The 57,671-nt window shown below is 38.0% G+C and carries 53 protein-coding genes (1 of these 53 running past the window's edge); 4 read left to right on the top strand and 49 right to left on the bottom strand.

The window, feature by feature from the left end; translation table 11 throughout:
• The 27 genes from B2R82_RS16095 to B2R82_RS15965 all read right to left on the bottom strand — a co-directional run.
• Positions 1-664, bottom strand: the 5' portion of a protein-coding gene (locus B2R82_RS16095) for a 2-oxoacid:acceptor oxidoreductase subunit alpha (protein WP_286925888.1). The gene continues 1,076 nt to the left of window position 1, outside the view; the window shows 664 of its 1,740 coding nt (coding positions 1-664); it begins with the start codon at positions 662-664; its stop codon lies beyond the left edge, outside the window.
• Positions 665-1,092: 428 nt separating this feature from the next.
• Complete coding sequence (locus tag B2R82_RS16090) at positions 1,093-1,359, bottom strand: stage V sporulation protein S (protein ID WP_004224903.1); 267 nt, start codon at positions 1,357-1,359, stop codon at positions 1,093-1,095.
• A gap of 224 nt (positions 1,360-1,583) precedes the next feature.
• Complete coding sequence (locus tag B2R82_RS16085; RefSeq protein WP_286925887.1) at positions 1,584-2,381, bottom strand: TIGR00282 family metallophosphoesterase; 798 nt, start codon at positions 2,379-2,381, stop codon at positions 1,584-1,586.
• 339 nt (positions 2,382-2,720) lie between these two features.
• A complete protein-coding gene (rny, locus tag B2R82_RS16080) occupies positions 2,721-4,280 on the bottom strand; it encodes a ribonuclease Y (RefSeq protein ID WP_283871226.1) in 1,560 nt (519 codons plus the stop codon).
• A gap of 635 nt (positions 4,281-4,915) precedes the next feature.
• Complete coding sequence (recA, locus tag B2R82_RS16075) at positions 4,916-5,980, bottom strand: recombinase RecA (RefSeq protein WP_286925886.1); 1,065 nt, start codon at positions 5,978-5,980, stop codon at positions 4,916-4,918.
• A 158-nt stretch (positions 5,981-6,138) separates the two neighbouring features.
• Entirely contained in the window at positions 6,139-7,398 is a 1,260-nt protein-coding gene (locus tag B2R82_RS16070; RefSeq protein WP_286925885.1) for a competence/damage-inducible protein A, read from the bottom strand.
• A 17-nt stretch (positions 7,399-7,415) separates the two neighbouring features.
• Positions 7,416-7,994, bottom strand: a complete 579-nt coding sequence (gene pgsA / locus B2R82_RS16065) for a CDP-diacylglycerol--glycerol-3-phosphate 3-phosphatidyltransferase (protein ID WP_283871223.1) — start codon at positions 7,992-7,994, stop codon at positions 7,416-7,418.
• A 47-nt stretch (positions 7,995-8,041) separates the two neighbouring features.
• A complete protein-coding gene (locus B2R82_RS16060; RefSeq protein WP_286925884.1) occupies positions 8,042-8,959 on the bottom strand; it encodes a helix-turn-helix domain-containing protein in 918 nt (305 codons plus the stop codon).
• Between the two features lie 25 nt (positions 8,960-8,984).
• Positions 8,985-9,773, bottom strand: a complete 789-nt coding sequence (locus B2R82_RS16055; RefSeq protein ID WP_283871221.1) for a DUF3388 domain-containing protein — start codon at positions 9,771-9,773, stop codon at positions 8,985-8,987.
• 224 nt (positions 9,774-9,997) lie between these two features.
• Positions 9,998-10,255, bottom strand: coding sequence for a DUF3243 domain-containing protein (locus B2R82_RS16050; protein ID WP_054770649.1), 258 nt, complete (start codon positions 10,253-10,255; stop codon positions 9,998-10,000).
• A 44-nt stretch (positions 10,256-10,299) separates the two neighbouring features.
• Entirely contained in the window at positions 10,300-11,028 is a 729-nt protein-coding gene (ymfI, locus tag B2R82_RS16045) for an elongation factor P 5-aminopentanone reductase (RefSeq protein ID WP_286925883.1), read from the bottom strand.
• Positions 11,025-12,326, bottom strand: a complete 1,302-nt coding sequence (gene yfmH / locus B2R82_RS16040; RefSeq protein ID WP_286925882.1) for an EF-P 5-aminopentanol modification-associated protein YfmH — start codon at positions 12,324-12,326, stop codon at positions 11,025-11,027. Before yfmH ends, ymfI begins: the two co-directional genes overlap by 4 nt.
• Positions 12,323-13,594, bottom strand: coding sequence for an EF-P 5-aminopentanol modification-associated protein YfmF (yfmF, locus tag B2R82_RS16035; protein ID WP_286925881.1), 1,272 nt, complete (start codon positions 13,592-13,594; stop codon positions 12,323-12,325). Before yfmF ends, yfmH begins: the two co-directional genes overlap by 4 nt.
• Positions 13,595-13,814: 220 nt before the next feature.
• Positions 13,815-14,774 carry an ABC transporter permease gene (locus B2R82_RS16030; RefSeq protein WP_286925880.1) on the bottom strand — a complete coding sequence of 320 codons (960 nt, stop codon included), beginning with the start codon at positions 14,772-14,774 and terminating at the stop codon, positions 13,815-13,817.
• A gap of 1 nt (position 14,775) precedes the next feature.
• Positions 14,776-15,822, bottom strand: a complete 1,047-nt coding sequence (locus B2R82_RS16025) for an ABC transporter permease (RefSeq protein WP_286925879.1) — start codon at positions 15,820-15,822, stop codon at positions 14,776-14,778.
• A complete protein-coding gene (locus B2R82_RS16020; RefSeq protein WP_286925878.1) occupies positions 15,822-17,360 on the bottom strand; it encodes an ABC transporter ATP-binding protein in 1,539 nt (512 codons plus the stop codon). The genes B2R82_RS16025 and B2R82_RS16020 overlap by 1 nt, the downstream gene beginning before the upstream one ends.
• 275 nt (positions 17,361-17,635) lie before the next feature.
• The gene (locus tag B2R82_RS16015; RefSeq protein WP_286925877.1) at positions 17,636-17,776 is read right to left on the bottom strand and encodes a hypothetical protein; all 141 of its coding nucleotides are present in this window, start codon (positions 17,774-17,776) and stop codon (positions 17,636-17,638) included.
• Between the two features lie 296 nt (positions 17,777-18,072).
• Positions 18,073-19,158, bottom strand: a complete 1,086-nt coding sequence (locus B2R82_RS16010; protein WP_286925876.1) for a BMP family lipoprotein — start codon at positions 19,156-19,158, stop codon at positions 18,073-18,075.
• Between the two features lie 55 nt (positions 19,159-19,213).
• The gene (locus tag B2R82_RS16005) at positions 19,214-19,942 is read right to left on the bottom strand and encodes a GntR family transcriptional regulator (protein WP_286925875.1); all 729 of its coding nucleotides are present in this window, start codon (positions 19,940-19,942) and stop codon (positions 19,214-19,216) included.
• A 188-nt stretch (positions 19,943-20,130) separates the two neighbouring features.
• Positions 20,131-22,416, bottom strand: coding sequence for an FtsK/SpoIIIE family DNA translocase (locus B2R82_RS16000; RefSeq protein WP_286925874.1), 2,286 nt, complete (start codon positions 22,414-22,416; stop codon positions 20,131-20,133).
• A 155-nt stretch (positions 22,417-22,571) separates the two neighbouring features.
• On the bottom strand, positions 22,572-24,239 hold the full coding sequence (locus tag B2R82_RS15995) for a ribonuclease J (RefSeq protein ID WP_286925873.1): 1,668 nt from the start codon (positions 24,237-24,239) through the stop codon (positions 22,572-22,574).
• Positions 24,240-24,426: 187 nt separating this feature from the next.
• Positions 24,427-24,642, bottom strand: a complete 216-nt coding sequence (locus tag B2R82_RS15990; protein WP_286925872.1) for a hypothetical protein — start codon at positions 24,640-24,642, stop codon at positions 24,427-24,429.
• 163 nt (positions 24,643-24,805) lie between these two features.
• A complete protein-coding gene (gene dapA / locus B2R82_RS15985; RefSeq protein WP_054770648.1) occupies positions 24,806-25,723 on the bottom strand; it encodes a 4-hydroxy-tetrahydrodipicolinate synthase in 918 nt (305 codons plus the stop codon).
• 13 nt (positions 25,724-25,736) lie between these two features.
• On the bottom strand, positions 25,737-26,774 hold the full coding sequence (locus B2R82_RS15980) for an aspartate-semialdehyde dehydrogenase (protein ID WP_286925871.1): 1,038 nt from the start codon (positions 26,772-26,774) through the stop codon (positions 25,737-25,739).
• Positions 26,775-26,856: 82 nt separating this feature from the next.
• A complete protein-coding gene (locus B2R82_RS15975; RefSeq protein ID WP_286925870.1) occupies positions 26,857-27,447 on the bottom strand; it encodes a dipicolinate synthase subunit B in 591 nt (196 codons plus the stop codon).
• Positions 27,441-28,220, bottom strand: a complete 780-nt coding sequence (locus B2R82_RS15970; RefSeq protein WP_286925869.1) for an NAD(P)-dependent oxidoreductase — start codon at positions 28,218-28,220, stop codon at positions 27,441-27,443. Before B2R82_RS15970 ends, B2R82_RS15975 begins: the two co-directional genes overlap by 7 nt.
• A gap of 9 nt (positions 28,221-28,229) precedes the next feature.
• On the bottom strand, positions 28,230-28,493 hold the full coding sequence (locus B2R82_RS15965; protein ID WP_053594254.1) for a sporulation protein, YlmC/YmxH family: 264 nt from the start codon (positions 28,491-28,493) through the stop codon (positions 28,230-28,232).
• Between the two features lie 142 nt (positions 28,494-28,635).
• Here B2R82_RS15965 and B2R82_RS15960 point away from each other — a divergent pair, with 142 nt between their 5' ends.
• Genes B2R82_RS15960 through B2R82_RS15945 form a run of 4 tightly spaced genes read left to right on the top strand, consistent with a single transcriptional unit; the run spans position 28,636 to position 31,115 of the window.
• Positions 28,636-29,013 (top strand): GntR family transcriptional regulator, encoded by a 378-nt coding sequence (locus B2R82_RS15960; RefSeq protein ID WP_286925868.1) that lies wholly within the window; start codon positions 28,636-28,638, stop codon positions 29,011-29,013.
• Positions 29,014-29,856, top strand: coding sequence for an ABC transporter ATP-binding protein (locus B2R82_RS15955; protein ID WP_286925867.1), 843 nt, complete (start codon positions 29,014-29,016; stop codon positions 29,854-29,856).
• Positions 29,853-30,488, top strand: coding sequence for an ABC-2 transporter permease (locus B2R82_RS15950; RefSeq protein WP_286925866.1), 636 nt, complete (start codon positions 29,853-29,855; stop codon positions 30,486-30,488). Before B2R82_RS15955 ends, B2R82_RS15950 begins: the two co-directional genes overlap by 4 nt.
• 12 nt (positions 30,489-30,500) lie before the next feature.
• Entirely contained in the window at positions 30,501-31,115 is a 615-nt protein-coding gene (locus B2R82_RS15945) for an ABC-2 transporter permease (RefSeq protein ID WP_286925865.1), read from the top strand.
• Between the two features lie 189 nt (positions 31,116-31,304).
• Here the strand turns inward: B2R82_RS15945 and B2R82_RS15940 are convergent, their stop codons facing one another.
• From B2R82_RS15940 to rpsB, 22 genes are all read right to left on the bottom strand, one after another.
• Positions 31,305-32,528 carry a M16 family metallopeptidase gene (locus tag B2R82_RS15940; protein WP_286925864.1) on the bottom strand — a complete coding sequence of 408 codons (1,224 nt, stop codon included), beginning with the start codon at positions 32,526-32,528 and terminating at the stop codon, positions 31,305-31,307.
• A 63-nt stretch (positions 32,529-32,591) separates the two neighbouring features.
• Positions 32,592-34,706, bottom strand: a complete 2,115-nt coding sequence (pnp, locus tag B2R82_RS15935; RefSeq protein WP_286925863.1) for a polyribonucleotide nucleotidyltransferase — start codon at positions 34,704-34,706, stop codon at positions 32,592-32,594.
• A 661-nt stretch (positions 34,707-35,367) separates the two neighbouring features.
• Positions 35,368-35,637 (bottom strand): 30S ribosomal protein S15, encoded by a 270-nt coding sequence (rpsO, locus tag B2R82_RS15930; RefSeq protein WP_286925862.1) that lies wholly within the window; start codon positions 35,635-35,637, stop codon positions 35,368-35,370.
• Positions 35,638-35,830: 193 nt separating this feature from the next.
• Positions 35,831-36,784 carry a riboflavin biosynthesis protein RibF gene (gene ribF, locus B2R82_RS15925; protein WP_286925861.1) on the bottom strand — a complete coding sequence of 318 codons (954 nt, stop codon included), beginning with the start codon at positions 36,782-36,784 and terminating at the stop codon, positions 35,831-35,833.
• Positions 36,785-36,796: 12 nt separating this feature from the next.
• On the bottom strand, positions 36,797-37,708 hold the full coding sequence (gene truB / locus B2R82_RS15920; RefSeq protein ID WP_286925860.1) for a tRNA pseudouridine(55) synthase TruB: 912 nt from the start codon (positions 37,706-37,708) through the stop codon (positions 36,797-36,799).
• A gap of 110 nt (positions 37,709-37,818) precedes the next feature.
• Positions 37,819-38,160 carry a 30S ribosome-binding factor RbfA gene (gene rbfA / locus B2R82_RS15915; RefSeq protein WP_283871199.1) on the bottom strand — a complete coding sequence of 114 codons (342 nt, stop codon included), beginning with the start codon at positions 38,158-38,160 and terminating at the stop codon, positions 37,819-37,821.
• A gap of 98 nt (positions 38,161-38,258) precedes the next feature.
• Positions 38,259-38,537, bottom strand: a complete 279-nt coding sequence (locus B2R82_RS15910) for a DUF503 domain-containing protein (RefSeq protein WP_054770642.1) — start codon at positions 38,535-38,537, stop codon at positions 38,259-38,261.
• A complete protein-coding gene (gene infB / locus B2R82_RS15905) occupies positions 38,537-40,822 on the bottom strand; it encodes a translation initiation factor IF-2 (protein WP_286925859.1) in 2,286 nt (761 codons plus the stop codon). The genes B2R82_RS15910 and infB overlap by 1 nt, the downstream gene beginning before the upstream one ends.
• Before the next feature lie 14 nt (positions 40,823-40,836).
• Positions 40,837-41,145: a YlxQ family RNA-binding protein gene (locus B2R82_RS15900; RefSeq protein ID WP_054770641.1), complete on the bottom strand. Its 309-nt coding sequence runs from the start codon at positions 41,143-41,145 to the stop codon at positions 40,837-40,839.
• A complete protein-coding gene (gene rnpM / locus B2R82_RS15895) occupies positions 41,142-41,420 on the bottom strand; it encodes an RNase P modulator RnpM (RefSeq protein WP_283871197.1) in 279 nt (92 codons plus the stop codon). Before rnpM ends, B2R82_RS15900 begins: the two co-directional genes overlap by 4 nt.
• A 178-nt stretch (positions 41,421-41,598) precedes the next feature.
• A complete protein-coding gene (nusA, locus tag B2R82_RS15890; RefSeq protein WP_054770639.1) occupies positions 41,599-42,738 on the bottom strand; it encodes a transcription termination factor NusA in 1,140 nt (379 codons plus the stop codon).
• 24 nt (positions 42,739-42,762) lie between these two features.
• The gene (gene rimP, locus B2R82_RS15885) at positions 42,763-43,239 is read right to left on the bottom strand and encodes a ribosome maturation factor RimP (RefSeq protein ID WP_286925858.1); all 477 of its coding nucleotides are present in this window, start codon (positions 43,237-43,239) and stop codon (positions 42,763-42,765) included.
• 337 nt (positions 43,240-43,576) lie between these two features.
• A complete protein-coding gene (locus tag B2R82_RS15880) occupies positions 43,577-47,908 on the bottom strand; it encodes a PolC-type DNA polymerase III (RefSeq protein ID WP_286925857.1) in 4,332 nt (1,443 codons plus the stop codon).
• Positions 47,909-48,310: 402 nt separating this feature from the next.
• Entirely contained in the window at positions 48,311-50,017 is a 1,707-nt protein-coding gene (locus tag B2R82_RS15875) for a proline--tRNA ligase (RefSeq protein WP_286925856.1), read from the bottom strand.
• 477 nt (positions 50,018-50,494) lie between these two features.
• Positions 50,495-51,754: an RIP metalloprotease RseP gene (rseP, locus tag B2R82_RS15870; RefSeq protein ID WP_286925855.1), complete on the bottom strand. Its 1,260-nt coding sequence runs from the start codon at positions 51,752-51,754 to the stop codon at positions 50,495-50,497.
• A gap of 46 nt (positions 51,755-51,800) precedes the next feature.
• On the bottom strand, positions 51,801-52,946 hold the full coding sequence (dxr, locus tag B2R82_RS15865; RefSeq protein ID WP_286925854.1) for a 1-deoxy-D-xylulose-5-phosphate reductoisomerase: 1,146 nt from the start codon (positions 52,944-52,946) through the stop codon (positions 51,801-51,803).
• Positions 52,947-53,018: 72 nt separating this feature from the next.
• Positions 53,019-53,810 (bottom strand): phosphatidate cytidylyltransferase, encoded by a 792-nt coding sequence (locus tag B2R82_RS15860; RefSeq protein WP_286925853.1) that lies wholly within the window; start codon positions 53,808-53,810, stop codon positions 53,019-53,021.
• A complete protein-coding gene (locus B2R82_RS15855; protein ID WP_286925852.1) occupies positions 53,807-54,601 on the bottom strand; it encodes an isoprenyl transferase in 795 nt (264 codons plus the stop codon). Before B2R82_RS15855 ends, B2R82_RS15860 begins: the two co-directional genes overlap by 4 nt.
• Before the next feature lie 372 nt (positions 54,602-54,973).
• On the bottom strand, positions 54,974-55,513 hold the full coding sequence (gene frr / locus B2R82_RS15850) for a ribosome recycling factor (RefSeq protein WP_286925851.1): 540 nt from the start codon (positions 55,511-55,513) through the stop codon (positions 54,974-54,976).
• The gene (gene pyrH / locus B2R82_RS15845; protein WP_283871187.1) at positions 55,513-56,238 is read right to left on the bottom strand and encodes a UMP kinase; all 726 of its coding nucleotides are present in this window, start codon (positions 56,236-56,238) and stop codon (positions 55,513-55,515) included. Before pyrH ends, frr begins: the two co-directional genes overlap by 1 nt.
• Before the next feature lie 213 nt (positions 56,239-56,451).
• Positions 56,452-57,339, bottom strand: coding sequence for a translation elongation factor Ts (tsf, locus tag B2R82_RS15840; protein WP_286925850.1), 888 nt, complete (start codon positions 57,337-57,339; stop codon positions 56,452-56,454).
• A gap of 102 nt (positions 57,340-57,441) precedes the next feature.
• Positions 57,442-57,671 (bottom strand): 30S ribosomal protein S2 (rpsB, locus tag B2R82_RS15835; RefSeq protein WP_286925849.1); only part of this gene is annotated, 230 nt, incomplete at its 5' end.

Genomic DNA, 57,671 nt, shown 5'->3' with positions numbered 1-57,671 from the left:
AGGCTGCCATAAAGCGTGTCCCAGCTGCAAGTGCTCCAAGTGCAATAGCATCATTACCAATCATAAACATGCGGCGTTTCCCATCAGCTGGCGCTAATTCCCATTCGCCTACACGATTACCTAACAGGTCATTCATGATTTGTCGGCCACGTGCAATGGCCTCCATATTTTTCTGAACAACTTCTTCACCTTTTTTACCAAAAATATCATCAACAACATTTTGGAATACTTCGTTTTCTAAATTTAACAATGACGCTGTTGCTCCAATTGCCACCATATTTTTCATTAACGAAGTGCCTAACTCTGCTGCTACTTCTGTAAATGGTACGGCAAATAATGGTGCCTTAGAATCTTCCGGCTTCACTGGTTCAAATTTAGAATCCGCTAAAATAACGCCTTTTTCCGTTAATTCTTTATAATTAACGTCAATTGTCTCTTGGTCAAACGCTACTAAAATATCTAAATCATCCGCAATAGATCGTACCTCTGTTGGACGAACTGTAATTTTATTATTCGTATGGCCACCTTTAATTCGAGAAGAGAAGTGACGATAACCGTATAGGAAATAACCTAAACGATTCATTGCCATTGAGAAAATCTCACCTGTACTTTCAATCCCTTCACCCTGTTGCCCACCGACTTTCCATGAAAGCTGATGTAACATGTCAACAACTCCTTAAATCCAATGTGTACTACTATTTTTCCTTCATAAGTTTAACACGAAGAAACGGTCTGCACTATTGTTATTCCACGATTTAACCGAAAATCAGACCTTTGACTGAAAATCCTGTTCAATAAATTGTAATTATCGAAATACTAAAGTAAAAGTTTTTTCCACTCTCCACTAATCAGTCATTAGTCGCAATTATTCCCTCACTTCACTTCTTGTTTTCACAAAATTTCTGGGTAATTTTCAGTTTACATTAATATGGTCCATTAATGCAGTATAAAAAATTAACTTGCTATTTTCAAGTGACAGTTAACATATTAAGGATGAGTGATTTTTCTGAAATTATGTAACTAGATATTCCTGCAAATAATGAAAAAATGCCTGCACTAAAAATGTGCAAGGCATTTTACTTCATCCCATTTTTATCGAATACGTTTTTCTACTAGAAGTTTCAAAGCTGTTCGTTCCTCACCAGCAATTAAAATATCGGCAAACGCCGGTGCGCAAATTAAATCTGTGCCACTTGGCGCTACAAATCCGCGTGCAATGGCCACTGCTTTCACGGCTTGGTTAAGTGCACCTGCCCCAACTGCTTGCATTTCTGCTTGCCCTTTTTCTCTGATTACCGCGACTAATGCACCTGCAACTGAATTTGGATTAGAGCGTGATGATACTTTTAATGAATCCACAATTATTCCTCCCCGTTTCGCGAATAGTGTTTACGCTCAACAACTAAACGTCCCCCTTTTGGACCTCAAGTTATTGTCGATAGGTCATTTTATGCTCGGCGAGAAGAAAATAGACTATTTTCATTTCTGATATATTGCAAACAATCAAAAAAGAATGACTTTTTATTGTCAATAGAATAAAAAAAACTATCGTGCATTTAGAGCATACACAATAGTTTCTTCCCTCACACCTGAAATGGATAATCTTCATTTATATAGATACGCTCGCAATGCAGTGCTTTTCCTGTTTGATTATCAATGTCTACAAAAAAGCCACTTAGCACATCGCGTCCTTTTTTGGGCACCTCAAAACGAGATGGCATATTTGTTTGAAATTTATAAATAACACTTTCTTTTGTCATCCCTAAAATTTCATCGTAAGGACCTGTCATGCCAACGTCTGTAATATAGGCTGTTCCATTCGGATAAATACGTGCATCAGCTGTCTGTACATGAGTATGAGTGCCTACAACTGCCGATGCCTTACCATCTAAATGCCAACCAAGTGCAATTTTTTCACTTGTCGCCTCTGCATGAAAATCTACAAATACCAGTGGTGACGTTTTATGTGCTTCTTCGATTAATGTCTCTGCCATTGCAAATGGATCTTCATGAGGAGGTAAAAACACACGGCCATGTAGATTAATCACAGATAAGGTCACCCCGTTTTTTGAAATCTGCACCATCCCTTTACCAGGAGCCTCGATTGAGAAATTTGCGGGACGAATCAAATAATCCGCATCATCAATAAAATCAAAAATATCTTTATTATCCCATGTATGATTTCCCATCGTAATGACATCCACACCCATTTGTAATAAGTCATTATAAATATTACGAGTAATGCCACGACCTGCCGCTGCATTTTCACCATTTGCAATTACAACGTCTGGATTCCATTTTTTCTTTAAGCGAGGTAAATATTTTTCTACTGCGTCTCTACCAATCGAACCGACAATATCCCCTATAAACAATACTTTCATTTTTATATACGCCTCTTTCTATCAATTGCGCCGCCATTTTATTGCTATAAGTTGGAGCTTTACGAAGCCCTTTTTAATGACTGGCTCTATAACATCATTAATTGTAACCTCAGTAAGAGTATTAAGCAAAAAAAATATGAAATAGAGTGATTGTAGCGCTTTTCTTTGAATAGATAAAGAAGCATATTTCAGGTGCTTCAATATCCTTTTGATTAAAGCAGTACAAGCTCTAAAGTGACGCTACTTGTCTACAAAGAGCTGTCATAGATTACATATTCATTGACAGTAAAAAAGAGGTCCCCCTAGATTTTCATCTTGAGAAACCTCTAACATTCAATATTATTTCGCGTACTCCACAGCACGTGTTTCACGAATGACAGTAACTTTGATATGACCTGGATAATCGAGCTCTTCTTCAATTCGCTTACGGATATCTCGTGCTAAGCGATGTGAAGCTAGGTCATCAATTTTTTCAGGTTGGACAATAATTCGAATTTCACGACCAGCCTGAATTGCATAGGATTTTTCTACACCTTCATAGCTCTCTGAAATTTCTTCTAATTTTTCAAGTCTGCGGATATAGTTTTCGAGTGTCTCACTGCGAGCACCTGGACGAGCAGCCGATAATGCATCAGCTGCAGCCACTAATACTGCAATGACAGATGTTGCTTCTGTATCACCATGGTGAGAAGCAATACTATTAATGACTACTGGATGTTCTTTATATTTTGTTGCTAATTCCACACCGATTTCGACATGGCTACCTTCAACTTCATGGTCAATTGCTTTACCAATATCATGTAATAAGCCTGCGCGACGAGCTAATGCTACATCTTCACCAAGTTCAGCAGCTAATAAGCCTGCCAAATATGCGACTTCAATTGAATGTTTCAGGACGTTTTGCCCATAGCTTGTACGATATTTCATACGGCCTAAAATTTTCATTAAATCAGGATGTAAGTTATGAATGCCAATTTCAAATGTTGTTTGCTCACCTGTTTCACGGATTTGTTCATCCACTTCACGACGAGCTTTTTCCACCATTTCCTCAATTCGAGCTGGGTGAATACGGCCATCCTGTACAAGCTTTTCAAGTGCAAGTCGAGCCGTTTCACGACGAATTGGGTCAAAGCCAGATAAAATAACCGCTTCAGGAGTATCATCAATAATTAAATCTATACCTGTTAGCGTTTCCAATGTGCGGATATTTCGTCCTTCACGACCAATAATTCGACCCTTCATTTCATCATTTGGCAAGTTCACGACAGACACCGTTGTTTCTGCAACGTGGTCCGCAGCAAAACGTTGTAATGCTAATGATAAAATTTCACGTGCTTTTTTATCTGATTCTTCTTTCGCACGTGTTTCTGATTCCTTCGTCATCACAGCAATATCAGTTGCTAGCTCTTTTTCTACTTCCCCTAAGATAATAGTCTTTGCTTCATCTCTAGTTAAAGCAGAAATTCGCTCTAGCTCTGCTTTTTGCGAGGCAACGAGCTCGTCCACTTTGCTTTCCATCTGTTCAATATGCTGTTGTCTTTCGGCAAGAGCTTGTTCTTTACGCTCTAAGCCAGCTTCTCTCTTATTTAGAGCATCATCTTTGCGATCAAGATTCTCTTCTCTTTGCAATAAACGGTTCTCTTGTTTTTGAAGTTCTAAACGACGTTCACGAATGTCATTCTCAGCTTCAGTACGAAATTTGTGAGTTTCATCTTTGGCTTCAAGTAGTGCTTCCTTTTTTAATGCCTCCGCTTCTCGTTTTCCTTCTTCAACGATTGTTTCAGCAACATGTTTAGCACCAGTGATTTTTGAGTCATTCACTTTTTTCATGTAGATATAGCTAACAGCGGCACCAACGATGATTCCAAGCAAAGCGGAGATGATAGTAATTCCATCCATATGAACACCTCCTCTTGCTATTTGGGTAATACAGTTTCAGTCGGCGCATACATCAATTTCGCCTTAGGTTAATTGCGTCCAGATTTTGAATTTACTTAGTCCTTCAGGATGGAAGTTTTTAGGTAAACATCCTTTTATTCATTTCTTTCAAAATCTGTGACATCCGCCAAAGGCTTTAGCTTCATTCAATAGGTGTTTAAACACTCACTGAAAAGGAACTATATTCGTATTCATCTCACCATCTTTAGAGGTGGGATTTTCTACTGAATGAAGATAAAATGTACTGCCTATTTAAAGTCATAATTCAGAAATTATACATATTTAATTGTATAGCTAGCCTCAAACTCTGTCAAGGATAGTCGGGCACCTGTTCGCCCCTCTCCAGAAAAAAGTAATTCATAGTGGTGGTAGTATTCCTCTGAATAAAGATAAACTTCCTAATACTTTTACACTAGAATTACATTTATTCAATTTTACATAATTAGGAATAAATAGTACTATGGATATAATTTTTTATTTTACACTCTCATTAGAATCATGATGGTATCTACATGAGTATACCCACCTTTATATGGAATATAGACAAAAAAATGCATTGTTCCTGCTCAAATTAGAGTGGGAACAATGCATTTTTATTATTCATCTTCAAGAAGAAGCATTAATTCTTCATCCATTTCTTCTTCCTCATTATGAGCAGCGATTGTGTATGAAGATGCAGCGATACCATAAGAGGAACGAATCTTATTAGCAATTTCCTCCATAACGGCAGGGTTTTCTTTTAAATATTGTTTTGCGTTTTCGCGTCCTTGCCCCAAACGTTCATCGCCATAAGCATACCAAGAGCCGCTTTTTTGAACGATGTCTAGCTCCACACCTAAATCAACTGTTTCGCCCTCTTTTGAAATCCCTTCTCCATACATAATATCTACTTCAGCTGTACGGAAAGGCGGTGCAACTTTATTTTTCACAATCTTCACTTTTGTGCGATTCCCCATAATATCATTGCCTTGTTTAATAGCTTCTGCGCGGCGAACCTCTAAACGAACAGAGCTATAGAACTTTAGAGCACGTCCACCTGGTGTTGTTTCTGGATTCCCGAACATTACACCAATTTTTTCACGTATTTGGTTAATGAAAATAGCAATCGTTTTCGATTTATTAATAGCACCAGAAAGTTTACGTAATGCCTGAGACATTAAACGTGCCTGTAAACCGACATGGGAATCACCCATATCCCCCTCAATTTCAGCTTTAGGTACTAATGCAGCCACTGAGTCAATAACGATAATATCAATTGCACCACTACGAACTAATGCTTCGGCAATTTCAAGGGCTTGCTCACCTGTGTCCGGCTGCGATAAAAGTAGTTCATCAATATTAACACCTAATTTTTGTGCATAAATTGGATCTAATGCATGCTCAGCATCGATAAATGCTGCTTGTCCTCCATTTGCTTGCACCTCTGCAATTGCATGGAGAGCAACCGTTGTTTTACCTGATGATTCTGGACCATAAACTTCAATAATTCGCCCACGTGGATAACCACCAACACCTAGCGCAGCATCAAGTGCTAGCGAACCACTTGATGATGTAGCAATTTCTAAATCTGTTTTTTCGCCAAGTTTCATAATTGAACCTTTACCAAAGTTCTTTTCAATTTGTTTTAACGCCTGTTCTAAGGCTGCTTTACGATCACTCATTTATTTTCCTCCTTCGAAAACTGTTCACTGTTTTTCTCTATCTCTACTATACTTGTTTTTGAGAGAACACGCAAGAAAAAAGCGAACGTTTATTCGATTTTTCTTCAAAATAAAAATTTGGGTAATTTTCCTCTACCCAAATTCCTACTTTTTCCCTATTAATAGCGTTTAGTATATCCTCTTTCTTCCAAAAGCTGCATTAGATAATGACATGTAAACTTTACTGCACGAAGTCGATTTGTATTCCGCATACCCGATAAATGAAGTAAATACGTGATTGGTTCTTCATCGTCAATGGCGATACCAATCCAAACTGTTCCAACTGGTTGATGATCGTGAGCTGTTGGTCCTGCTGCCCCAGTTAATCCAATACCAATATTTGTACCAAATTTTTGCTTTACGGCACTTGCCATAGCCGCAGCGCATTCACTGCTGACAATGCCATATGAATCTAGTAATTGTTTAGGAATGCCAAGCTGACTTATTTTTGCCTCTTCTGTATACGTAACAACGCCTCCAGTAAGCGCATTCCCTACTCCTGGAATTTCTGCCAGCTCTGACTGAAATAACCCTGCAGTTAAACTTTCCGCAGCAGAAATAGTTAACTGATTATCAAGTAACATTTCTACTGTTTTAGAGGCAAGAGAATCGTCATCTACACCGTATTGATATTCGCCAACAAGTGCTTGAATCTCAGCTACCTTTGTCGCAATAAGCTGCTGTGCCTCCTGTACTGTTTCTGCTTTAGCAGTTACACGCAATGTCACTTCACCATCTGAGGCAAGTGGTGCAACAGTAGGATTTGTTTGTGTATCTAAAATAGCTTGAACACGAACCTCCAGCTCTGCCTCCCCGATACCATAAAAGCGCATAACGTGAGAGACAATAACGCCTCCAGCATTTAACAATGCACCAAGCTTTGGCTTTGCCTCAAATTGAAACATTGGCTCAAGCTCTTTCGGTGGCCCAGGTAGCAAGATATACGTACGTCCGCCTTTTGTTAGGATCATGCCAGGTGCCATTCCATGATGATTTGCTAGTACATCACAACCAGCTAATACTAATGCCTGTTTACGATTATTTTCAGTCATTGGACGACCTCGTTTAGCAAAAAACTGCTCAATATACGTTAGGGCGACATCATCAAATTCAAGCGAAATACCAAGATGACGAGCAATTGTTTCCTTCGTTAAATCATCCTTTGTAGGACCAAGCCCACCAGAAAATATGATTAAATCTGCACGTGACTCGGCAATTGTTATAGCTTCATCTAAACGTTTGGCATTATCTCCAACAACCGTATGATAATACACATTTATCCCTAACTCTGACAGTTGATTAGAAATAAATTTCGCATTTGTATTTGTAATTTGTCCTAGCAATAATTCTGAGCCAACTGCAAGAATTTCAGCATTCATGATTCACAAGACCTTTCTTATTTAGACTCAAGTAAAACACGTCGATTTAGATAGAAATAATCCCATCCAGACCACAATGTGAAGAACAATGCAATATATAGCATTATTGTATCGAACGGAATACCAATTAGCGTAAAGATTGTATTGTGTAAAAGTGCTGCAGCGATTGCAACAATTTGTGCCCATGTTTTAATCTTGCCAAGCTGATTTGCCGCTACGACTTCTCCACCACCAGCCAATATTAAACGTAAACCTGTTACAGCAAATTCACGGCTGATGATGACAATGATAATCCAAGCAGGCGCCATACCAAGCTCCACCATTAAAATAAAAGCTGCTGAAACAAGCAATTTATCAGCTAGTGGGTCTAAAAATTTCCCAAATGTTGTCACAAGATTATACTTACGTGCATAATAACCATCCACCCAATCAGTTGTTGATGCAAAGATAAAGATAAGAGCACCTACAAAGTGATGAACAGGCATCTTTGCACCGAATAGTGACATTGTTCCCCAGCCAAAATCAAACATCATTACAATGACAAAAAAAGGAATAAGTAAGATTCGAGAGATGGTAATTTTATTTGGAATGTTCATTTTTCTAACACCTTTCATGATGAAAGAAAGTAGTCATCTTTAGATGACTACTGTTCTTTATTGAAATTGATGACGATGTTTTGCGTTACGATTTGTTGTGCATACGTTAATAGCTCGTCATTAATATATATCTTAGCCTGTTGTGAATTACCTAAGCGAATGCGAACATAATTTTCAGAAGTTGCATCGAATTCTACTACTTCTCCTGCATTATAGACGCGAGTATCTGCTAATAATTCCTGCTGCTGTTGATTACGAATACCGACGAATGTAGGACCTGACACTTCAATACGTATTTTAAGTGTGTCTGTACCTGTTAACGTATAAGAAGTTGTAGCTCTATCCGATTCTATAGTACCCGCTGAAATCGATTGCTTAACCTCTTCAGTTTGGTCTTCATCAGGTGTTTCTTCTTTTGTTGAATCCTTAGAATCTGCTGAATCTTTTTTGTCCTTTTCAGCTTTTTTCTCAGCGTCTGCTTTTTCTTTTTCACTATCAATTGGTTTTACTTTTGAATCATATTCTATTTCTGAAGGCGTATCGTTCTCACCGCCTGTTCCTGGGCTATTTTTAGATTGCACTAAAACCCAGATTACAACAATGATGACAATGATAAATAAACCAACAATTATTTTCGGCATTGCCTCCATCATTTTATTGGAAGGGCCCTTTGAAACTTTTCTTCTACTTGGGCTATTCGTAATAGATTGGCTGACCTGATCGTTCGGCGTACTTGGCAGCTCACTTTTATAGGTTTCTAAAAGTTCTTCTGCGTTTAAACCAACAGCATCTGCATATTGTTTAATGAAGGCTCGTACATAAAACGAACCAGGCATAATCGAATAATTACCCTCTTCAATTCCTACTAAATAACGCTTTTGAATTTTTGTTATTTCTTGTAAATCGTCTAAGCTGTAGCCTTTAGACAGCCTCGCCTCTTTTAGTCGAGTCCCTAATTCTGCCACTCATAACACCTACTTTAATATCAAATTAAAAATTAAATCCTCCAAAAGAATCGGATTCGGACATCATATGATTTTTTTCCATTATTTCATAAGTGATTTCTTCATCTGGGTGATGACGTAGTTCAATGATATAATCAAAATCCTCTATCTTATATTCTGAGTGCTGAACAAACATGTCTGGATGCTCTACCACCTTAATGGAAGGCATATTCATCATTTCACGCACTAGTTGTAAATGTCGTTCATCCGAAGATCGACGTGTCACAATGCCATCTAATATAAAAATATTATTGTCACTAAATTCATCACCAGCGAGTTTATTCCGGACAGTTTGCTTAATCATTGTTGACGACAAAAAAATCCACTTTTTATTAGCACATACGCTTGCCGCAACAATCGATTCAGTTTTTCCAACACGAGGCATACCGCGTATTCCTATGAGCTTATGCCCCTCTTTTTTAAAAAGTTCAGCCATAAAGTCAACCAAGATACCGAGTTCATCTCGCACGAAACGGAAAGTATTTTTTTCATCTGCATCTCGAGGAATATAATGACCGTGCCTAATGGCTAAACGATCACGGAGTTTGGGTTGTCGAAATTTGGTTACGTTAATATGTTCCATTGTCGAAACAATTGTACGAAAACGCTCAATTGCCTCATCATTGTCTGTATGCACTAACATACCACGTCGATCCTCATCGACACCATTAATTGAAATAATATTGACACGAAGCATCCCTAAAAGTGAAGCAATATCTCCTAATAATCCAGGGCGATTCACCTGAATTTCATATTCAAAGTACCAATCGCTCAAACACACTCGTTCCCTTCCTATTAGTTAACGTAAAAAATCCTTTATAAGTTCCATCATAGCTGATTTTTTATGTAATGGAAAGTTAGAATACATGGAAATACCTCGTTATTTTTAAAAACTTCCTATTTTTTTTAAAAGCCAGCCAAATAGGCTTACATACGTTCCCTTTTCGATAGAAAGAATGTTTTTGATATAGAAAAAAGAGGAGAAAGCTCTCCTCTTTTTTACTGTACATGCTTATTTTGCACAAGTTTAATGACACAATTCGCCAGCGCTTCTTTTTCATCTTCAGAGGCAACGCCCCATAAATCCGACAGCACTCGCTCTTGTTCGTTTTTAGGGTCGACATTTGTCGCCAAATATTCGCCAATTTGTACAGCTGCTTGCTGAATCATTTTCTTTGGCATACCAGTTGATTCTGCCTGCATAACATTTTGTCCTAAAAACGATGTCCATTTTTGCCAGTTTTCTAAAATGGTCATATGTTCCTCCTCCTTTACACATGTAGTATGTGCAAAAAAGAATATTATATGTACCAGCCACCATTTAAACGAATTATTTGTCCTGTGACATAATCTGCTTTTCCGGAAAGATAGAAACGCACCATCTCAGCCACATCTGTGGTTTCGCCAATAGTACCTAACGGAATGTCTTCTAAAATGTAATTGAGTTCCTCTTTACTTAAATGACTATTCATTGAAGTGTTAATAAATCCTGGAGCAATTGCATTCACTCGAATTCGTGACAATGCAGCTTCCTTGGCATAGGATTTCACAAAAGCGTGTTGAGCACCCTTTACCGTAGCATAAAGTGCTTCACCAGCTGAGCCTGCCTCACCCCAAATTGAGCCGATAAAAAGCACATAGCTGACATCATGAGCTCGAAGCTTGGATGAAAGTAATGCTGTCAAACGCATAGGATTTTGCACATGGACACGCCATAAAGCATCCATATCTTCAACTGTCGTATCTTCAAGGAGAGAATAATGTGCCTGACCACTTGAAAAAACAATTGCCTGCACATTAAAAACTTGTGAAGCAACTGACTCAGCACCCGTTTCTTTTGAAAAATCTCCTTGCACAAGCATAAATTCCTGTGCAGGAAAATTTTTTGATAGGGAAGCATATAAATCCTGTGCAGCCTTCTCGTTATTCGAATAATGGACATAGATAGACCAACCGTCTGCAGCTAGACTTTGACATATAGCACGGCCAATCTCCCCTGATGCTCCTAGTACAAGGGCAAATTTTTTCACTGTGTGCCCTTCTCTGTCGGTAAGATTTTGAAAACAGTTTGTTGAGATTCACCTTGAATCGAAGTAAATGCTTTTTTCAAATCTTCTATCGTCAGTTCCTCTAATACAGGCACTACATCGAATAAATTCATGTCATTAAACGAATAGCGTGTAAATTGGTTAGCGATAAATTCAATGGAATTCAATGCACGTAAGAAGAATCCAATTTTCTTACGTTTTACTCGTTCTAAATCTGTAGGCTCAAATTGTCCCTTCCCATCATACTTGGCTAATTCTTCCTTAATTGCTTTCTCCAATGTAGCTGGTTCTGTTGTATCAGAGCCAATCATAGCAAAGCCAAAGCCCTTTTCTAATGTAAAATCAAAGGCATAGGTCTCATCAATTAAACCTTCATCATAAACACGTTCATAAAAGCTTGAGGTACGGCCAAAAATAAGCTCTAGCGCAATTTGGACAGATAGCTCATGCTTTAACATATCACGTCCAGAAAGATTTGTATCTTTTGCTTTTAAACCTATATACATTTTCGGCTTCTGTACATCCATATTCAATGTACGTTCTTTTATCGCCACTTCAACTGGCTCTTGATCAAAAAAGCGTTGAATAGGTGTTGGCTCAGGAAATTCTTTGTTAGTTTGATTTTCTCGAATAAATGCTATCATCTCATTCGGATCTACAGCCCCAATAACAAATAAAAGCATGTTAGCTGGGTGATAGAAAGTGTTGTAACACGTATATAAATGATCAGCTGTAATACCATCAATTGACTCTATCGTACCAGCAATATCAATTTTTACTGGGTGTGTATGATACATATTTTCAATTGTACCAAAATATAGACGCCAATCTGGCTGATCATCATACATGGTAATTTCCTGTCCAATTATACCCTTTTCCTTATTGACTGTTGCTTCAGTAAAATAAGGCTCTTGCACAAAATTTAGTAACGTTTCTGTGCTTTTATAAATATTGTCTGTAGATGAAAATAAATAAGCAGTCCGTGTAAATGACGTAAAAGCATTGGCAGAGGCACCAAATTCGCTAAATTTTTGGAAGACATCTCCATCTTCTTTTTCAAACATTTTATGCTCTAAAAAGTGGGCAATGCCATCAGGTACTGTAATGCTTTCTGTTTCACCAATCGGCACAAATGTACGATCAACAGAGCCATACTTCGTGGTGAAAGTAACAAATGTTTTAGAAAATCCTTTTTTTGGTAAAATATAAACATCTAGACCGTTTTCAAGTTTTTCATAGTAAAGAGTTTCATCTAATTGCTTGAATTCAATTGTTTTCATTGTGCGGCTTGCTCCTTCCCACATAAGAAATAGACCGCTTCTAGCTGTACTTGCTTTGCCACTTCAACAACATCTTCCTTCGTCACAGCTTTCCACTTATTTGCCCAGGTTTCAACAGAGAACTTCTCGGGTAAATCTTTGTATTGGTCAAAAATTTCTATTTGTCCTCGGGCAGAATCCAATGATTCCTTTAATTGGTTCGTCAACATAGCTTTTGTTTGCTCTAATTCCAAATCTGTAATTTCGCCTGCTTGCATAACAGCAAGTTGTTCTTTAATGAGTGATAAGGCTTTTTCTTCATTCTTTGGTTCAATTCCAGATACAACAAACACTAAGCCATAATGGGATGCATAAGAACTAGATGCATAATAAGCGAGACTTTCCTTTTCACGGACATTCATGAATAATTTAGCATGTGGATAACCGCCAAAGATGCCGTTAAAGATTTGCATTTTTGCAAAATCTGCATCACCAAATCTTACAGGTGTACTAAAGCCAATATGCATTTTTCCTTGCTTCATTTCTTGTTGTTCACGAACATAATCATTTTGCGGATGTTGCTGTGGTAGTACAACAGGAATTTCTTCTGGCGTACGATCCGTAAATGGTAGCGCTTTTTTCAGCTTCGCCACAATTTCGTCTTCATTTATATCCCCTGCAACATAAATGTCAATTTTATCATTGGCAAGCATGGATTGGTATGCTTCCAGTAATGAAGTAGGTGAAATTTTTTGAATGTCCTCGACAGTGCCGTTAGCAGAAATAGAGGCCGGTTCATTTGGACGTAAAATTTGCTGAAGGCGAACCTGAGCAAAACGGGATTTATCGTCGAAGATGGATTCAATACGCTGAATGACCATTTTCTTTTCTCGTTCTACAATGGAATCTTTAAATACACCATTTTCTAAATTAGGTTCAAATATTGCTGTGTGTATAATACCTAGCACTTCATTTAAAACACTTGTATTGGCTAAATATTGATCATTTACAGTCTCTATATTCATTAGTACTGTATGCTCATTACCACGTTTGGAAGTGTCAAAATACAACACAGTACCATATAAATCATCCAAAAAGCTTCGGAATGCAGCAGTCGTTGTATATTTGCCGTTACTATGTTGCAAAACATTTGTTAATACAGTACGTTCAGATGCATTTTGAGCCGTTAATGCTCTTCTCCATTTAATTGAAAAATTTACGGTTTTAAATTGGGTTGTTTGTCGGATATGCAAGTTGACACCTTTTGCAAAAGGTATTGTTTTAAACATATGGAACCCTCCTATCCTTCTTAATATAACAATGTACTACACATACTATACATGGCTATTGTCTATAATTGCAAAAAGAATCCAAAGTATGTATTTAAAAAGTGTAAAATTACATTCGCACGATGATGCAACATCTCTATTTTCCTAAACATCTAAGATATGTACAAGGAAAAAGACTGAGCATTTTCGCTCAGTCTTTAATGTTAAGCTACCTACTTATTTAACGTTTACCTTTAATATAAGGCTGTCCACTAGCTTTTGGTGCACTTGCTTTACCGATAAAGCCTGCTAATGCAAGGATTGTTAGGACATAAGGTAAAATTTGTAGGTATACTGCCGGAATCTCTTGGATATATGGCATTTGGTTCCCTGCAATACTTAACGTTTGCGCTAATCCAAAGAATAATGCTGCGCCAAGTGCGCCAATTGGATGCCACTTCCCGAAAATCATTGCTGCAATCGCCATGAAACCTTGCCCAGCAATAGTTGCATGTGAAAAATCGTGTGTAATTGTTTGCGCATAGACAGCTCCACCTAGACCACCAAGGGCTCCCGAGATCACAACTGCAATATAGCGCATTTTATTAACATTTATCCCCATTGTATCTGCTGCCATTGGGTGCTCACCGACTGCGCGAAGACGTAAACCAAATGGCGTTTTATAGATGATAAACCATGCGCCAATTGCTACAGCAAAAGCTAATATGGAAGTACTATAAACTTCTTTGAATAACAAAGGACCCACAAATGGAATATCCTCTAAATAAGGGATTCCGAAACGGCGAATAGGTTGGTCAATCATATCTGTTTGACCTTTATCATAAATCATTTTTACTAAAAACACTGTTGCAGCCAAACCTAGTAAGTTGATGGCTACCCCTGATACCGTTTGATCCGCACGGAAGGAGATTGAGGCAACAGCATGGAAAAGTGAGAAGATACCTCCTACAACGATAGCTGCAAGCATTGCCACCCAAATAGTGGCTGCACCGAATGTTGAAGCAAATTCTAAATTGACAAAAATACCAACAAAGGCCCCGACTATCATTAAACCTTCTAGCCCGATGTTAACAACACCAGAGCGTTCAGAGAAAACACCACCGATGGCCGTAAAGATTAATGGTGTTGCATAAAGAATCGCAGAAGGGATGATAAAATATAACATTTCTAATAAGGTCATGTTATTGCCCCTCCTTTTTCTTACTCAACTTTTGTAATCCAACTCGAATAATGTAGCCTGAAGCTACAAAGAAAATAATTAACGCGATAATAATAGAGACAATTTCCTCAGGGATACCTGCAGCGTTTGGCATATTTAACGCACCATATTTAAGTGAACCGAATAATGAGGCTCCAAATACAACCCCTAGTGGCGTATTCGCCCCAAGCAAGGCAACAGCAATACCATCGAAACCTATACCAGTAAAGCCTGGTTTAATAGAAGCATTTTGGAAAGTACCCAGTGCCTCCATCGCACCACCAAGACCAGCAAACATACCTGAAATCGTCATTGCTAATATAATATTTTTATTGACACTCATACCCGCATATTCAGCAGCATTTTTATTGAATCCAACTGCTTTTAGCTCGTACCCACGTGTTGTTTTTTCTAAAATAAACCACATCACGACTACCATTAAAAGTGCAACAATGATCCCATAGTGTAGACTTGAATTGTCTGTAAGCTCTCTTAAAAACGGAGAACGTAATGAAGCTGATTCATGAATACGTTCTGTTTTAAAGCTCCCGTCCGACAATCTTTTAATCACCGCGTTCGCAATATAAAGTGCAGTGTAGTTTAACATAATTGTCGCAATTACTTCGTGAACTTTAAATTTCGCTTTTAAGAAACCTGCAATAAAGGCCCAAAATGCACCTGCAACTGCTGCAGCAAGCAATGCTAATGGTAAGTGAATGATTTTAGGTAATTGAAATGCATATCCTACCCATGCGGCAGCAAGCCAACCTAAAATTAACTGACCTTCAACACCAATATTGAATAAACCTGTGCGGAAGGCAAATGCTACAGCAAGACCTGCCAAAAGATACGGTGTTATTTGACGGATTGTGTTCCCGATTGAATATGAATCCCCAAAAATACCTGTCCAAAGAGCGATATAACCTTGTATTGGGTCATAGCCGCTGACTACCATTACGATAGCTCCAACAATTAAACCGATAATAATAGAGATGACAGGAACGAGTATATTAATGACACGATTTGACATTAGTCGTTCCCCTCCTTCGTATGATTCTTTTTACTTTGACCTGCCATTAATAAGCCAAGCTCTTGTTCTGTAGTTTCTTTTGGATTTAATTCATCTACAATCTGTCCTTCATAAATAACAGCAATACGGTCTGAAACATTCATAACTTCATCTAATTCAAATGAAATTAACAGAACCGCTTTTCCTTTATCACGTTGTTCTATTAGGCGAGAGTGAATAAATTCGATTGCCCCTACATCTAGCCCACGCGTTGGTAATGCCGCGATTAATAAATCTGGATCACGATCAATTTCACGACCAATAATCGCTTTTTGCTGATTACCACCAGAAAGTGCACGAGCTGGCGTCATTTCACCATTACCTGTACGCACATCATACTCTTTAATAACCTGTTGCGCTTTTTCAGATACCTTTTTGTAATCCATAACAAAGCCCTTTGCAATTGGAGGCTGGTAATAGGTTTGTAAGGCAATATTATGCCCAATTGGGAAATCTAACACTAAACCATGCTTATGACGGTCTTGAGGGATATGCCCAACACCCGCCTCTGTAATTTTTCGAGGCTTCATATTCGTTATATCTTTACCATTTAATTTCACAGAGCCACTTTTGATTTTACGCAGACCTGTAATGGCTTCGATTAATTCGGACTGTCCATTGCCATCAATACCTGCAATACCAACGATTTCACCCTTATGAACCTTTAAGTTAAGCCCTTTTACTTTATCAATATTACGGTAGTCTGTAACGACCACATTTTCAATGGAAAGTACTTCTTTTGTAGGAGTAGCCTCTGTTTTCACTGTTTTAAATTCTACATGACGACCAACCATCATCTCTGCTAGTTGTTCTGGGTTTGTTTCTTTTGTAACAACAGTTCCGATGCCTTCACCCTTGCGGATAATCGTTACACGATCAGAAACTTCCATAATCTCTTTTAGCTTATGGGTAATTAAAATAATAGATTTTCCCTCTGCAATTAAACGACGCATAATCTGTATTAATTCAGTAATTTCTTGAGGCGTTAAAGATGCGGTAGGTTCATCAAAGATTAAAATTTCTGCTCCTCGATATAAAGTTTTTAAGATTTCAACCCGCTGTTGCATCCCAACCGTTATATCCTCAATTTTCGCATAGGGATCAACATCTAGGCCATATTTTTCTGAAAGAGCCTGTACACTTTTAGCTGCATCCTTAATGTTAACAATCCCCAATTTAGTTGGTTCAGTACCTAAAATAATGTTCTCTGTTACTGTAAAGTTTTCCACTAACATAAAGTGCTGATGCACCATACCAATACCTAAATCATTGGCAACATTCGGGTTTGTAATTTTAACAGCCTTCCCACGAACTCGAATTTCGCCTCCCTCTGGTTGATACAAACCAAAAAGGACGTTCATTAAAGTCGACTTACCTGCACCGTTTTCGCCTAGCAATGCATGGATTTCGCCTTTTTTCAGTTGGAGGGTGATATTATTATTCGCCACGAAATCGCCGAATTCTTTACGGATCCCTAGCATCTCAATCACATGTTCCAATTTAGTCACTCCCTTAATAGGCACTTTTGTAAATAATTTCGCTATGGCGTATTCGTATCTGCCGCTTAGACTTTAGATACAGATAAGCAATACGTCCAGTTTTTGAAATGATATGAAGACTTGTATTAACTATAATATTAGCTATATATTACTGTCATTGTAATGTTAACCAATATTTCTATCTTCGCTCAGTGGGCAATAGGTTTGACAAATTAACAAAAAATTCGCTCATATTTTGTCCTGTCAATAGAGGTCAGTATTTTTCTGAATGAAGATCAAATTCGCCTTGGCGTAATTGTAGCTGCCGCTGCCGCTTTGCTTTCGTTACAGATAAACAATGCGTCCAGATTTTGAATTGTGCCAGCACAATTCATTCCTTGAAAATCCGTGACATCCGCTGAAGGCTTTATCTTCATTCAGTAGGTTGTTTGGACATCCATTGAAAAGGGACCAAAACCGCATTCATCTCACCACCTGTAGAGGTAGGAGTTTTCTGCTGAATGAAGATAAATTAATACAGGAAAGGTCATCGTTAGAAACCTTTCTTCTATTAATTTGTTTCCATCAATTCTCATAAACTCGCGATAATATTATTGAAATATTAGCTCTATCTTAAAATAATCAAATAGTATAAATAGTCGAAATATAACGATAGATTGAAAAATCATCATAAGGGTCTGCTAAAAGTCCCTTATGATGATCAAGAGATGAATTATTTTTCCACTTTTTCTGGAACGACGATTTCACCGCTAGCAATTTTTTCTTTATATTCGTCAATTACTGCTTGTACATCCTCTGGAATTGCGCCACGAGAATCCGCAAGTTTTACACCATCTTCAGCTAAACCGTAAGTAAGTGTTTGACCACCTGGGAATTTACCGTTTTTCGCTTTATTAGAAATATCTACTACTGCTGTATTAACACCTTTTAACATAGAAGTTAACGTTACATTTGTTTTATCGTCTACTTTACCTTCGTCGTATTGGTCAGCATCTACACCGATTACCCATACATTTGCATTAGGATCTTTCGCTTTACGCTCTTTTGCTTCAGAGAAAACACCGTTACCAGTTGCGCCTGCAGCATGGAAAATAATATCTACACCTGAAGAGTACATGCTGTTCGCTGTAATTTTACCAAGATCCGCTTTATCAAATGCAGCAGTATATTTATCTTGGATTTCAATATCAGGATTTATTGCCTTTGCCCCTGCTATGAATCCAGCTTCAAAACGGTTAATAACTGGGATGTCAACGCCGCCTACAAAGCCAATTTTACCTGTTTTAGTCATTTTCGCAGCAGCAACACCTGCTAGGAAAGCACCTTCTTGCTCTTTGAACATAACATTTACTACATTGTCCGCTTCTACTTCTGCATCAATTAATGCGAAATGATTATCTGGGTTATCCGCAGCAACTGCTTCCACAGCATCAGCCATCATAAAGCCAATACCGAAAACTAAGTCAAAATTACGACGAATTAAGTTGTTTAAGTTTGTTTCATAGTCAGCATCTGTTTTTGATTGTAGGTAATCAAAACCACCTTCACCTCTAGAAAGGCCGTGTTCTTTACCATATGCTTTAACACCTTCCCATGCAGATTGGTTGAATGATTTATCATCCACGCCACCTACGTCCGTAACCATTGCTACTGAGAATGCTTCTTCGTTGTTATTTTCGCCTGATGATGCATTTTCATTTTCTTTTGCTGGTTTTTCTTCCTTCGCGCCACATGCACCAAGAATAGCACTCGCCGCTAAAACTGATGATAATACTAAGCCAAATTTACGTTTTTTCATTGTGTTAACCCCCCAAAGGTAATGTAATTAGCAGGAAAAAATATTTAGAAATGTTCTACACCCGTTTACGAACTACATGGAAGCTGAATTTATCAGCTCGGAAATAATTTTTTGAATAGAGCACTACTTGATCATGATCATCGTAATGCAATTGCTTTAATACTAAAAGAGCTGTTTCACGGCCACAATTTAAAATCGGTGACGCTTGCTCATGATACCCTACTGGATCTATATATGTTACAGCATAGGCCACATGAATTTTCCCAGATTGTTCAAGTGCAGAGAAGAGTGAAACCTCTTTTTTTTCTACAAAATCAGTTGGCAGAAAGCTAGCCGGTAATCTGTCTATACAATAAACTACAGGCTCCCCATCGGCTGTTCTGACACGTTCAATCGTGAGTATTTTATCTTCGTCATCGCATTGGAAGCGTTTTAAATCTTCCTCAGAAGGTATGTTTTCGGCCGCCTTTAAAAAGCGGGAACCGGGCTCCATACCAGCTGTCTCAATCATGGAAGAAATGCTCGATAAATGCTCGATGCCTGATGTAAACAACGGCTTAGGGTTGACAAACGTACCTACCCCATGTCGACGCACAATTACATTTTCCTCTTCCAACAGTCGAAGCGCCTCACGAAGTGTTGCTCGACTGACTCCTAGTGATTTAGATAATTCAAATTCTGAAGGCAATTTTTCATTTTCCTTGAAAACGCCTGTTTCAATGTCAGACTTTAAACGATCAATTACTTGAAGATAGAGATGACGATGATCTGCTTTAATAGTCACATATATCACCACCAATATCAGAGATCAGACATCTGATGTACAACATTCCTACTAATCGTTCATAAATATAACATTTTTGCAGACTGAAATCAATTACACCTTAGCGTAATTACGATCCGAATTTTGAATTGTATTTGTACATTCTAAACAACTTGCTAAATATTCAACAATAACCGCAATTATGTTGATTAATCGTATTGATGAACAAGTACTTGTCGGGGTTTACTTCCCTCTGAAGGGCCGACGATTCCTCGTTGTTCCATCTGATCGACAATGCGAGCGGCTCTCGAATAGCCAATTCGGAAGCGGCGTTGTAGCATGGAAACAGAAGCCGTCTGCATACTTACAACCAATTGCACAGCCTCATCAAATAATTCATCTGTTTCCTCAAGAATCGTATCCTCTTCTGTAGGAATCATTTCTTCCTGATACTGCGCTTTTTGCTGTTCTATAACAAAGCTTACAACTGACTCTACTTCCTGATCTGATAAAAAGGCACCTTGAACACGTTTTGGCTTTGAGGCACCAGCAGGTAAAAATAGCATATCCCCTCGACCTAATAATCGCTCAGCGCCACCCATATCTAATATCGTTCTGGAATCAATTGCGGAAGATACTGCAAAGGCAATACGGGAAGGAATATTTGCTTTTATGACACCTGTCAGTACATCCACACTTGGACGTTGAGTAGCAATAATTAAATGAATTCCAGCAGCACGTGCCATTTGCGCTAGACGAGTAATCGAATCCTCGACATCACTTGAGGCAACCATCATTAAATCCGCTAACTCATCCACAATCACAACAATATAAGGTAATTTTGGATGTTTTTCATCAGTTTGTTCATTAACCTTTTGGACATGATTATTATAGCCTTCGATATTACGTGTACCCGTATGTGAAAACAAATCATAGCGACGTTCCATTTCTGCAACGACTTTTTTTAATGCTTGAGATGCTTTTCGGGCATCCGTAACAACCGGGGCTAAAAGGTGAGGAATCCCATTATAAACATTCAATTCCACCATCTTTGGATCAATCATCATCAATTTGACCTCATGTGGTTTTGTACGCATTAGTATGGATACAACAATGCCATTTATACACACACTCTTACCACTACCAGTTGAGCCGGCAACAAGTAAATGTGGCATTTTATTAAGCTCGGCAAGTACAGCTTGTCCTGTAATGTCACGACCAAATGCAACTTGCAATAAAGCTTCTGGCTTCGCTCCATCCTTTGACTCTAATACTTCTCGTAATGTGACAATGGCTACCTCACTGTTCGGTACTTCAATACCAATTGCGGATTTTCCAGGAATAGGTGCTTCCATCCGTATATCCTTTGCAGCAAGCGCTAATGCAAGATCATCCTGAAGGTTTACAATTTTACTTACTTTTACGCCAATGTCTGGCAATATCTCGTATTTAGTTACTGCTGGTCCTAAATGAACTTGGGTAACTTTTGCCTTTACGCCAAAGCTTTGCAGCGTTTGTTCTAGTTTTTTTGCATTCGCCTGGATTACTGAATATTCACCACTTTGGTCATGTTGCGGTGGCAATTGTAATAAATTATAAGAGGGAAGTTGATAATCTGCATTTTCCACTGCATCAGCGCCTTGTATATGGACATCATCTACGATCTCTCCATGTTCAATACCCTCAACGTCATTACTCTCAAACACTTCTCGTTCCTGAGAAACATTTTGAGTAAAGGCTGAGATAATAGGTTCATGGGTAATTTCCTCTTCTTCTTGTATTTCATTAGTATGATCAACAGCAGGGATTTCTTCCATTGTGTCTCTTGTTGATCGGCGATTTTTAGGTTTCTTTGGTTCATTCTTTTTCTTCTCTTTTTGTTTTTTTTGCCATTTACCAAAAAGAGCAGGCGTTTTTTCAGCTAAATACGGCACAAGTGCTTTTCCCGTAACTAAAATTAACCCTATAAAGAAAATCACCCATGCAACAACCTTAGCCCCTGAAGCCTCAAACAAAACATGTAGCATACTAAATAGAAGGGCACCAATCATTCCTCCGCCAAGTGCATTACTTCGCTGAACAACACCCTCTGTATTAATTAAAATACGCCAGGATTCTCGCAATACAGATTCTGATAATAAACCACCTGATTTTGATAATTGTTCAAAAAGTATTCCATGACTAAAAATTGTTAAACTCATAACAATTAGGAACATTCCTAAAATTAGACGGTCATTCAAACTTACTTTTTTCCGACCAATCATTAGCAATAATGCAACAAATATAAGCATAAATGGCACAGCAAAATACAAATTTCCTACAAGAAACATTGCTATCGTTGTTAGAAAACGTCCAATCATGCCATATTCAAAAATGATAATAACGGCAATTGCAATTAAGATGAGTCCTAAAATTTCAAACATCAGCGGATGCATCTCTTTTTTTTCGGTTGTTCCTTTTCCTTTAGTGACTTTTCTTCTTTTACTAGTCGCCATCTATTTCACCCTCTTTTACAATCCATTCTATATATGAAATGAATCCTAGCATGTAGAACTTAATTATTTCAAAAAAAAGGATTTTCCACCGTGTACACTCGGCTAGAAAATCCTTTTTCATTCATTTCTCACTCAAAGCTTGAACGATGAGTTTTTTAATATTCCATAATGATTGGGATAATCATTGGGCGGCGCTTTGTTTTCTGGAATAAATAAGTGTTCAGTGTATCTCGAATTTCTTGTTTAATGTTTGTCCATTCAAATGTATCTTTACCAACATATTTTTCTATAACATTCTTTGCAATATCAGAAGCCTCCACCATTAGCTCCTCTGATTCCCGAACATAAACGAAACCGCGTGATAAAATTTCTGGTCCAGATGCAATTTTCTTTTGAGCACGGTTTAATGTGACAACTACAATGAAAATACCATCTTGTGATAATAATTTACGATCACGCAGAACAATGTTACCAACGTCGCCAACACCAATACCATCGATTAAAACATTACCAGCTTGTACACGCCCGCTCATACGCATTTTACCATTCTTGTACTCAACGATATCTCCTTTATCAGCAATAAAAATTTGGGATTTTTGCATACCCAGCTGTTGAGCAAGTTTAGAATGTGCAATCAGCATACGGTACTCCCCTTGTACAGGAATAAAGTATTTCGGCTGCATCAAGTTAAGCATTAGCTTTAAATCTTCTTGGCTTCCGTGACCTGATACATGAACATTTTTACTAGATGTCAAAATTTCAGCACCTGCTTTTGAAATAGAGTTCATGGTATTAGCCATCTGTACTTCCATTCCAGGTGAAGGTGTAAAAGTAATTAAGACTGTATCATCCTGCTTAATTTTAATGTCTCGATGATGCTTACGTACAATTTTTTCAAGTGCATCGAGCGGCTCTCCTCGATTACCAGTGGCAATTATAATAATCTCATCATCTTGATATTTATGCATTTCTGAAATAGGAATAATTGTTTCTTCTTCAACTGTTAAATAACCTAGCTGTACACCTAAATCCACAGCCTTTTCTAATGGTTTCCCAACAATGACAACTTTACGGAATGATTTTTGAGCTTGCGTAAACACTTGCTGAATGCGAATAAAATTCGATGCATACACAGCCACTAAAATACGACCTGGTGCTGAGTGGAATGTTTTTGATAATTGTTCCTCAATTACAATCTCAGATGTCGTATAACCTGGTCGCTCCGCTTCACATGACTCAGATAGCAAAATAAAAACGCCTTCTTCTCCTAAGTGTGCCATCTTAGCTAAATCAGGCTTAAATTTACCTGTTGCGGATTGATCGAATTTAAACTCACCTGTATGAACAATCGCTCCTTCAGATGTATGGAACACTACCCCTAACGAATCGGGAATACTATGTGTTGTATGGAAGAATGTTACATACGTTGAGTTAAAATTCATGCGACTGCGATTGGTAACCTCAAAGAATTTCACCTGATGTGGTGCAGGTAATTCCTTTAAATGTTCCTTGGCAAGTGCAATTGTTAGCTTCGATCCATACACAGGTGCTTTTACTTTTTGTAATACATAGGCAATCGAGCCAATCGCATCTTCATGGCCATGCGTTAAGAAAATGCCTTTCACACGTTCTTTATTTTCTTCTAAATACGTAATATCTGGAATTACAATATCAATGCCCAGCATTTCGTCTTCCGGGAACATTAAGCCGCTATCTACTACAAATAGCTCCTCATCAATTTCTACTACGTACATTGCTTTACCAATTTCGCCCACACCACCCAGTGGAATGATACGAATTAATTCATTTTTCTTTTTTGTCAATTTATTTCCTCCTAAAAGATATCCCGAACAGCAACCACTTAATTTTTATTATACGGTTTGCAAAGCTTTTGCACAAATTAAAAATACATGTTTCATGATGGAAACAAAAAATTTATTACAAATCCCTGTTGCTATTTGATGGAAGGAAAGGTAAAAGTCTAACATAGGTGAAGGTGTACAATTTTGACTACAAGATATAAAAACTATTTGATTTTAAAGTTGTCTGGGGACTATCTTCTAAAGCGGTTTTCTTTTCTACTTGTGGGATTTCTCCTACCTGAGCGGATAGTGCCTTTGACCGAGCGACTTTCTCCCTCACCTGAGCGGTTAATGCCTTTGACTGAGCGACTTTCTCTCTCACCTGAGCGGTTAATGCCTTTGACTGAGCGACTTTCTCTCTCACCTGAGCGGATAATGCCGTTGACTGAGCGACTTTCTCTCTTACCTGAGCGGTTAATGCCTTTACCTAAGCACTCCCAACTATGATGATAATTAAGAGGAGTAAATCCTTTAAAAAGTAAAAAGACTTTAGACAAATTTAAATTTGTCTAAAGTCTTTGATGTGCTTAAGTAAAGCTATTTAATTCTCTAAAGCCTCTCGCTTTTTCTTGATACGTATCCCAAATTCGATCAAAATTAGCTTTTTCCTCATCTGTCATCTCCATCATTGGTAAACGAACATTAAGTGTATCAAAGCCTAATTTTGTCATTGCATATTTGACAGGTGAAGGATTTGGTTGAGCAAATAGTGCACGTACTAGTGGCAGTAATGCTCGATGAATTTTGGCTGCTAGCTTGTGATTTCCTTCTTCAAACGCCTTAATCATTAATTGCATATCATTACCAACAACATGAGCAGCAACTGAAATAATACCTGCGCCGCCGATTGCTAGTAGTGGCAGTGTTAAACCATCATCACCACTATATACTAAGAAATTGTCATCTGCGTCGACATTCTCAATAATATCGCCCATTTGATCTAAATTACCGCTCGCCTCTTTTATCCAAGCGATATTTGGAATTTTACTTAATGCAACAGATGTTTCGTAAGCAACATTGACTCCAGTACGTCCAGGTACATTATAAAGCATAACAGGCAGACTTGTTTCTTTTGCAATGGTTTCAAAGTGTGCGAAAATACCTCGTTGGTTTGGCTTATTATAGTATGGTGCTACAAGCATAATACCGTCTGCACCATTTTCTTCAGCCTTATGTGTCATTGCAATGGAATAAGCTGTTTCGTTATCTCCTGTCCCTGCAATAACAGGTACACGCCCTGCCACTTTTTCAACGGTAAAACGGACAACTTCGATTTTTTCTTCTGTGGACATCGTTGGATTTTCAGAGGTTGTGCCACATGCAACAATACAATCTGTACCGTTGTTTATTAAGTGATTAATAATTCGTTCTAATTCTGGGTAATTTATCGTGCCATCCTCTTTGAACGGAGTAATCATAGCCGTTCCAATTCGACCTAAATTCATCCTTACACCCCTCTTATAGTAAGTTATCCTCAAGCATTGCTTCTGCAATTTGGATAGAGTTTAATGCAGCGCCTTTTAATAAATTATCGGAAACAATCCATAGGTGGAATCCTTTATTATTATCTAAATCTTGACGGATACGTCCTACAAAAGTAGCGTCTTCTCCTTCTGCATAAATTGGCATTGGGTAAGTTTGTGTTGTAATATCATCTTGTAAAACAATGCCAGGTGCATTGCGTAATACGTCAAAGATTTCTTGTACTGTTGTTTCTTTTTCTACTTCAATATAAACAGATTCAGAGTGTCCTGAAACGACTGGCACACGAACGCAAGTTGCAGCTACTTTTAGCTCTGGTGCATGCATAATCTTTTTCGTTTCATTAATCATTTTCATTTCTTCGTATGTAAATCCATTATCTGTGAATTTATCGATTTGTGGAATAACATTACGTGCAATTGGATAATGACGTTTATCACTACCAGAAGGTAAAATATTTGCTTCTACATTCTTACCTGCTTCCCAATTTGCGCTCTGTGTCTTTAATTCTTGAATAGCCGTAATACCTGCCCCTGAAACAGCTTGATACGTTGAAACAATCACTTTTGTTAGACCAAATGCATTGCGAATTGGCTCAAGTGTAGCAACCATTTGAATTGTAGAGCAGTTTGGATTAGCAATAATTCCTTTGTGCTTCGCTAAATCTTCTCTGTTTACTTCAGGTACAACTAATGGTACCTCTGGATCCATGCGGAAATGGCTCGTATTATCAATAACAACAGCACCACGTTTTGCAGCTTCGGGTGCTAATACAGCTGATACTGATCCACCAGCGGAGAATAAAGCGACATTGACGCCTTCAAAAGCTTCAGGTGTCGCTTCTTCTATTGTATATGTCTTCCCATTAAATTCGATTGGTTTTCCTGCTGAACGTGCAGAAGCTAAGAACTTTATAGCGCCAATCGGAAAATTTCGTTTAATTAGTTGCTCCATCATTTTTGTTCCTACTGCCCCTGTTGCCCCAACAACTGCAACTGTTAACTGCTTTGTCATCTATCATCTCTCCTTGAATACAAGTTCCATAATGTGTGCTATTGTATCACAAAAATACTGAAAATTGTGTGTAATTCCTGATTTATTTGAAATATTGTATCAACAGTGGTTGTAATTGCTTTTTTTGCGTAATTGCTTCATGGACAGTCGCAACCATTTGATCGAAATCAGCAATGAGTGAATTAGGTTTTGAATGTGGAGAATCCTGACCAAATGGAATAAAATAAATATTTTTAGCATTAAGCAGCTTCATAATATTGATACCATTTAAACCAAGTGCATCATTTGTTGAAATGCCTAAAATCACAGGTGAGCCGTTACGCAATGTTGCCTTCGCAGCCATTAGTACTGGACTATCTGTTGCAGCATTAGCAAATTTACTAATACTATTGCCAGTCATTGGTGCAATGACCATGGCATCTAAAGGATTAGATGGTCCAAAAGGTTCTGCCTCTTTAATAGAAGAAATAACTTTTTCGCCTGTCAATGCCTCAATTTTTGCAATCCATTCCTCACCAGTACCAAAACGTGTAGCTGCATGTAATACAGAATGAGTAATAATAGGGATAACAGTTGCTCCTACATCGATGAAATTCTGAATTTTAGGTATCACATCCTCATACGTACAGTGTGAGGCTGTAATACCTAAACCAATTCGTTTCCCCGTTAGCAATTTTCTTCCTCCTCTATTGCCTTGCACAATATTTCGGCAGCATCATGTGCAAAGTATTTCCCAGGTAATGATGGCAATAGTACATATGTTTGTAGTTGATCAGCATCTATATCTAAACAGCCTGGCTCCGAGGCTAAATCATATAAAACTGCTGGGACATGCTCTATAAATGACTCTGTAATCCACTTAGCTGGAATCGTATTAATAAAAATACTATTGTTAATGGACCATTTGCGATCATCTAAATTGGTTGCTTTGTAACCATATGCTTTTGCTTCACTCACTTGTACAACTGAACGCGCTACAATATGGACATTAGCACCCATCTTGACAAGTAAAGAAGCGAGCATTTTGGCGATGCGTCCAAATCCTGCGATTGTAAAGTTTTGTCCGTAAATACATTTCTGCTCGAGTCCATAAAACGTGGCAATAAATCCCTCTGCTGTCAATCTTGCATTTTGCCAAATAAAAGACTCTTGCTGTAAATAGCAATTTGTTTCATTTCTCTCTAGCAATTGCTTCCAATGCATTGTTAAACGCCCTGTATAAAACTTCACCTGAGAAATTCCATATAGTTGTTCCACTTCAATCTTTAATGGAAGTATAGGAAGAATAATTTTATTTGGCTGGAATTCTAAAACTAGTTTATTTAATTCTTCATTCCATACAGATGTTCTTTTATAAAATACCGTTCTCGATGGGCTTCTTAACATTGTCGCTAATTCCTTTAATCGTGAGTCTTCACCGATAACAAGCCACTTTTCGTTTTCCAAAAGCTCACCTCACTGTAAAAATTCTGACTGTACCGTCGTTGTTTTGTTAAATAAAATTCGATCTTCTCCAATTAATATAATTTCATGCCAAGGTATCATTTCACTAACTTTTACTTTCTTTTTTTGGAATGGTAATTTATCTTTGACAATCTCAAAACCATGTATCTTTCCTGTTTGCACATCTAATAGACATTCCGTATGTGCTAATATGCCAAAGTGTACACCACCCTCAACTTGAATTAACTCCTTATCCACCATCTCCGATAGTAGCATCCCTCATCTCCCTCCTTGAACCGTTACCCCAATATATGCCGAGTTTTTGCAAATCGTGCCCCTACCTTAAGTAGGAATATGTTGCATTTCACCAAGATGCTGTATATACTGTATATATACAGTTTAGTGAGGTGAGAAATTTGTGCATATTCATTTAAGCAATGCCAGTGATAAACCCATCTATGAGCAAATTACCATACAGCTAAAGGAAGCAATTTTAGCAAATAAATTACAGGCTGGTGATGCACTCCCCTCTATCCGTGCACTTGCAAAGGATTTAAAGATAAGTGTGATGACAACCAAACGTGCTTATGCTGATTTAGAGCGAGATGGCTTTATCGAAACCGTCGCTGGAAAAGGGAGCTTTGTCACAGAACGAAATCAAGATTTTCTACGCGAAGAATTATTGCGTCAAGTTGAGGAGCATATGCAAAAAGCAATCAAAACTGCTAAAACGGCTGGACTAACAAATGAGGAGCTACAGGAATTATTAACAATGATTTTAGAGGAGGGCAACTAAATGAATGCGATTGAAATTCATGATTTACATAAAAGCTTTGAAGGGTTTTCCCTTAAAGATGTAAGCTTTTCTGTACCCCAAGGCACAGTGATGGGATTTGTCGGAGAAAACGGTGCCGGAAAATCAACAACGATAAAATGCATGCTCAATTTATTAAAAAAGGAATATGGCGAAATTTTACTATTTGGCAAGGATATTGTCGAACATGAATTATCGATAAAAAACGACATCGGTGTAGTTTTTGACGATTTACACATACCTGAAACGCTTAATGCGACGCAGCTCGACAAATTTATGAAAAAAGTATTTAAAACGTGGGATTCAAGCTATTATTTTGAGCGATTGAGACAATTTAAAGTTCCTGAGAAGAAGAGGATAAAAGAATTATCGCGAGGTATGAGGATGAAGCTGTCTATTGCATTGGCACTGGCACATCATCCAAAGCTGCTAATTTTAGATGAACCAACAAGTGGGCTAGATCCGATTATTCGTGATGAAATTCTCGATTTATTTTTAGCATTTATGCAGGATGAAACACACAGCATTTTATTTTCTTCCCATATAACAAGTGATTTAGAAAAGATTGCAGACTATATTACTTTTATCCATAATGGTGAGGTTTTATTTAGTGAGGGCAAGGATGTATTACTCTATGAGTATGGAATATTTAAAGGTAGTGAAGAGGAAATAAGTGCCATACCCGAGCATGCCATTTTAAGAAAACGTAATGGAGCTTTTGGTGTAGAAGCATTAGTGCAAAAAAGTGAAGTAAACGAAGTGTTTTCTTTTGAAAAGCCATCTATTGAAGACATTATGCTATTTTATGTGAAAGGTAGTGTATGAGCATGGTAGGTCTTATATTAAAAGATTTAATGACGATTCAGCGTCAAATAAAAACACAAGCCTTTTTGTTGATTTTCTTCCTATTTATGTCATTCATTGTACAACAAGGTTCAATGCTCTTTTCACTTGTTATAATTTTGGTGACTTTTCAGGCGATAACTGCTATTACCTATGATGAACAAAGTGGCTGGGATAAATATGCTAATACTTTACCTATTTCAAAAGGGGACATCGTACTTAGTAAATATATACTTAGTATCCTTCTTATGATTATGGGGCTTATTTTTGCACTACCGATTGTATGGATTATTCTTCGTTTTACGCCGAATAACTTGGCACCAGAAGAATTTTTTCTAACATTTAATCTAATAGTGACATTAGCCATTTGTATACTAGCGATATTGTTACCCATCTACATTAAATTTGGTTCCATTAAAGGAAAAATGGTTCTTATTGCGATCTGCTTCATCCCAGGTTTTTTATTTGGCCTCATTAACAAGCAATCATCCGATATGTTTTTTGTTTTAACAAACATTAAACAATTTATGTTTTTGGCACCTATTGCTGGACTTCTAATCCTATGGCTATCCTCTTTAATCTCAACAGCCATTTATAAACAAAAAGAATTTTAAAGGAGGGAGTTCATGCAGGCTCTACTTTTACAAAGAATAATGGTACAGAAGTGGTCAATTTTTTTTGTAGTTATCATATGTGCTATTATCAATTTCTTTAAAATACCTTATTTAGATAATCCCTCAATAGGCATTTTTGCGGTTGTTTTTTCTGCTTCCATTGTTGGGGGATTATATGATAGTGATTATAAAATTAACTGGGAATTGTTTGTTAATAGTCTCCCGTTAACTAAAAAAACACAGCTTCAGGCTGATTATCTATATTGCTATGGAATCGTAATATTGCTGTTTTTCCTAATGGCACCAGCTTATTTTTCACAATCCGCTGCGAACGAAAATTTCTCAGAGCATTTCGCCATGTATTTTGCTTATATTAGCAGTGCCTCTCTGCTCATCTGTACACAGTTTTATATCCATCATCTAGAAGAGACGAAGGGGATGCGTAATTTTAGGATGATCATTGCTATTCTTATTATTTTTATCATCAATTTTCCAATTCATTACTATCTATCACTAGTAGCGGCCAATTTATTGATCATTTTAATCCCCACAATTATCTGTCTTATCATTAGCATTTTTATTTTCCATAAAAGCTTGACATTGTATTTAGCAAAAGAAGTTTATTAAAAGAGATAGAAATAGGCTACCAAAACGGGTGGGCACTGACAATTTCATTTTTATAGTAGAGATCTGTCTTTTGTTAAAGTTGAAAAAACTTAAAAAAGTCGATTTGCATCACATTTTTTGTGGCAAACCGACTTTTTTAGTGCTCTCAAAAATCTTAGTTATATGGGCTAAGCTTTAATTTCGGAATATTTATGCCTTAGGGCCGATTATGGCGATGGCTGGCTCCGCTTTTAATATTTTCGCAATTAGACGTTCCACTGACGCCATTGAAACTGCATCAATAGCTGTTAGTACCTCGTCCACAGAGCGATGCTTTCCATGTACCAGTTCACTTGTACCATTACGATTCATCCGAGCACCAGTCCCCTCTAATCCAAGCACAAAACTGCCCTTAAGCTGCTCCTTCGCATTATCAAGCTCCTCCTCTGTTACGCCGCCTGCCACAATATCAAGTAATGTCGCATCAATTGTGTGCTGGAGCTGTGATAATTGTTGACGACTTGTACTACCATAAATCGTAAATGCTCCGACGTCAGCATAGCAGGATTGGTAGGAAAAAATCGTATAAGCCAAGCCTCGTTCCTCACGAACTTCCTGGAATAAGCGAGAGCTCATATTGCCCCCAATTATATTATTAAGAGCTATAAAACTATACATATCTGGATCTTTTACACCCATTGCTGGATAAGAGATTGCTACATGTGCTTGCTCTGTATCACGTATTTTTGTTATCTCTCCTGGATGAAATTGTGGGTTTGTTAATTCTGGTGCAACCTCAAGAGGAGATGCTTGGTATTGTCCAAATAAATCAATTATTGCTTGTAGGAGTTTTTCGGAAATATTGCCTGCTAATGAAATAACTACTGATTTCGGGCCGTAGTGTTTAGCCATATAAGCGCGAATCATATCTGCTGTAAATGTTTTTAATGTAGCAGCAGTGCCTAGTATTGGACGACCAAGCGCATCATTTGGATACATTACTTCCCATAGCTTTTCATGAACATCGTCATCTGGTGCATCTTCACTCATTAAGATTTCCTCTAATACGACTTGTCGTTCCTTCTCTAACTCCTCCTCTGCAAATGTAGAGTTAAAGAACATATCAGCAAGTATTGTGACTGCAAGCTCTGCATGATGATCTAAAACTTTAGCATAATAGCATGTATTTTCCTTAGAGGTAAAAGCATTTAATTCTCCACCAATACGATCAAATTCCTCGGCAATTTGACGAGCAGTGCGCGTTGCTGTTCCTTTAAACAGCATGTGCTCAATAAAATGAGTAATCCCATTCTCTTCAGGTAATTCATAGCGAGAACCTGCATTCACAAAAATGCCTAAAGCTACCGATCTTACATGATCAATTTGCTCAGACACAATACGCACACCATTGTCACATGTATGTACTTGTACCATAAAATTCCCTCCATCTTGATTTAAAAAAGGCTGCGCAACATACGCAGCCTTTGCTATTCCCTATTATTTACCTTGCTCAGCGCGCTCTTTTTCCTCTTGAATAACAACTTTACGAGATAAATTCACACGTCCTTGCTTGTCGATTTCAATCACTTTTACAAGTAATTGATCACCAAGTTTTAAAACATCTTCTACCTGCTTTGTACGTTCCTCTTGGATTTCAGAGATATGAAGTAAACCATCCTTACCTGGGAAGATTTCACAGAAAGCACCGAATTTTTCAATACGCTTCACTGTCGCTAAGTAGTACTCCCCTACTTTTGCTTCACGTACGATATCTTCAATAATTTGTTTTGCACGTGCATTCATTTCTTCATCTGCAGAAGAGATGTAAATTGTACCGTCTTGCTCAGTATCAATTTTTACCCCAGTTTCTTCAATAATTTTGTTAATTTGTTTACCGCCTGGTCCAATGACATCACGGATTTTATCAGGGTTAATTTTCACAATGACAATTTTCGGTGCAAATTCAGATAATTTTTCACGTGGTTCAGCAAGTGTCGCAAGCATTGAATCTAAAATATGCATGCGCCCAATTTTAGCTTGTGTTAATGCTTCTTCTAAAATATTGCGGGATAATCCATCGATTTTAATATCCATTTGTAGGGCTGTTACACCTTTAGCTGTACCTGCAACTTTAAAGTCCATATCTCCAAGGTGATCTTCCATTCCCTGAATATCTGTTAAGATGGAGTAATACTCACCTTTTTTAATAAGACCCATTGCAATACCTGCTACAGGTGCTTTTAATGGAACACCCGCATCCATCATTGCTAACGTGGAGGCACAGATGGAAGCCTGAGAAGTAGAACCATTCGATTCAAGCACTTCTGATACACAACGAATCGTATATGGGAATACAGATTCATCTGGAATAACTGCTTCAAGTGCACGTTCTCCTAGCGCTCCATGTCCAATTTCACGACGACCTGGTCCACGAATCGGTCCTGTTTCCCCAACTGAGAATTGAGGGAAGTTATAATGATGCATAAAGCGTTTAGATTCTTCTACACCTAATCCATCAATAATTTGCACATCTCCAAGTGCCCCTAGAGTACAAATTGACAATGCTTGTGTTTGTCCACGTGTAAATAGTGCTGAACCATGCGTACGCTGTAATAATCCCGTTTCTGATGAAAGTGGACGGATCTCATCAAGTTTACGACCATCTGGACGAATTTTATCTTCTGTAATTTGACGGCGTACTTCATCCTTTACCATCTTATCTAGAATTGTATAAACCTGCTTCATTGTTTCATCATCAGCTTCTTGCTCTTCGTAAGAAGCAATAACACGATCTTTTACTGCTTGAATCGCTTCATCACGAGCATGTTTTTCTGCTGTTTGAATGGCATCATGCATGTCAGACTCACAAGCTGCCTTTATATCTGCTTGAATCGCTTCATTAATTTCAAATAATGTTACTGGTAATTTTTCCTTTCCAACCTCAGCAGCAATTTGCTCTTGGAAAGCAATAATTTTTTTAATTTCTTCATGACCAAACATAATGGCCTCTAACATTATCTCTTCTGGAACTTCAAGTGCACCTGCTTCAACCATGTTGATAGCATCTTTGTTCCCAGCTACAGATAAATGAATAGTTGAATGATTTGATTGTTCCACTGTTGGGTTCACGATGAATTCACCATCAATATAGCCAACCTGTACACCTGCTATTGGTCCATCGAATGGGATATCGGAAATAGCTAGTGCTAATGAGGAACCAACCATAGCTGCCATTTCAGACGTACAATTCGGATCATTGGACATAACCATTGAAATGACTTGGACTTCATTACGGAACCCATCTGGGAACATCGGACGAATAGGACGGTCGATTAGACGGCTTGCAAGAATCGCTTTTTCAGATGGACGACCTTCACGTTTAATAAAGCCGCCAGGAATTTTACCTGCAGCATATAGGCGTTCTTCATAGTTTACTGTTAATGGGAAGAAATCAAGTGGTTTTGGTGATTTTGACATTGTTGCTGTTGAAAGTACTGAAGTATCGCCATAGCGTACTAATACAGCTCCATTTGCTTGTTTTGCTAACTGTCCAACTTCGATTACAAGTGGACGGCCAGCCCATTCGTAGGAATAGACTTTCTTCTCGTTCATTCAATGAACCCCTCTCTATTATAAAAACACTTACTTCGTCTGTATGTACTAATAGTAAGTGTACCAAAAATGCTTGTTCTATGCTAAAAAATATTTCATGAAATAATCATACATTTAAAATCAATTATTGCCAATTTATTTAAGATTTATTTTTATATTTAATTGAAAAAGCACTTTTATACTTCTGTTATATGAATTTGACTTAAAATAACCCTTCCTTATAGGAAATAATTGGATAAATCATTATTTTCAAATGCAGGTTTACACAATAGGTTATCATACCACATCTTTCTAGTATAATGAAAGTTAGGCACATAGTAAAGTTTAAGCATAGATAGCCACAGAAGAATAAAAATGATTGGCATGATGAAGCGGTCCAACCCAATAAGATCATGACCATTGTAAAAATGCAACATATGAATTGACCCTGAGCCCTAGTAAAATTCTTTCCAGGGAATAAGAACTTTTATGACTAACTCATTATGTTGTGTTGATAACCTCTCCATTTAGTTGCTAAATATTTCCTTTTTCAAGTGTACTATTTTTGTATATCGTTAATCGTTGACAAGAATTTTAATTACTAATCTGACTAAAAAACAAAAAAGACTATAGACAAACAAAGTTGTCTATAGTCTAAAACAGGAGCAATCCTGCTTTTAAATTAGCGACGTAAGCCTAAACGGTTGATTAGTTCACGGTAACGTTGTACGTCAGTTTCACGAAGATATTTTAATAAGTGACGACGACGACCTACCATTTTTAGAAGACCACGCTCAGAGTGGAAATCTTTTTTGTGAGTACGTAAGTGTGTGTTTAGAGCATTAATTTCCTCTGTTAACACTGCAACTTGTACTTCTGGTGAACCAGTGTCACTTTCGTGAGTGCGGTACTCAGCGATAATTTCGTTTTTACGTTCTTTTGAAATAGCCATTTGTATGGACCTCCTAAATTATAATAAATCCCCATTAGCACAGTACACGTTGGAGTTATCGATATACCGAGCTAAGGTTAAGCATTTATGCACTTATGAATGTTACCATAAATCAAAAGGTCAAGCAAGTGATAACGTAATTCTATTCAAATACCGAAGCAGAAAAACACAGCACATTGACCATGTTTAACCGTTATTGTTGGAAAGTATTAAAATAGTCGATCGCTTCCTGTTTATCCTTTTCAATTTGTGCCTTTAATGCTTCAATACCATCAAATTTACGTTCACTTCGAATACGTTTATACCAAGCAACATGTACTTCTTCGCCATAGATGCTCTTTTCGAAGTTTAGTATATGAACCTCAATAGATAATTGCTTATCATTTGGGTCTTTAAATGTTGGTTTGTAGCCTACATTACATACGCCATCATACCAATTATTTTGTACAAATAAACGGACAGCATAGACACCGCTTGCTGGAATATAAGTCCCCTCTAGTGCTTGAACATTTGCAGTAGGGAAGCCTATAGTACGTCCTCGCTTATCACCATGTATAACAATACCTGCGATTTCAAAGGGTCGACCTAGCAGCATTCTTGCAGCTTCCATGTCTCCCTCCTGTAAAAGTTTACGAATTCGTGTAGAGCTAATTTTTTCAATATCATCCGTTTTCTTTTCAACAATCGTCACACCATAATCGCCATTACTCAAAGCATGCATCTCCTCCATTGTGCCCTTTCCAAATGCACCAAAGGAGAAATCAAAGCCAGCTGTAACATGTTGAATATTTAATCCACGGATAAACGTATCAATAAAGGCTGCTGGAGAAAGCTTGGCAAAATCTGAAGTAAAATGTACGACAAATACCGTATCCACACCTTGTTCTTGAAACAGTTGCAATTTTTGCTGTAGCAATGTAATATAAAAAACCTTTTCGTTACGTCCACCAAGAACTATAGAAGGATGTGGATCAAAAGTCATCACTGCAGTCGAAATTTGACGCTTGTCTCCTTCTTCCTTCGCTGCCTTGATAACTGCCTGATGCCCTCTATGTACACCATCAAAAAAGCCAATTGCTAATGAATAAGGCTGCATGCTTTCTCGTTGCTGTAGTTGATGTGGGTATTTTAAATGAATGACCTCCATACAAAAATCCTCCTACTCTATCGTCGGAAACATTTTATGTGGTTTCATCAACCCTTCCTTCGTTGGATGTGGTTGATAAACCGCCATTGCTTTCCCATTGATTCCAAAAACAATTTTATCATGTATCTTTAATAATGTATCTGCCGGAAGCACTTGTCCATTGAAAATTTCTTTTTCATTAGCAGCAGTAATTTCAATATATGGAAAGTCTGTTAATGCATACTCAACTGGTAAAATACATCTATCAATTTGTTCAGCTTCCATCAGCTCAGCAACCTGTCCCAATGTAAAGCAATTTTCTTGTGTAAATGTGCCTGAGGCTGTGCGTACAAGCTCTTGCATATGTGCAGGATAACCAAGTGCTTCCCCTATTTGTACGGCTAATGTGCGGATATATGTGCCCTTACTACAAGCTATGCGAACTGGAAACGTAATTTCTTGTCCTTCATATAGTTCGATCTCATCTAAAAGCTCTAAAGCATAAATTGTCACCTGACGTGTCGGTCTTTCAACGGTTTCCCCTTTACGAGCATATTCATAAAGGCGTTTACCATTGACTTTGACCGCAGAAAACATAGGTGGTGTTTGTTCAATGACTCCTGTTAAAGAAGCTAGCACCTCTAATAATTGACCTCGAGTGAATTGCTTGATGTTGGTATTCTGTTCAACTGTTTCACCTTCTGCATCCTCAGTTGTCGTTGTTCGACCAATAGAAATGATAGCTTCATAGGTTTTTCCTGCATCTGTTAAATACTCTGCAATCCTTGTTGCCTGTCCAATACAAATTGGTAGAACACCCTCTACACCTGGATCAAGTGTACCTGTATGTCCTACTTTTTTTGTGCGTAAAATTTTTCGTAATTTAAAAACACAATCATGGCTTGTCATGCCACGTTCCTTCCAAAGTGGTAAAATACCGTTCATATAGCTCCTCCCAAAACTTCTTTGTTGTAAAATTGCCAAATCAACAATTTTTCCTACAATAAAAAGCCTGCCTGCATGAATATGCATGTGGCAGACTCTTTATCTTTTACTTATTCTTTGTGTAAACCTCGTAGCAATGTATCAATACGGTTTCCATATTCAATCGATGAATCAAATTCAAAGATTAATTCTGGTGTACGGCGTAATCGGATACGTGAACCGATTTCTGAACGAATAAAACCAGAGGCCTTTACTAAAGCTTTTAGTGTTTCTTCTCGTTCACGTTCATTGCCTAAAGTTGTAATATAAATAGTCGCTTGCTGTAAATCACCTGTTACCTCAACACCCGTAACAGTAACAAACCCAACACGCGGATCTTTTATTTTACGGCCAAGAATATCACCGAGTTCTTTTTTCATTTGCTCAGCAACACGGTTTGAGCGTAGAGACATAATTTGTCACCTCTATTTCGATTCCAGATAGTGTGCTTACTCTTTTAGATGTAGTGGAATGATCTTAACATATAAATGACACAGCTATCTTTTGTTACTTATAAATAATCTCGCCACACATTGAGCTGTTCCCATGACGGATTTGACTGTAAGAAATGAAGCGCATGATTAATTTCTCGCTCGGCCGCTTCTTTTGAAGAAGAAACAGCAACAAGTGCTAATTTTGTGCGCTGCCATACATTTTGATGGTCAATTTCCGCAATGGATACATTAAACTTTTGCTTTGTGCGGGTAATCATACGCTGTAGGACAGCACGTTTTTCCTTTAACGAATGGGCAGTTTGAATGATGAATTCAACCTCTGCGTAGACAATCATTAGACGCGTTTAACTTCTTCCATAATATAGGCTTCAATAATATCGCCTTCTTTAATATCGTTGAAGTTTGTAATTGTAATACCACATTCGTATCCCTTTGCAACTTCTTTCACTTCATCTTTGAAGCGTTTAAGTGTATCTAATTCACCTTCAAAAATTACTACATTGTCGCGGATTACACGTACGCCAGAATCACGCGTTACTTTACCTTCTGTTACGTATGAACCAGCAATTGTACCAACTTTTGATACTTTAATTGTTTGTCGAACTTCTGCTTGACCAATAATTTTTTCTTCGAATTCTGGATCAAGCATACCTTTCATCGCTTGTTCAATTTCTTCAATTACTTTATAGATAATACGGTGTAAGCGAATATCTACGCCTTCTTGTTCAGCAGCACGTTTTGCATTAACGTCTGGACGAACATTAAAACCAATTACAATGGCATTTGATGCAGCAGCAAGAGAAATATCAGACTCTGTAATTGCCCCTGCGCCAGTGTGAATAATTTTTACGTTAACGCCTTCCACATCAATTTTCATTAAAGATGCAGCCATAGCTTCAACAGTACCTTGAACGTCAGCCTTCACGATAAGGTTAAGTTCTTTCATTTCACCTTGGCTCATTTGTTCAAATAGATTATCCAATGTTACGCGCTGTTTTTCAGAGCGTTGTGCTTGTATGGCAGACATTGCACGTGTTTCACCTACTTGACGTGCTGTTTTTTCATCTTCAAAAACAACGAAGCGGTCTCCAGCTTGCGGCACATCATTTAAGCCCGTAATTTCTACTGGCGTTGATGGTCCAGCCTCTTTTACACGACGCCCCTTGTCATTTACCATCGCACGTACTCGCCCATAAGTATGACCAACAACAATTGGGTCTCCTACTTTTAGTGTGCCATCTTGTACTAATAGTGTTGCAACAGAACCACGACCCTTATCAAGCTGTGCTTCAATAACAGTACCTATAGCTAGGCGGTTAGGATTTGCTTTTAATTCCCCAACTTCTGCAACAAGTAAAATCATCTCAAGCAATGTATCGATGCCTTCACCTTTTAATGCGGAAATTGGTACAAAAATTGTATCTCCGCCCCATGCCTCTGGAACAAGACCATGCTCTGTTAATTCTTGCATTACACGATCAGGATTCGCTGAAGGTTTATCCATTTTATTGACAGCAACAATAATTGGTACTTCTGCAGCTTTTGCGTGGTTAATAGCTTCTACTGTTTGTGGCATGACACCATCATCTGCAGCTACCACTAAAATTGTTAAGTCTGTTACTTTTGCCCCACGTGCACGCATTGTTGTAAAAGCAGCGTGACCAGGTGTATCCAGGAACGTAATTTTTTTGTCGCCTTCAGTTACTTGGTAGGCACCAATATGCTGTGTAATACCACCAGCTTCTCCTGCTGTAACTTTTGTATGGCGAATTGAGTCTAATAATGTCGTTTTACCATGGTCAACGTGACCCATAATTGTTACAACTGGAGGACGTTCCGATAATTCCTCCTCGTTTACTTCTTCTGTTTGTTCGAAGTGTGTTTCTAAATCCGTAATATCCACACGGATTTCTTCTTCAACTTCTACACCGTAGTCTGCGCAAATTAATTCAATTGCATCCTTATCTAATTCTTGGTTAATTGTTGCCATTACACCAAGCATAAATAACTTTTTAATGATTTCTGATGGTTCACGATGTAGTTTTTTGGCTAATTCCGCAACAGATAGTGATTCAACAAACGTAATTTTTTCTGGTAATTCCTTTTGTTTCACTGGTATTGATGGTTGATGTGTTTTTGGATGGCGACGTTTGCCTCCATGAATTCCTGGTTTTGGACGTTGGTTAAAACCACCGCCACCTCTACGATTATTATTATTATTGTTATTATTATTATTTTGTGTCATATTTCGATTTTGATTACCTTTTGTATTCTTAGATTTTTCGTTAGACGAATTTGAGTTTTGATGCGTTTGTTGCTGATTGTTTGCTCTAGGCTTAGAAGTAGCAGATTGCTGCTTTTGTCCTTCTTGCCTTTTCATCGATTGCTGTGGTTTTTGTTGTCCATTAGGTTGTGTTCTTTGTGATACGTTTTGAGTAGGTTGTTTCACTTCTTTTTTTCCTGATGTACTAAATGTTTGGTTTAACTTTGACACAATGTCTTTTTCTAACATAGACATATGATTTGTTACACTCACATTTAATTTACTTAGTGCTTCAATAACCTCTTTACTCGTTTTATTCACTTGTTTTGCATATTCATGAACTCTGATTTTGGTCATCTGCTCACCCCCGATTATTTTTCGTTGAGTAGACTAGACAATTTACTTGCAAAACCTTTATCGGTAATAGCTAAAGCCACTCGGGCCTCCTTACCTGTAGCATGTCCTAGATCATAACGATCACCAATTACATGATACTCAACGTTGTAGTACGTGCATTTATCTTGAATTTTCTTGCTAGAGTTTTTAGAAGCATCGTTTGCAAGCAGTACAAGCTTAGCATTACCATTGCGGACTTCCTTTACTACTAACTCTTCTCCTGAAATGACTTTACGGGCTCTTGCCGCGATTCCAAGCAAATTAAACACTGCTTGCTGGATCATATTATAGACTCCCTACGAATCAACAATAGTAGTTCATCGTATATTTCTTCAGGTATTTTTACATCAAGCTGGTGCCCTAAAACATTTTTCTTACGAGCGATTTCAACTGCCTCCTCTGATTTAGAGACATAAGCACCTCGTCCGGATTTCTTTCCAGAAATATCCACGCTTACCTCACCCTCTTTTGAACGAACAACACGAATCATTTCTTTTTTTGGTAGCATTTCTCCGGTAGCTACACATTTGCGAAGAGGTATTTTTTTATTAACAGCCATAAGAATCACCTTTCCTCTCTGAAGCTTGTCGTAAGAGGTGGACTAGCCACGCATTACCTCAGTCATGTCCTGATTAAGAAACCATAACTTTTTACAAGGTAGACAATGCCATTATTCAGTCGACGCCCTCAACGTCCACTGAATAGTGGCAGCAGACTAGTCACACGGCCTTTCTTACTTATTCTTCGTCGTCTTGATATAAGTCAACTGCTACATCCTCAAAATCACTTTCTTCATCTTCAGCAGGAATGAAAGTGCTTGTAGCAGATGGATAAATACCTAGCTCACGGGCATCTGTTTCACTTTTAATATCAATTTTCCAACCAGTTAGCTTTGCAGCTAAACGTGCATTTTGACCACGCTTACCAATTGCCAGAGATAATTGATAGTCAGGTACGACAACCGTTGTAGATTTTTCTTCTTCGTTTACTTGCACATCTAAAACCTTTGAAGGGCTAAGAGCATTTGCCACGAAAACAACTGGATCTTCTGACCATTCAACAATATCGATTTTCTCTCCGTTTAATTCATTGACAATAGTCTGAACACGAGCACCTTTTGCTCCTACACATGAGCCGACTGGATCTACTTCTTCATTATGTGCATATACAGAAATTTTTGAACGATCTCCCGCTTCTCGAGCAATTGATTTAATTTCTACAATACCTTCATAAATTTCAGGTACTTCCATCTCAAATAATCGACGTAGTAACCCTGGATGTGTGCGTGACACAATGACTTGCGGTCCACGAGTTGTTCGCTCAACCTTTGTAATATAGACTTTAATACGATCATGCGGATGATATTTTTCACCTTGTATTTGTTCATTGACTGGTAGAGCAGCTTCTACTTTACCTAAGCCTACATAAATATTACGAGCATCAAGACGCTCAACAACACCAGTGACAATATCGTCTTCACGGTCTACGTATTGTTCGTAAATTAAGCCTCGTTCAGCCTCGCGTACACGTTGTGTCACGACTTGTTTTGCTGTTTGAGCAGCAATACGACCAAAGTTGCGAGGTGTCACTTCTTGCTCAACCACATCTTCTAATTGATAAGCAGGGTTGATAGCCTTGGCATCCTCTAAAGATATTTGTAAGCGGTCATCCTCAACCTCTTCTACAACATCTTTACGTGAAAAGACACGAATAGAGCCCTTATCTAAATTTAAGTCCACACGAACATTCTGTGCTTGATTAAAGTTGCGTTTGTAAGCTGTAACTAATGCCGCTTCAATTGCCTCAATTAACACATCTCTTGAAATTCCCTTTTGTTCTTCTAGCGCAGTTAGCGCATCTAACAAATCACTACTCATTTTGTTTTCACTCCTAAATATGCATTATGCTGAAAAATCGATGGCTAATCGTGCCAATGCGATTTTTTCTTGTTCAATGGTTACTGTTATTTTGCGCGTTTTAATACGTACTTCCATCACTAATGTATGTTCATTGTATGACGTTAAGTAGCCTTGGAATTCCTTCATGTCCTTAATGGGCTCATAGGTCTTTACGTAAATAAATTTACCAATCGCTTTTTCAAAATCAGCATCTTTTTTTAGTGGACGTTCTGCTCCAGGTGAAGAAACTTCTAAATAATAGTTTTGTGTAATTGGATCCTTTTCATCCAATAGTAGACTAAGTCTTTCACTTACTTGAGCACATTGGTCAATGTCAATTCCGCCTTCAGGTGTATCGACATAAACACGTAAAAACCAGTTACGCCCTTCTTTTACGAACTCGATATCCACTAACTCAAGGTTTAACTCTTCTACAATTGGATTAGCGAGCTCTTCAATTAAAGATGGTACTTTGCTCATTGTTGCCTCCTGTATCTATTAAATTCTAGCGTAATAACGATTCATTACGAAATCCTATAATGAACCATAATAAAACAGAAATTCCACCATTGATTTGGTGAAATTTTACGGTCTTACCTGCTGTTAGTCAAAAATTTGTTTTGCTACGGTATAACAACAGAAAAGAGCGGGAAGGCCCCACTCTTTTGCTGGAAAATTATCAACAAATTATTACCATAAGAATAGCACAGTTTACAGCACAATGCAAATTTCCTTATTCTAGACATCATTGACACATTATAAATGTGTCTGGAATTCGAAAATGTCCATTAGTTTGTCATAAAAACTAACGTAATCATTAGAATAGTGATAGCTGATTAGCATCTGGCATGCCTTCTAAACAGCCCAGTTGATCCATGTATTCAATTAATGTTTTAGATACACGACCACGTTGCTGTAAGTCTTCTTTCGATAAAAACTCGCCTTCCTCACGTGCCGCCACAATTGTTTTCGCAACGTTCGTACCAAGCCCAGGAATCGCATCGAATGGGGGGATTAATGTGTTACCATCAATGACAAATTCACTAGCCTGTGAACGGTATAAGTCAACCTTTTGGAAGCTCATACCACGCTCACACATTTCAAGTGCAAGCTCCATAACCGTTAGTAAGTTTTTCTCTTTTGTTGAAGCATCTAAGCCTTTCATATTGATTTCATCAATTTTGGCACGAATCATTTGTGAGCCCTGTACCATTGATATTAAGTCAAAATCATCGGCACGAACTGTGAAATAAGCTGCATAATAAAGGATTGGGAAGTGTACCTTAAACCAAGCAATACGTACTGCCATTAACACATAAGCTGCCGCATGGGCTTTCGGGAACATGTATTTTATTTTTTTACACGATTCGATATACCAGCCTGGTACCTTATTTGCAAGCATCTCTGCTTCAAACTCATCAGATAATCCCTTCCCTTTACGCACGGATTCCATAATTTTAAAGGCCAATGACGGTTCTAGACCTTGGTAAATTAAATACACCATGATATCGTCACGACAGCCAATTACCTCTTTCAGTACACATGTACCGTTTTGTATTAATTCCTGAGCATTACCTAGCCATACATCTGTTCCATGGGAAAGCCCCGAAATTTGCACAAGCTCTGAAAAAGTGGATGGCTTTGTATCTTCTAGCATTTGACGCACAAATCGAGTACCAAACTCTGGGATTCCTAATGTTCCTGTTTTGCAGCCGATTTGTTTTTCTGTTACACCTAAAGATTCAGGGGAACTAAAAATTTTCATAACGACTGGATCATCTGTTGGAATTGTTTTTGGATCTATACCTGATAAATCCTGCAACATCCGAATCACAGTCGGATCATCGTGTCCCAAAATATCCAGTTTTAAAATATTGTCGTGAATGGAATGGAAATCAAAATGAGTTGTTCGCCATTCGGCATCCTGTGCATCCGCAGGGTATTGTACTGGGGAGAAGTCGTAAATATCCATATAATCTGGTACTACGATGATTCCCCCGGGATGTTGTCCAGTTGTACGTTTTACACCTGTACAGCCTTGCACTAAGCGATCTACTTCTGCTCCACGAAAATGCAGGTTATTATCACTTGCATAGCCCTTTACATAGCCATACGCTGTTTTCTCAGCAACTGTACCAATTGTTCCAGCGCGAAATACATAATCTTCACCGAATAGAACTTTTGTATAGTTATGGGCATTTGGTTGATATTCACCAGAAAAATTCAAATCGATGTCAGGCACCTTATCTCCTTTAAAACCAAGGAATGTTTCGAATGGAATATCTTGTCCATCCTTTTTATAAGGTGTTCCACATTCTGTACAATCTTTATTTGGTAAATCAAAACCTGAGCTAACAGATCCATCATCAAAAAACTCAGAATGCTTACAATTTGGGCAAATATAATGAGGTGGTAATGGATTTACCTCTGTAATCTCCATAAAGGTTGCTACTAACGAAGATCCAACGGAACCACGGGAACCAACTAAATAACCATCAGCTAGTGATTTTTTCACTAGCTTCGCAGAGATTAAATAAATTACACCAAAGCCATGACCTAAAATCGATTTTAATTCCTTCTCGATACGTGCCTTCACGATTTCAGGTAAATCGTCTCCATAAATGCGATGAGCCATTTCATAAGTTAAATTGGTTACCTCATCATCCGAGCCTTCAATTTTAGGTGTATATAAATCGTCTTTAATAGGCTTCACATCACCAATCATATCTGCAATTTTTTGAGAGTTGGTAACAACAACTTCCTTCGCAAGATCTGGCCCTAAAAAGTCAAATTCCTTGAGCATTTCATCCGTCGTTCTAAAATGAACCTCAGGTAGCTTTGATTTATTTAAAATATTGGCACCACCTTGTGAACCAATTAATATTTGTCTGAACATCCCATCTGTCGGATCTAAATAATGAACATTACCTGTTGCCACAACTGGTTTATCAAGCTTCTTCCCAAGCTTTACAAGTTTTCGAATAATATCCTCAAGTGTCCATTCATCACGAACGATATTACGCTCAATTAATGGTGCGTACACTGCCTTAGGCTGAACCTCAATATAATCATAGAATCGTGCAACTTTCTCAGCTTCCTCTGGTGATTTATTCATCATCGTCTCAAATACTTCACCATTACTACAGCCAGATCCGATCAATAAACCTTCTCTATATTGCTCTAGGACCGCTCGTGTAACACGAGGCACACGATAGAACGTTTTTGTATGTGAGTGAGTGACGATTTTAAATAAATTTTTAAGCCCAGCATTATCTACTGCTATTATCGTGCAGTGCATAGGTCTTCCTTTTTTATAAGCGTCTCCACCACCGACATGCTTATTAAAATCATCGTGATATTTAATGTTTAATTCATCTGCATCCTTTAACAGCTGTAAAAGTAAGTAACCCGTTGCCTCAGTATCATAAATAGCTCGGTGATGCTGGGTTAATTCAATATTAAATTTTTTACATAGTGTATTTAAACGGTGATTTTTCATCGTCGGGTAGAGTAATCTGGCAAGCTCCAGCGTATCAATAACTGGATGAATGGTATCCTCTAGCTCATATTTTTTATAGCCTGTATATAAAAAGCCAATATCAAATGATGCATTATGAGCTACCACAATCCCATCTCCAATAAATGCATGGAACTCCTTGATGACTTGCTCCACTTCTGGTGCATTTCGTACCATATCGTCTGTAATACCTGTTAGTTCAATGGTGGTCGCTGATAATGAATGGTGTGGATTGGCAAAGCTTTCGTATTTATCAATCACATGTCCATCTTTAATTTTAACTGCAGCAAGCTCTATGATTGTATCGTAAGCGGTGGAAAGACCTGTTGTTTCCACGTCAAATACAACATAGGTAGCGTCAGCTAATAATCGATGCTCAGAGGCATAAGCAATTGGCACACCATCATCAACTAAATTTGCTTCCATACCATAGATTACTTTGATGCCATGTTTTTTCCCTGCTGCATACGCATCTGGGAAGGATTGCACTACTGCATGATCTGTAATAGCAACAGCTGGATGTCCCCATTTTGCCGCCTGACCCACTAGTCGATCAACTGGAGTAACAGCGTCCATCTGACTCATTGGTGTATGCAAGTGTAATTCAACACGTTTTTCTCCCTCTGGTGCCTTGTCCTGACGTGTTTCTTTTTTGATTTCATTGATATCATTGGCCATCACAATTAAGTCCCGAATAAATGTATCTGTTTGAACAGAGCCGCGAACTTTTATCCACATGCCCTTTTTCAAATGTTGCATCAGTTCGGCATCATCATTATCGCGAGAGAACATTTTAACAATGATAGAATCCGTATAGTCAGTCATTTTAATTTGTAATAATGAGCGACCACTTTTCAATTCCTTAATTTCCGTATCAAAGACAAAGCCCTCAATAATAACCCGACGCTCTTCCTCCACAATGCGTTTAATCTCCATAATCTCATCATCTTTAATATGCATGCCCAATTGGAATGGACGATCGCCAAGGTTCGCCATGGCTGGATTGTCTTTCTTCTCCTGCTCACGTTTTTGATAATCTTGTATCGCTTGTTGGGCTAATGCAGCTTCCTCCAAGCGCTTCTGCTCCATAAAAGCTTCCTGTGCTGCAATCATTTCTTCTGTTTCATCCTGTAACACAAAGTCTACAGCCATTGTTGGAAAACCGAATTGACTATAGCTCGTAGAAAGCTTTTCTGCATACTTTGTTTTTAGCATCATAAATTCCATTTCTTGCATGCAGGATAAAGTAATCTTTTGACCATTCCAGTTTGGCATTTGAGATACAAGACAATTTTTAAGAGTTGGCGCCATTTCATCTATTTGTTCAACTACAGTTAACCAATAAGCCTGGACAAGCTCTTCTGTCACGTCCTTCTCTACCGTTTCAAATGTTGTATGGATCTGAGCAATAGCAGAAAATTTCTCTGTTAAATGTGTACGAAAAAGTTGATAAAGTGGAAACGGAAGTATTCCTCGTAATTTTATGGTGAAATGCCATAGTCTGTTTTTTTTGTGAACGGTTAAACGTGATAATTCACCTTCTTCAAAAAAGGACATATAAACATCATCTGTTAACTCTAGTTGCTGCAAGAGCATCCGAAACCTCGTTCTTGCCTCTTGTTGCTGTTCCAACTTAGTAACACCTACTTTCTACAATCTAAATTGAAGAAAAAAATTCGCACCCTCTCTACGGGCGATCTACAAACAACAACAAATACTGATTGGTATCTGTTTTATTGCTTGATTGGTTCATTGTCCCGCAGAAGTGTCGCGAATTCTTTACTACTATCTTATCAAAAATCAATTATGCCTCGGCATAATTGCGTCCGGAATCGGCTTTGTGCTTACATAAAGAACTCCTTTTCGATTCCGTGACATCCTCAGGAGGCTTTAACTTCTTTCAGCTGGTGTTTGGACACCCTCTGAAAAATAGCTTAAAGTCGCATTCATCTCACCACCTATAGAGGTGGGAGACTTCTGCTGAAAGAAGTTAAAGGGCAGCCTCTATTGGAAGGATTTACACCTTTGTTTAAATTAGTTTTTACGGAAAAATTCATTTAAGCGATCAATAACCTCTTCTTTTTTCCATTCAAATGTTTCACCTGTTTGACGGAACTTGACTTCAACGATACCTTCAGTTGCTTTTTTACCAACTGTTACACGCACAGGTAATCCAATTAAATCTGCATCAGCAAATTTAACCCCAGCGCGTTCAGCACGATCATCCAAAAGCACATCATAGCGGTAGGACTTTAATAAGCCATATAGCTCATCTGCTAGGGCTACCTGTGTTTCATCCTTTGTATTTACAGGTACAACATGAATATCATATGGCGCTAGTTGAGTTGGCCAAACGAAACCATTCTCATCTTGGAATTGCTCAGCCACAGCAGCTAAAATACGTGAAACACCAATACCATAGCAGCCCATAATAAATGGCTGTGCCTTCCCTTGCTCGTCTAAGAAAGTACCATTCATTTTTGCAGAATAAGTAGTCCCTAATTTGAAAATATGACCAACCTCTATGCCTTCTGCAAATTTGATAATACCTTGTCCATCTGGTGATGGATCACCCTCTTGAATAAAGCGAATATCTAAATAATTATTAACTGCAAAATCACGCTCTGGATTTACATTGATTAAGTGGAACCCATCCTCATTTGCACCCGCTACTCCATTACGGATAGACTTTATTGCATTATCTGCAACAACCTTGACATCTACTGGTAATTTAACTGGACCGATAGAACCCACTCCGCAGCTTAATAGGTCTTGGATTGCTGCTTCACTAGCAAGTTCAACTGAGCCAGCCTCTAGAGCATTTTTCAGTTTGATATCGTTTATTTCATGATCTCCTCGTGCAAGTACAACGACTAATTCACCATCTACATCAAATACTAATGATTTAATCACATTTGAAGCTTCAATATTTAAGAAAGCAGATACTTCCTCAATTGTTTTTTGATCCGGTGTTGCTACTTTTTCAAGGTCTTTTAAAGCTTCGTCTGATGCTTGATAATCTACTACTACTTCTGCCATTTCAATGTTCGCAGCATAATCAGATGTGTCAGAGTAGGCAATTGTATCCTCACCAATTTCTGATAATACCATGAATTCATGTGTACCCTTCCCACCGATGGAACCAGCATCCGCAATAACCGCACGATAATTTAAACCTAGACGAGAGAAAATATTAGAGTATGCTCGATACATATCATCATATGTTTCATCTAAGCTTTCACGTGATGCATGGAATGAATAAGCATCTTTCATAATAAACTCTCTACCTCGTAATAATCCAAAGCGAGGACGTTTTTCATCACGGAATTTTGTTTGAATTTGATATAGGGTTAACGGTAATTTTTTATAAGATTTAATTTCATCACGTACAAGAGTCGTAATGACCTCTTCATGAGTAGGCCCTAATGCAAAGTCACGATCATGACGATCTTTCAAGCGCATTAATTCTGGACCGTATTTTTCCCAACGGCCAGACTCCTGCCACAGCTCCGCAGATTGTAATGCAGGCATTAACAGTTCGATAGAGTTAATGGCTTCCATTTCTTCGCGAATAATATTTTCAATTTTTGATAATACACGTTTTGCAAGCGGTAAATACGAGTATACCCCACTTGTATTTTGACGAATAAACCCTGCACGTAGTAATTGCTTATGTGATTTTACATCTGCATCAGCAGGTACTTCACGTAGCGTTGGGATAAATGTTTTACTTTGCTTCATTCAGTGTTCCACCTTTTTTCATCAATTTCGCCTTGGCGTAATTACGTTCGGATTTTGAATTGTGCTTAGTCCTGCACGAGGGCCTGCACGAGGGCGGTCATTTCGGTAATGACACAGGACGTGGCGTTTTTAACGATGCAGGTCAGTTAGCCATTTTCGCAGGATGCGAAGATTTTGGGTTCCTTATATATATTTCTTTGAAAATCCGTGACATCCGCCAGAGGCTTTATCTTCATTCAGCAGATGTTTGGTCACCTACTGAAAAGAACCAAAACCGCATTCATCTCACCACTTGTAGAGGTGGAAGTCTTCTGCTGAATGAAGATAAATATGTTTATACTCTAATTAGCATAAACAAATTTAGCTTTGAACGCAATGTTTCAAATAAATTGCGCTCAAAGCTATGTTTTTCATCCATATTTGCCTTGACGTAACAATTACGTATAGGCATAATGTCAAAACGTTAACCTTTCTTCACTAAAAGAAGAATCGTTGGATATCATTCCATGTGACGACAACCATTAAGATCATTAATAGAACGATCCCTACAAAATGGACCATACCTTCTTTTTGACGATCAATTGGCTTACCTCTTACTGCCTCAAAGCCAAAGAATAATAGGCGACCACCATCAAGAGCAGGAAGTGGTAATAAATTCATGATGCCTAGATTAATACTCAACATGGCTGCAAAGTTCATTAAAGCAAAGATTCCCCATGTGGCAACAGTCTCTGTCGTTTTGTAAATTCCAACAGGTCCTGATAGTGCATCAATTGTAAATTGACCGGTAATAAGCATTCCCAGTAATTCAAATATACGCATTGTCATCTTATATGTTTCTTGAGCACCATAGACGACAGCTTTTAATGGGTTGTGGACTTTTGGGCTTGTCACTCCAATTTGACCATATGTCTCACCGTTCTCTTCTTTCACTTCTTTTACTGTCATCGTAAGATTTTCCATTGTTCCTTCTCGCTCAACTGTAACATTAATCGTCTTACCAGGTCGACTTTGTACAATGGAAACTAAATCCTGCCAAGTCTCAACAGCATGTCCATCTATTGATTTCACCCTGTCACCTGCGATAATGCCCGCCTGTGCCGCTGGGTGATTTTCTACTACTTCAGTAATAATTGGCTCATTTGTAGGTACACCATTTAATAAACCAATCATTAAATAAATAAAAAATGCTAATATAAAATTAAACAATGGTCCCGCAAAGATTGTCATGGCACGCTGTCCCACTGTTTTAGCGTTAAATTGACGGTCATATGGTGCGATTAATGTTTCTTTTCCATTTTCGACCAGAATACAATCCCTTGTCACACTATAACGTACTAAATTCTCTTCTTCATCATAGCCTTCAATAAATAAATCCTTTTCTAAATCAGCTCGTTCAACTTCTAAAAATAATAAGTCTGGTAACTGCTTATTATTTTGATTGAAAATAATTTTTTTAACACGATTATCTTCATCAACAACAAGTCCTACACGGTATCCAGGTGACAATTCAGTACCATCCATGTCATCACCAGCCATACGAACGTAACCACCAATTGGTAAAAGTCGTACCGTATAGATTGTTTCACCATGTGTTTTTCCATAAATTTTTGGACCCATACCGATAGCAAATTCACGAACCATAATTCCTGCGCGTTTCGCAAACAGGAAGTGACCAAGTTCATGGAAGAATACGAGCAGGCCAAATATTAATATAAATGCAATGGCTGTTTGCATAATACCCCACCTTTAAAAGTGAATAGTTAACGTAATCTTACTTTTGTTATTTTACCATGTCTAACACTGTTTTTCTTGTTTCACCGTCTACCTGTAAAATTGTCTGTAAATCTGGCACTAAAATATTGTTATGTGCCTGCATCACACGCTCGATTGTTTCATCGATTTCTAGGAATGTTATTTTCCCTTGTAAAAAGGCTGCAACTGCCGCCTCATTTGCCGCATTCATTGCTGTCAATATCGTACCACCAGTACGTCCGGCCTCATAGGCAAGACGCAACGCTGGATAGCGCTCGAAATCCATTTCTTGAAAATGCAACTGACCAATCTGCGCTAAATTGAGTCGTTGTCCGTTATGCAACGGCATACGATCAGGATAGCTTAAGGCATACTGGATAGGCACACGCATATCTGGAGTACCAAGCTGTGCAATGACACTAGTATCATGATACTCAACTAGAGAGTGAATAATACTTTCTCTATGTAAAAGTACATCAATTTTATCATAAGGCATATCAAATAGGACATGTGCTTCTATGACTTCTAGCCCTTTATTCATCATTGTAGCCGAATCTATGGTAATCTTCGCACCCATTGACCAGTTTGGATGTTTGAGTGCATCGGCAACGGTTACATGCTTTAATTCCGAACGTGATTTATCACGGAAGCTACCACCAGAGGCTGTAATGATTAAACGTTCAACATTTTTTGGATTTTCGCCATTCATTGACTGAAAGATTGCGGAATGCTCACTATCAACTGGCAAAATTTTAGCATTGTATTTCTTTGCCTCTGCCATCACTAAATGGCCAGCCGTTACAAGTGTTTCCTTATTAGCAATGGCAACTGTTTTTCCCATTCGAATTGCGGCTAATGTCGACTCTAGACCAACACTACCAAGAACAGCATTAACAAGAACAGTAGAATCAGGATGTGTAGCCACCTCAACAAGTCCCTTTTCTCCAAATGAGAATTGGATTTGAGGATACTCTTTCGCTAATGTCTGTGCATCCTCTTCTAGCTGAACAGATACCAACTCTGGCTTCAAAGTTTCAATCATTTCACGCGTTTTTTCGATATTCTTCCCTGAAGAAAATGCAACTAGCTGAAAATCATTACGTTGTTCCTTTAAGATATCGTAGGTTTGCCAACCAATGGACCCAGTTGCACCAAGTAAACTAATTTTTTTCACGACAAATTGTCCCCTTTTTCTCTCTAACAAATGAAAAACTACATTACCATTCAACTAGATGGCTTTAATTCCTTAAAAATGCAAAAAGTGTAATAGCGGCACTACAAATAATAGACTATCAAAGCGATCTAAAATTCCGCCATGCCCAGGTAATATAGTTCCTGAATCCTTCACATCAAAATGACGCTTTATGGCAGATTCCACTAAATCACCCATTTGCCCGATGATGGATGCAAAAATTGTGATGAAAATAAGTGAGATGTAGCCATTGGCAAATGGGTAGATTGCCTGCATCCCTACAGCAAAGATTACTGCAATTACAATTCCGCCTATAAACCCTTCTATCGTTTTTTTCGGTGAAATTTCTGGCCATAGCTTATTTTTACCTAGCTTTCTTCCAACAAAATATGCTCCTGAGTCAGTCGTCCAAACAATTAGTAAACAATAGACAACATATACAAGCCCTTCATTTCTTGTCTCAACTAAATAATGGAAGCCAAGGCCCACGTAAAACGCACCTAATAAAATAAAACCCACTTCATCAAATGTGATTTTATTTTTTACAAGAACGACATATATCAGCAATAGCATAACGATGCCATACACAACCATTAAATTAGAGGAGTAGCCAATTGCATCTACTACCTTATCTGACCAGCCGTTAGGTATAACAAGTAACAGTAAAATAAGTAGCCCTAAAATACCAGGCACTGAAAAAAGTGAAATACCTTTCATTTTCAGTATTTCATAAAAGCCGACAACAGCCATTGCAAGCACTAGTAGAGTAAATGGTGCATTTCCATAAATAACAAATGGAATAAAAAGCGCAGCTGCAATTATTGCTGTGATGATTCTTTGTTTCAAGTTGTTTCTTCTCCCTTCAACCCACCGTAACGGCGATTACGTTTCTGATAATTTTCCACCGCTTCCAATAAGGTTTCCTCGCTAAAATCTGGCCACAATGTATCTGTAAACCAAAATTCTGTATAGGCGAGCTGCCATAGCATAAAGTTACTTAATCGTACCTCACCGCTTGTACGAATTAATAAATCCGGCTCTGGTAAATGAGCTGTCATCAAATGAGATGTTAAACATTCTTCTGTTATATCTTGTAATGTTAATTGTCCATCTTGCACTTTTTGAAGCATCGTTTTCATTGCATTGACCATTTCAGAACGACTTCCATAATTCAAGGCAAAATTTAAAATTAACCCTGTATTATGCTTCGTTTCCTCCATCGCCTCAAACAATGCTTTCTGTGTATGTGCGGGCAATAAAGCAGGATCTCCAATCATTTCCACACGTACATTACGTTCCATCATTTCGGGTAAAAAGGACCCTAAAAATTCAACAGGTAGACGCATAAGAAAATCGACTTCTGTTTTTGGACGCTTCCAGTTTTCTGTAGAGAACGCATACACTGTTAGAACCTTTATTCCAAGATCTGACGCAAATCTAGTGACTTTTCGTACCGTCTTCATACCTTCATGGTGCCCGGCAACACGTGGCATCGCGCGTTTTTTAGCCCACCGTCCATTTCCGTCCATAATAATCGCAACATGGGCAGGAATTGGCTCGCTTTTAGCAAGGGCAACACGTTCCCCCAATGATAGTGTATCCATATTTATTTGTTTACCTAATAGCTTTTTAAACATGCTAACTCCCCCACTACAACTAATCGGACGTATACTAACCTATCATAACAAACAAAAGCATGTTTTGTCTTTTTTTTCCCTCTAAATTGACTATGTAGGAACAAGCTTCATTTAGAACTACTTAAAAGTAAGGTTTTTTAATGCAATCCTCACTTTTGTGTCCGTTTCAAGTAAAGATCAGTTCTTCTTAATCTAAAAAGAAAGCAAAAATAGATGAAAGGTATTCACTCTAAAACAATTAAAGCTTGAATGTATAAAATTCCATTACTCTGATACATATAGATTTAATTGTAAAGAGAAAAGACGTCCTGATATGTATAGGACGCCTTCATCTCCTCAAAAAGTTCCATCTTAGATATGTAAAGCGTCTGCTTACACCTCTAGAATTTCTTTTTCTTTTTCTTTCGCTACTTGATCAACTTTTACAATGAATTCATCTGTTAATTTTTGAATATCTTCACCGTAGCCACGAAGATCATCCTCTGTGATTTCGCCAGCTTTTTCAAGTTTTTTTAGATCGTCATTGGCATCGCGACGAACGTTACGTACAGCGATTTTTGCATCCTCTGCCTCTTTTTTCACTTGCTTCACAAGATCCTTACGACGCTCTTCTGTTAAAGCAGGAATCATTAAACGGNNTGGTGTAATACCAATATCTGATTTCATTATTGCTTTTTCGATCTCACCTAGAATTGTTTTATCATATGGTGTAATCACTAATAAACGGGCTTCTGGTACAGATACACCTGCAAGCTGATTAATCGGGGTTGGTGCACCATAATAATCAACCGTAATGCGGTCTAATAAAGATGCGTTTGCACGTCCTGCACGGATTGATGATAATTCACGACTGAAAGCTGCGATTGTTTTGTTCATTTTTTCTTTAGCTTGTTCTAATACTTGTTTAGCCATTATGCATTCCTCCTAACAACTGTTCCAATTTTCTCGCCTAGTACGGCACGTTTAATATTACCTTGTTCTGTAATTGAGAAGACAATTAACGGAATATCGTTATCCATACATAAAGTAGAAGCTGTTGAATCCATTACCTGTAAGCCTTGTTGAATAACGTCTAAGTATGTGAGTGTATCGTATTTAATGGCAGTTGTATCTACTTTTGGATCTGCAGAATAAACACCATCTACATTATTTTTAGCCATTAAAATCGCATCTGCATCGATTTCTGCTGCACGTAATGCTGCAGTCGTATCAGTTGAAAAGAATGGGTTACCTGTACCTGCTGCAAAAATAACCACACGTTTTTTCTCTAAATGACGAACTGCCTTACGACGAATATATGGTTCTGCTACTTGTGTCATCACGATAGAAGATTGGACACGTGTTTCAATGCCTAATTTTTCAAGTGCATCTTGTAATGCTAAAGAATTCATAACCGTTGCCAGCATTCCCATATAATCGGCTGCCGCACGATCCATTCCCATTTCACTACCGATTTTTCCACGCCATATATTACCGCCACCTACAACAACAGCAACTTCTACATCAAGATCTACTACTTCTTTTACTTCCTCTGCAACAGCCTTGATTATTTTTGGTGATAAACCGAAGCCCGCTTCTCCTGCTAACGCTTCACCACTTAATTTTATAACTACTCGTTTATATTGTGGCACACTCATTGTAAACCTCCGTCAGACTTTATTTAAAACATCTCTATTCCCTTTTCCATTATAGTATATATTACAATAATTACTAGTTGTGAATAAGGCAGAATAGAAAATTATATCCTTCTTTTCGCTCTCTTCGGAAAAATAGGGAACACGTTAAATTGTGTTCCCCATTTTTTGTCTAGAAAATCTAGATATTATTTGATTAGGATCAAATGCAGCTAATTAGTTACCTTTAACTTGGCTCATAACTTCTTCAGCGAAGTTATCTTCACGTTTTTCGATACCTTCACCTACAGCATAGCGTACGAAACCATTTACTGAACCACCAGTTGATGCAACGAAATCACGCACTTTTTGGTCAGAGTTTTTAACGAATGTTTGGTCAAGTAAACAAACATCCTCGAAATATTTACCAAGACGACCTTCCACCATTTTAGCAACGATGTTTTCTGGTTTACCTTCGTTAAGTGCCTGTTCAGTTAATACTTTACGCTCACGTTCAACCTCTTCAGCAGAAACTTCTTCGCGAGAAACATAAGTTGGGTTGATTGCTGCGATATGCATAGCAACATCTTTTGCAGCAGAAGCATCTGTAGAACCTTCTAAAGTTACTAATACACCAATACGACCACCCATGTGTAAGTAAGAACCGAATGCATCAGCATCAGATTTTGTTTTCACTTCGAAACGACGAAGTGTGATTTTTTCACCAATTGTTGCAACTGCTGTTGAAATTTGATCAACAATTTTTACACCTTCAGCATTTGTAAGCTCTAATGCAACTTCAACTGATGCTGGTTTAGCAGCAAGTAATTGTTCTGCTAAAGAAGCAACTAATACTTGGAATTTATCGTTTTTTGCAACAAAGTCTGTTTCAGCGTTTACTTCTAGGATAATTGCTTCGTTACCTTGTTCTAAAATATAAGTTGTACCTTCTGCAGCGATACGGTCAGCTTTTTTAGCAGCTGAAGATAGACCTTTTTCACGTAAGAAGTCGATAGCAGCTTCTAAGTTACCATCAGTTTGTACTAACGCTTTTTTACAATCCATCATACCAGCGCCAGTTTTTTCGCGTAATTCTTTTACTAATTGTGCAGTAATGTTTGCCATTTAGTGTTTCCTCCTCAAATTGGTTGAACAAAGTTTTAATGATAGGTTCTAAAAAAGGTGATAAGGGTTTTGAGCCACTTATCACCTTTTTGTAAACGTGAATTACTCAGCAGCAGCTTCTACAGCTGGAGCTTCCTCTTCACCTTGTTTTGACTCGATTAAAGCGTCAGCCATTTTAGCAGTTAAAAGTTTAACAGCGCGAATAGCATCATCGTTAGCAGGGATTACGTAGTCGATTTCATCTGGATCACAGTTTGTATCAACAATACCTACTAGAGGGATGTTTAATTTACGAGCTTCAGCAACCGCAATACGTTCTTTACGTGGGTCAA

This window comes from Lysinibacillus sp. UBA6686 (assembly GCF_002455205.1).
Lineage (GTDB): Bacteria > Bacillota > Bacilli > Bacillales_A > Planococcaceae > Lysinibacillus > Lysinibacillus pakistanensis.
The sequence above is the reverse complement of the archived record's forward strand: the minus strand, read 5'-3'. Positions and strand labels throughout refer to the sequence as shown.

Coding starts and splice junctions, on each gene's coding strand:
- B2R82_RS16070 (WP_286925885.1), bottom strand. CDS start 7,398: ATGAATGCTGAAATTCTTGCAGTTGGCTCAGAATTATTGCTAGGACAA.
- B2R82_RS16015 (WP_286925877.1), bottom strand. CDS start 17,776: ATGAAGATAAAGCCTTCAGCGGATGTCACGGATTTTCAAGGAATGAAT.
- yfmF (WP_286925881.1), bottom strand. CDS start 13,594: ATGTTTAAAACAATACCTTTTGCAAAAGGTGTCAACTTGCATATCCGA.
- B2R82_RS15980 (WP_286925871.1), bottom strand. CDS start 26,774: ATGACAAAGCAGTTAACAGTTGCAGTTGTTGGGGCAACAGGGGCAGTA.
- B2R82_RS15875 (WP_286925856.1), bottom strand. CDS start 50,017: ATGAAGCAAAGTAAAACATTTATCCCAACGCTACGTGAAGTACCTGCT.
- rbfA (WP_283871199.1), bottom strand. CDS start 38,160: ATGTCTCTACGCTCAAACCGTGTTGCTGAGCAAATGAAAAAAGAACTC.
- rseP (WP_286925855.1), bottom strand. CDS start 51,754: ATGCAAACAGCCATTGCATTTATATTAATATTTGGCCTGCTCGTATTC.
- B2R82_RS15950 (WP_286925866.1), top strand. CDS start 29,853: ATGAGCATGGTAGGTCTTATATTAAAAGATTTAATGACGATTCAGCGT.
- B2R82_RS15900 (WP_054770641.1), bottom strand. CDS start 41,145: ATGATCCAGCAAGCAGTGTTTAATTTGCTTGGAATCGCGGCAAGAGCC.
- infB (WP_286925859.1), bottom strand. CDS start 40,822: ATGACCAAAATCAGAGTTCATGAATATGCAAAACAAGTGAATAAAACG.
- nusA (WP_054770639.1), bottom strand. CDS start 42,738: ATGAGTAGTGATTTGTTAGATGCGCTAACTGCGCTAGAAGAACAAAAG.
- ribF (WP_286925861.1), bottom strand. CDS start 36,784: ATGGAGGTCATTCATTTAAAATACCCACATCAACTACAGCAACGAGAA.
- B2R82_RS15910 (WP_054770642.1), bottom strand. CDS start 38,537: ATGATTGTCTACGCAGAGGTTGAATTCATCATTCAAACTGCCCATTCG.
- pnp (WP_286925863.1), bottom strand. CDS start 34,706: ATGAACGAGAAGAAAGTCTATTCCTACGAATGGGCTGGCCGTCCACTT.
- B2R82_RS16010 (WP_286925876.1), bottom strand. CDS start 19,158: ATGAAAAAACGTAAATTTGGCTTAGTATTATCATCAGTTTTAGCGGCG.
- truB (WP_286925860.1), bottom strand. CDS start 37,708: ATGAACGGTATTTTACCACTTTGGAAGGAACGTGGCATGACAAGCCAT.
- yfmH (WP_286925882.1), bottom strand. CDS start 12,326: ATGAAAACAATTGAATTCAAGCAATTAGATGAAACTCTTTACTATGAA.
- B2R82_RS15955 (WP_286925867.1), top strand. CDS start 29,014: ATGAATGCGATTGAAATTCATGATTTACATAAAAGCTTTGAAGGGTTT.
- B2R82_RS16085 (WP_286925887.1), bottom strand. CDS start 2,381: ATGAAAGTATTGTTTATAGGGGATATTGTCGGTTCGATTGGTAGAGAC.
- B2R82_RS15945 (WP_286925865.1), top strand. CDS start 30,501: ATGCAGGCTCTACTTTTACAAAGAATAATGGTACAGAAGTGGTCAATT.
- recA (WP_286925886.1), bottom strand. CDS start 5,980: ATGAGTGATCGTAAAGCAGCCTTAGAACAGGCGTTAAAACAAATTGAA.
- rny (WP_283871226.1), bottom strand. CDS start 4,280: ATGGATGGAATTACTATCATCTCCGCTTTGCTTGGAATCATCGTTGGT.
- B2R82_RS16000 (WP_286925874.1), bottom strand. CDS start 22,416: ATGGCGACTAGTAAAAGAAGAAAAGTCACTAAAGGAAAAGGAACAACC.
- B2R82_RS15940 (WP_286925864.1), bottom strand. CDS start 32,528: ATGGTACAAGTACATACATGTGACAATGGTGTGCGTATTGTGTCTGAG.
- rnpM (WP_283871197.1), bottom strand. CDS start 41,420: ATGGCTGTTAATAAAAAAATACCTCTTCGCAAATGTGTAGCTACCGGA.
- rimP (WP_286925858.1), bottom strand. CDS start 43,239: ATGAGCAAAGTACCATCTTTAATTGAAGAGCTCGCTAATCCAATTGTA.
- B2R82_RS16025 (WP_286925879.1), bottom strand. CDS start 15,822: ATGTCAAATCGTGTCATTAATATACTCGTTCCTGTCATCTCTATTATT.
- B2R82_RS16050 (WP_054770649.1), bottom strand. CDS start 10,255: ATGACCATTTTAGAAAACTGGCAAAAATGGACATCGTTTTTAGGACAA.
- rpsO (WP_286925862.1), bottom strand. CDS start 35,637: ATGGCTATTTCAAAAGAACGTAAAAACGAAATTATCGCTGAGTACCGC.
- B2R82_RS16030 (WP_286925880.1), bottom strand. CDS start 14,774: ATGACCTTATTAGAAATGTTATATTTTATCATCCCTTCTGCGATTCTT.
- B2R82_RS15855 (WP_286925852.1), bottom strand. CDS start 54,601: ATGTTTAAAAAGCTATTAGGTAAACAAATAAATATGGATACACTATCA.
- dapA (WP_054770648.1), bottom strand. CDS start 25,723: ATGAATTTAGGTCGAATTGGAACGGCTATGATTACTCCGTTCAAAGAG.
- tsf (WP_286925850.1), bottom strand. CDS start 57,339: ATGGCAAACATTACTGCACAATTAGTAAAAGAATTACGCGAAAAAACT.
- pgsA (WP_283871223.1), bottom strand. CDS start 7,994: ATGAACATTCCAAATAAAATTACCATCTCTCGAATCTTACTTATTCCT.
- B2R82_RS15965 (WP_053594254.1), bottom strand. CDS start 28,493: ATGCTACTATCGGAGATGGTGGATAAGGAGTTAATTCAAGTTGAGGGT.
- pyrH (WP_283871187.1), bottom strand. CDS start 56,238: ATGAGTGTGCCACAATATAAACGAGTAGTTATAAAATTAAGTGGTGAA.